The 47,750-nt window shown below is 65.0% G+C and carries 43 protein-coding genes and 1 pseudogene; 26 read left to right on the forward strand and 18 right to left on the reverse strand.

The features are described from left to right. Positions 1-303: pseudogene (locus C2U70_RS16820) on the forward strand (glycosyltransferase family 39 protein); the annotation flags it as partial. Here the strand turns inward: C2U70_RS16820 and C2U70_RS16825 are convergent. After that, on the reverse strand, positions 304-1,134 hold the full coding sequence (locus C2U70_RS16825; protein WP_140979549.1) for a uracil-DNA glycosylase: 831 nt from the start codon (positions 1,132-1,134) through the stop codon (positions 304-306). A gap of 135 nt (positions 1,135-1,269) precedes the next feature. Here C2U70_RS16825 and C2U70_RS16830 point away from each other — a divergent pair, with 135 nt between their 5' ends. From C2U70_RS16830 to C2U70_RS16840, 3 genes are all read left to right on the forward strand, one after another. Beyond that, positions 1,270-2,931: an electron transfer flavoprotein-ubiquinone oxidoreductase gene (locus C2U70_RS16830; RefSeq protein WP_140979550.1), complete on the forward strand. Its 1,662-nt coding sequence runs from the start codon at positions 1,270-1,272 to the stop codon at positions 2,929-2,931. A gap of 281 nt (positions 2,932-3,212) precedes the next feature. Further along, positions 3,213-5,006, forward strand: coding sequence for a tetratricopeptide repeat protein (locus C2U70_RS16835; protein WP_140979551.1), 1,794 nt, complete (start codon positions 3,213-3,215; stop codon positions 5,004-5,006). Positions 5,007-5,040: 34 nt separating this feature from the next. Continuing rightward, on the forward strand, positions 5,041-5,925 hold the full coding sequence (locus C2U70_RS16840) for a 4-(cytidine 5'-diphospho)-2-C-methyl-D-erythritol kinase (protein ID WP_140979552.1): 885 nt from the start codon (positions 5,041-5,043) through the stop codon (positions 5,923-5,925). Between the two features lie 216 nt (positions 5,926-6,141). Here the strand turns inward: C2U70_RS16840 and C2U70_RS16845 are convergent, their stop codons facing one another. Next, positions 6,142-7,149, reverse strand: a complete 1,008-nt coding sequence (locus tag C2U70_RS16845; RefSeq protein ID WP_140979553.1) for a polyprenyl synthetase family protein — start codon at positions 7,147-7,149, stop codon at positions 6,142-6,144. A gap of 129 nt (positions 7,150-7,278) precedes the next feature. Between C2U70_RS16845 and C2U70_RS16850 the strand changes: the two genes are divergently transcribed. From C2U70_RS16850 to glyS, 6 genes are all read left to right on the forward strand, one after another. Further along, positions 7,279-7,506, forward strand: a complete 228-nt coding sequence (locus C2U70_RS16850) for a DUF2007 domain-containing protein (RefSeq protein ID WP_140979554.1) — start codon at positions 7,279-7,281, stop codon at positions 7,504-7,506. Then, a complete protein-coding gene (locus C2U70_RS16855) occupies positions 7,499-8,287 on the forward strand; it encodes a tRNA1(Val) (adenine(37)-N6)-methyltransferase (RefSeq protein ID WP_140979555.1) in 789 nt (262 codons plus the stop codon). Before C2U70_RS16850 ends, C2U70_RS16855 begins: the two co-directional genes overlap by 8 nt. 211 nt (positions 8,288-8,498) lie before the next feature. Then, positions 8,499-9,407, forward strand: coding sequence for a S49 family peptidase (locus C2U70_RS16860; RefSeq protein WP_140979556.1), 909 nt, complete (start codon positions 8,499-8,501; stop codon positions 9,405-9,407). A 106-nt stretch (positions 9,408-9,513) separates the two neighbouring features. Further along, entirely contained in the window at positions 9,514-9,705 is a 192-nt protein-coding gene (locus tag C2U70_RS16865; protein WP_140979591.1) for a hypothetical protein, read from the forward strand. Positions 9,706-9,936: 231 nt separating this feature from the next. Further along, positions 9,937-10,881 (forward strand): glycine--tRNA ligase subunit alpha, encoded by a 945-nt coding sequence (locus C2U70_RS16870; protein ID WP_140979557.1) that lies wholly within the window; start codon positions 9,937-9,939, stop codon positions 10,879-10,881. Further along, the gene (gene glyS / locus C2U70_RS16875) at positions 10,881-12,980 is read left to right on the forward strand and encodes a glycine--tRNA ligase subunit beta (protein WP_140979558.1); all 2,100 of its coding nucleotides are present in this window, start codon (positions 10,881-10,883) and stop codon (positions 12,978-12,980) included. Before C2U70_RS16870 ends, glyS begins: the two co-directional genes overlap by 1 nt. A gap of 227 nt (positions 12,981-13,207) precedes the next feature. Here the strand turns inward: glyS and C2U70_RS16880 are convergent, their stop codons facing one another. Next, entirely contained in the window at positions 13,208-13,567 is a 360-nt protein-coding gene (locus C2U70_RS16880; protein WP_186294310.1) for a DUF1236 domain-containing protein, read from the reverse strand. 250 nt (positions 13,568-13,817) lie between these two features. On the opposite strand from C2U70_RS16880, the gene C2U70_RS16885 reads away from it, so the two are divergent. The 3 genes from C2U70_RS16885 (at position 13,818) to C2U70_RS16895 (ending at position 18,752) form a co-directional block, all read left to right on the forward strand. Continuing rightward, a complete protein-coding gene (locus C2U70_RS16885) occupies positions 13,818-13,973 on the forward strand; it encodes a DUF3096 domain-containing protein (RefSeq protein WP_140979560.1) in 156 nt (51 codons plus the stop codon). 96 nt (positions 13,974-14,069) lie between these two features. Next, entirely contained in the window at positions 14,070-16,943 is a 2,874-nt protein-coding gene (gene ppdK, locus C2U70_RS16890; protein WP_186294308.1) for a pyruvate, phosphate dikinase, read from the forward strand. Between the two features lie 369 nt (positions 16,944-17,312). Continuing rightward, on the forward strand, positions 17,313-18,752 hold the full coding sequence (locus C2U70_RS16895; RefSeq protein ID WP_186294309.1) for a cell wall hydrolase: 1,440 nt from the start codon (positions 17,313-17,315) through the stop codon (positions 18,750-18,752). A gap of 45 nt (positions 18,753-18,797) precedes the next feature. On the opposite strand, the gene nadC is transcribed toward C2U70_RS16895, so the two are convergent. Genes nadC through nadA form a run of 3 tightly spaced genes read right to left on the reverse strand, consistent with a single transcriptional unit; the run spans position 18,798 to position 22,406 of the window. Beyond that, positions 18,798-19,676 carry a carboxylating nicotinate-nucleotide diphosphorylase gene (nadC, locus tag C2U70_RS16900; protein WP_140979563.1) on the reverse strand — a complete coding sequence of 293 codons (879 nt, stop codon included), beginning with the start codon at positions 19,674-19,676 and terminating at the stop codon, positions 18,798-18,800. Positions 19,677-19,688: 12 nt separating this feature from the next. Next, positions 19,689-21,293 (reverse strand): L-aspartate oxidase, encoded by a 1,605-nt coding sequence (locus C2U70_RS16905; protein WP_140979564.1) that lies wholly within the window; start codon positions 21,291-21,293, stop codon positions 19,689-19,691. A 12-nt stretch (positions 21,294-21,305) separates the two neighbouring features. Further along, positions 21,306-22,406, reverse strand: a complete 1,101-nt coding sequence (gene nadA, locus C2U70_RS16910; protein ID WP_140979565.1) for a quinolinate synthase NadA — start codon at positions 22,404-22,406, stop codon at positions 21,306-21,308. Between the two features lie 322 nt (positions 22,407-22,728). Between nadA and C2U70_RS16915 the strand changes: the two genes are divergently transcribed. The 7 genes from C2U70_RS16915 (at position 22,729) to C2U70_RS16945 (ending at position 31,879) form a co-directional block, all read left to right on the forward strand. Then, complete coding sequence (locus C2U70_RS16915) at positions 22,729-23,973, forward strand: MFS transporter (RefSeq protein ID WP_140979566.1); 1,245 nt, start codon at positions 22,729-22,731, stop codon at positions 23,971-23,973. A 40-nt stretch (positions 23,974-24,013) separates the two neighbouring features. After that, positions 24,014-25,000, forward strand: a complete 987-nt coding sequence (gene acuI, locus C2U70_RS16920) for an acrylyl-CoA reductase (NADPH) (RefSeq protein ID WP_140979567.1) — start codon at positions 24,014-24,016, stop codon at positions 24,998-25,000. Between the two features lie 112 nt (positions 25,001-25,112). Then, complete coding sequence (locus C2U70_RS16925) at positions 25,113-25,712, forward strand: hypothetical protein (RefSeq protein WP_140979568.1); 600 nt, start codon at positions 25,113-25,115, stop codon at positions 25,710-25,712. Between the two features lie 168 nt (positions 25,713-25,880). After that, the gene (locus C2U70_RS16930; RefSeq protein WP_140979569.1) at positions 25,881-26,135 is read left to right on the forward strand and encodes a DUF6894 family protein; all 255 of its coding nucleotides are present in this window, start codon (positions 25,881-25,883) and stop codon (positions 26,133-26,135) included. Positions 26,136-26,338: 203 nt separating this feature from the next. Beyond that, complete coding sequence (locus C2U70_RS16935; RefSeq protein ID WP_140979570.1) at positions 26,339-28,075, forward strand: methyl-accepting chemotaxis protein; 1,737 nt, start codon at positions 26,339-26,341, stop codon at positions 28,073-28,075. Positions 28,076-28,232: 157 nt separating this feature from the next. Next, on the forward strand, positions 28,233-29,939 hold the full coding sequence (locus tag C2U70_RS16940) for a methyl-accepting chemotaxis protein (protein WP_140979571.1): 1,707 nt from the start codon (positions 28,233-28,235) through the stop codon (positions 29,937-29,939). A gap of 251 nt (positions 29,940-30,190) precedes the next feature. After that, on the forward strand, positions 30,191-31,879 hold the full coding sequence (locus C2U70_RS16945; RefSeq protein ID WP_140979572.1) for a methyl-accepting chemotaxis protein: 1,689 nt from the start codon (positions 30,191-30,193) through the stop codon (positions 31,877-31,879). 3 nt (positions 31,880-31,882) lie between these two features. Here C2U70_RS16945 and C2U70_RS16950 read toward each other — a convergent pair whose 3' ends face one another. The 6 genes from C2U70_RS16950 to C2U70_RS16975 all read right to left on the reverse strand — a co-directional run bounded on the left by C2U70_RS16950 (position 31,883) and on the right by C2U70_RS16975 (position 38,393). Then, positions 31,883-34,576, reverse strand: coding sequence for a DUF2339 domain-containing protein (locus C2U70_RS16950; RefSeq protein ID WP_140979573.1), 2,694 nt, complete (start codon positions 34,574-34,576; stop codon positions 31,883-31,885). Between the two features lie 46 nt (positions 34,577-34,622). Then, on the reverse strand, positions 34,623-35,591 hold the full coding sequence (locus C2U70_RS16955) for an NUDIX hydrolase (RefSeq protein WP_140979574.1): 969 nt from the start codon (positions 35,589-35,591) through the stop codon (positions 34,623-34,625). Positions 35,592-35,619: 28 nt separating this feature from the next. Further along, on the reverse strand, positions 35,620-36,126 hold the full coding sequence (locus C2U70_RS16960; RefSeq protein WP_140979575.1) for a tyrosine phosphatase family protein: 507 nt from the start codon (positions 36,124-36,126) through the stop codon (positions 35,620-35,622). A 148-nt stretch (positions 36,127-36,274) separates the two neighbouring features. Beyond that, positions 36,275-36,892, reverse strand: coding sequence for a YfbR-like 5'-deoxynucleotidase (locus C2U70_RS16965; protein WP_140979576.1), 618 nt, complete (start codon positions 36,890-36,892; stop codon positions 36,275-36,277). Next, positions 36,889-37,515 carry a DNA-3-methyladenine glycosylase I gene (locus C2U70_RS16970; protein WP_140979577.1) on the reverse strand — a complete coding sequence of 209 codons (627 nt, stop codon included), beginning with the start codon at positions 37,513-37,515 and terminating at the stop codon, positions 36,889-36,891. The genes C2U70_RS16965 and C2U70_RS16970 overlap by 4 nt, the downstream gene beginning before the upstream one ends. After that, entirely contained in the window at positions 37,512-38,393 is an 882-nt protein-coding gene (locus C2U70_RS16975; RefSeq protein WP_140979578.1) for a YgfZ/GcvT domain-containing protein, read from the reverse strand. The genes C2U70_RS16970 and C2U70_RS16975 overlap by 4 nt, the downstream gene beginning before the upstream one ends. A 101-nt stretch (positions 38,394-38,494) precedes the next feature. On the opposite strand from C2U70_RS16975, the gene C2U70_RS16980 reads away from it, so the two are divergent. The 5 genes from C2U70_RS16980 (at position 38,495) to C2U70_RS17000 (ending at position 42,559) form a co-directional block, all read left to right on the forward strand. Continuing rightward, on the forward strand, positions 38,495-39,829 hold the full coding sequence (locus C2U70_RS16980) for a dihydroorotase (protein ID WP_140979579.1): 1,335 nt from the start codon (positions 38,495-38,497) through the stop codon (positions 39,827-39,829). A 150-nt stretch (positions 39,830-39,979) separates the two neighbouring features. Next, positions 39,980-40,849 carry a sulfurtransferase gene (locus C2U70_RS16985; RefSeq protein ID WP_140979580.1) on the forward strand — a complete coding sequence of 290 codons (870 nt, stop codon included), beginning with the start codon at positions 39,980-39,982 and terminating at the stop codon, positions 40,847-40,849. 82 nt (positions 40,850-40,931) lie between these two features. Next, positions 40,932-41,618: an RNA polymerase sigma factor gene (locus C2U70_RS16990; RefSeq protein ID WP_246666773.1), complete on the forward strand. Its 687-nt coding sequence runs from the start codon at positions 40,932-40,934 to the stop codon at positions 41,616-41,618. Positions 41,619-41,706: 88 nt separating this feature from the next. Then, positions 41,707-42,228: a DUF4142 domain-containing protein gene (locus C2U70_RS16995; RefSeq protein ID WP_140979582.1), complete on the forward strand. Its 522-nt coding sequence runs from the start codon at positions 41,707-41,709 to the stop codon at positions 42,226-42,228. A gap of 10 nt (positions 42,229-42,238) precedes the next feature. After that, positions 42,239-42,559 (forward strand): cupredoxin domain-containing protein, encoded by a 321-nt coding sequence (locus C2U70_RS17000; protein WP_140979583.1) that lies wholly within the window; start codon positions 42,239-42,241, stop codon positions 42,557-42,559. Positions 42,560-42,714: 155 nt separating this feature from the next. Here the strand turns inward: C2U70_RS17000 and C2U70_RS17005 are convergent, their stop codons facing one another. From C2U70_RS17005 to C2U70_RS17020, 4 genes are all read right to left on the reverse strand, one after another. Continuing rightward, positions 42,715-42,981, reverse strand: a complete 267-nt coding sequence (locus C2U70_RS17005) for a hypothetical protein (protein WP_140979584.1) — start codon at positions 42,979-42,981, stop codon at positions 42,715-42,717. Between the two features lie 154 nt (positions 42,982-43,135). Then, positions 43,136-43,513: a TIGR02301 family protein gene (locus C2U70_RS17010; RefSeq protein WP_140979585.1), complete on the reverse strand. Its 378-nt coding sequence runs from the start codon at positions 43,511-43,513 to the stop codon at positions 43,136-43,138. A gap of 54 nt (positions 43,514-43,567) precedes the next feature. After that, complete coding sequence (locus tag C2U70_RS17015) at positions 43,568-44,002, reverse strand: NUDIX hydrolase (RefSeq protein WP_140979586.1); 435 nt, start codon at positions 44,000-44,002, stop codon at positions 43,568-43,570. A gap of 3 nt (positions 44,003-44,005) precedes the next feature. After that, positions 44,006-44,506 (reverse strand): hypothetical protein, encoded by a 501-nt coding sequence (locus C2U70_RS17020; protein WP_140979587.1) that lies wholly within the window; start codon positions 44,504-44,506, stop codon positions 44,006-44,008. Positions 44,507-44,568: 62 nt separating this feature from the next. Here C2U70_RS17020 and C2U70_RS17025 point away from each other — a divergent pair, with 62 nt between their 5' ends. After that, the gene (locus C2U70_RS17025) at positions 44,569-45,327 is read left to right on the forward strand and encodes an SOS response-associated peptidase (RefSeq protein ID WP_140979588.1); all 759 of its coding nucleotides are present in this window, start codon (positions 44,569-44,571) and stop codon (positions 45,325-45,327) included. Between the two features lie 119 nt (positions 45,328-45,446). On the opposite strand, the gene C2U70_RS17030 is transcribed toward C2U70_RS17025, so the two are convergent. Together C2U70_RS17030 and C2U70_RS17035 are read right to left on the reverse strand one after the other, a co-directional pair. Continuing rightward, positions 45,447-46,640 (reverse strand): CaiB/BaiF CoA transferase family protein, encoded by a 1,194-nt coding sequence (locus tag C2U70_RS17030; RefSeq protein ID WP_140979589.1) that lies wholly within the window; start codon positions 46,638-46,640, stop codon positions 45,447-45,449. 24 nt (positions 46,641-46,664) lie between these two features. Beyond that, positions 46,665-47,594 carry a glycine/sarcosine/betaine reductase selenoprotein B family protein gene (locus C2U70_RS17035; protein ID WP_140979590.1) on the reverse strand — a complete coding sequence of 310 codons (930 nt, stop codon included), beginning with the start codon at positions 47,592-47,594 and terminating at the stop codon, positions 46,665-46,667. Between the last annotated feature and the right edge of the window lie 156 nt (positions 47,595-47,750).

Below are 47,750 nucleotides of genomic sequence, written 5' to 3' on the forward strand. Positions count from 1 at the left end.
CTGCGCGCGGTCGCCGGCGAGACACAACTCGCAAGCCTGATCGCGCTGCATTCCGGGCGTCCGCATCTGCTGATCGATGCCGAGCCCAAGCGCACGCCGTGGATTTCGCCGGCCAAATTCGCCGAGACCGGTGGCGTCGTGGTCTGGCGCGCCTCCGATACCGCCGGGACCCCGCCGCCCGACATCGCAAAGCGTTTTCCCGGCATCGTGCCGGAAGTCCCGCGCGCCTTCGAATGGCTGGTCAACGGCCGTCAGGGACTTTTGCGCATCGGCTGGGCGATCGTGCGGCCGAAGGGCGCGTGATCAAGCCGGCGTCAGCGCCTTCGCGATCGCGCGCAGATCCTGCCAGGCGAGGCGCTTGTAGGACGGCGAGCGCAACAGATAGGCCGGATGGAACGTCGGCAGCGCGCGGATCACGCGTTGACCGGTGTCGTAGTCGAACCAGCGGCCGCGCGTGCGCATGATGCCCGCGCGCGTCGACAGCAGCGTCTGTGTCGAGGGATTGCCGAGCGTCACCAGCACGTCGGGATTCACGAGCTCAATCTGGCGCTGGATGAAGGGCAGGCAGATCTGCGTCTCCTGCGGCGTCGGCGTGCGGTTGCCGGGCGGCCGCCACGGAATGACGTTGGCGATGTAGGCGGTGGTGCGGTTGAGGCCGATCGCGCCGATCATCAGATCGAGCAGCTTTCCGCTGCGCCCGACGAAGGGCAGTCCCTCGATGTCCTCGTCGCGTCCCGGCGCCTCGCCGACGAACATGATGCGCGCCTGCGGATTACCGTCGGCGAACACCAGCCGCGTCGCAGTGTTCTTCAGCGCACAGCCGTCAAAGTTCTGCATCAACTCGCGTAGCGCCTCGAGCGTAGGCGCAGTACGTGCCGCCTCGCGCGCAGTCGCGATCGCGACGTCGGGCGCGGGCGCCGCCTCGCCGCGGATCACGGCAGGCGCTGCAACCGGCCGTGCCGTCTCGGCGAAACCCGGCGCCTGGATCGGCGGCGGGGCCGCGCGCGTCACCGGCGGCGGGGCGTCCGCCTCGGCGAGGCGATCGACCGGTTCCTCCACCAGCGCGCAATCGACACCCGCCTCCAGATAGAAGGCAAGCAGCTCGCGGACGATGGGGGCGGGTTCTGGCATCATGGGAAAGTCTGACTTTTATATCACCTTTGGCCGCCTTGCATCCCAGCGAAACCCGATTCCGAGGTTGTCCTACTCGGAAAAATCGGAAACAAGGGGGCGCAAACGACCTTAGAACGTCTCAAGGGCTGAGATCAGATGAGCACCGAAGAACTTCCCCCGCGCGAATCCATGGAATTCGACGTCGTCATCGTCGGCGCCGGCCCCTCGGGCCTGTCGGCCGCGATCCGGCTGAAGCAGCTCAACGCCGATCTCAACATCGTCGTGGTGGAGAAGGGGTCCGAGGTCGGCGCGCATATTCTGTCCGGTGCCGTGATCGATCCTGCGGGCCTCGACAAGCTCATGCCCGACTGGCGCGAGGACGCCGATTGTCCGCTGAAGACCCAGGTGAAGGAAGACCGCTTCTACTGGATGACGGGCGGGAGCGCGATCAAGCTGCCGAACTTCATGATGCCGCCGCTGATGGACAACCATCACTGCTATATCGGCTCGCTCGGCAATGTCTGCCGCTGGCTGGCCCGGAAAGCCGAAGCGCTGGGCGTCGAGATCTATCCGGGCTTTGCCGCGGCGGAGGTGCTCTATGACGAGCAAGGCGCGGTGAAGGGCATCGCCACCGGCGACATGGGCATCGGCCGCGACGGCAAGCCGAAGGACTCCTTTACCCGTGGCATGGAATTGCTCGGCAAGTACACGCTGTTCGCCGAAGGTGCGCGCGGCAGCCTCACCAAGCAGCTCATCGCGAAATACGCGCTCGACGCCAACAGCGAGCCCGCAAAGTTCGGCATCGGCCTGAAGGAAGTTTGGCAGATCGATCCCGCAAAACACCAGAAGGGCATGATCCAGCATTCGTTCGGCTGGCCGCTCGACCTGAAGACCGGCGGCGGCTCGTTCCTCTATCATTACGACGACAATCTCGTCGCCGTCGGCTTCGTCGTACATTTGAACTACGACGATCCATATCTGTCGCCGTTCGACGAGTTCCAGCGCTTCAAGACCCATCCGTCGATCCGCGGCACGTTTGAGGGTGCCAAGCGGCTCGCCTATGGCGCGCGCGCCATCACCGAGGGTGGCTATCAGTCGGTGCCGAAGCTCAGCTTCCCCGGCGGCGCGCTGGTTGGCTGCGCGGCTGGGTTCGTCAATGTGCCGCGCATCAAGGGCGTGCACAACGCCATGGGCACTGGCATGCTCGCGGCCCAGCATGTCGCCGCGGCACTTGCGGCCGATCGCGCCAATGACGAGATCGTCGATTATGAGAACGCCTGGCGCTCCTCGTCCGTCGGCAAGGATCTGTTCCTGGTCCGCAACGTCAAGCCCTTGTGGTCGAAGTTCGGCACGGTGCTCGGCGTCGCGCTCGGCGGCTTCGACATGTGGTGCAACACGCTGTTCGGCGGCTCGTTGTTCGGCACGCAGTCGCATGCCAAGCCCGACCGCTCGACGCTCGATCCCGCCAAGCAACACGCACCAAGAGCCTATCCGAAGCCGGACGGAAAAATCTCCTTCGACAAGTTGTCGTCAGTATTCCTGTCCAACACCAATCATGAGGAGGACCAGCCGGTCCATCTCAGGGTTGCGGATATGAACCTGCAGAGGACCTCGGAGCACGACGTCTTCGCAGGTCCCTCGAACCGCTATTGCCCGGCCGGCGTCTACGAGTGGGTGGAGGAGGGCGCAGCTCCGCGCTTCCAGATCAACGCCCAGAATTGCGTCCATTGCAAAACCTGCGACGTCAAAGACCCGAACGGCAACATCACCTGGGTTCCGCCGGAAGGCGGCGGCGGGCCGAACTACGAGGCCATGTAACTGGGCCATGTAGCGACCGGGCTATGTGACGCACGTTCGCGTGAGTAGGGGGCGGCAAACGGCCGTCCCGGTCACGATAAGGCCACAGTAAAAGCGTTTTGGGGCGGGCAGTTGGCGCCCCGGAGGCGAAAGGCAAATCGCCTCCCGATTCTGTGCCGAATCCTTGCGGATGCGGCTCAAAAGCGGCATTGTTCCCGGCCATGAAGGTTCCGGGTCCCGATGCCGCCGGTCGCGTTCGCATGCGAGACGACCCCTTACTCCCAAACTCAAGGCGAGCCCTGATGTTCTCAAATCGTTTCAACCGCTGGACTGTTGCCGCCCTTGCCCTCGCTGGCTCCGCACTCGTGGCGGTCCCCGGCGCGGTCGTGGCGCAGACGCCGGACCACCCGCAGGACACGGCGTCCCAGTTTCCGACCCGAAACGATCTGAAATCGCTGACCGGTGCCGGCAGCTATCTCGCCGCCCGCCATGCCAGCGTCGAGCGCGATGCGTCGTCGGCGGCCGCCTTCTATCGCTCCGCGTTGCGCACCGATCCCAAGAACAACGAGCTGCTCGACCGCGCATTTATCTCCTCGGTCGCCGACGGCGACATCGATGAAGCGGTCAAGCTCGCCGAGCGCATCCTCACCATCGACAAGTCGAACCGCGTCGCGCGCCTCGTCGTCGGCGTGCACGATCTGAAGGTGAAGAAATACGCGGCCGCGCAGACCAATATCAGCCAGTCGATCCGCGGTCCCATCACCGACCTCGTCGCGACGCTGTTGTCGGGCTGGGCCTCCTACGGCGCCGGCGATGTCAAGGGCGGTGTTGCCACCATCGACAAGCTGACGGGCCCGGAATGGTATCCGCTGTTCAAGGATCTCCACGCCGGCATGATCCTCGAACTCTCCGGCAAGGAGAAGGATGCGGGCACCCGCTTCGAGCGCGCCTACAAGCTCGACGATTCCATGCTGCGCATCAGCGAGGCCTATGCGCGCTGGTTGTCGCGCAACAAGGATTCCGCGGCCGCCATCAACGTCTACCAGGCGTTCGACAAGAAGCTCGCCCGCCATCCGCTGATCCAGGAAGGCCTGCGCGAGACTAAGGCCGGCAAGAAGCTGCCGCCGCTGATCGATTCCGCGCAGGCCGGTGCTGCCGAAGCGCTCTATGGCATCGGCGCCACGCTGACCCGCCGCGGCGGTGAAGATCTCGCGCTCGTCTATCTCCAGCTCGCGCTCTATCTGCAGCCGACCCATCCGCTCGCGCTGCTCTCGCTCGCCGACCTCTATGAATCGGTGAAGCGGCCGCAGATGGCGATCAAGGTCTATGAGCGTGTGCCGGCCAATTCGCCGCTCAAGCGCAACGCGCAAATCCAGCTCGCGGTCGACCTCGATTCCGCCGACCGCACCGACGAGGCGATCAAGATCCTCAAGGGCGTCGTCGTCGACGATCCCAAGGATCTCGAGGCCATCATGGCGCTCGGCAATATCGAGCGCGGCCGCAAGAAGTTCGGCGATTGCGGCGGGACCTATTCGAAGGGCATCGAGGTGCTGCCGGCCGGCGCCGACAAGGCCAACAGCGTCTGGTACTATTATCGCGGCATCTGCGAGGAACGCTCCAAGCAGTGGGGCAAGGCCGAGGCCGACATGAAGAAGGCGCTCGAGCTGCAGCCTGATCAGCCGCATGTGCTCAACTATCTCGGTTATTCCTGGATCGACCAGGGCATCAACCTCGACGACGGCATGAAGATGATCAAGCGCGCTGTCGAGCAACGCCCCGACGACGGCTACATCGTCGACTCGCTCGGGTGGGCTTACTATCGCATCGGCAATTACGAGGAGGCGGTGAAGAACCTCGAGCGCGCGATCGACCTCAAGCCCGAGGATCCCACCATCAACGACCATCTCGGCGACGCCTATTGGCGCGTCGGCCGGACGCTGGAGGCCAAATTCCAGTGGGCGCACGCCCGCGACCTCAAGCCCGAACCGGACGATCTGCCGAAGATCGAGGCCAAGATCGCCAACGGGCTGACGGAAGATTCCAATCCGTCGGCGGCGCAGGCCGACAAGAAGAAAGACGACGGCAAGGGCGGCTGAGGCGAAACGTAAAGAGTGTTGGGGGCGATCGCCGATGCCGACGTTGATTGAAGAGGGGCGCGCGAAGGTCAATCTGAGCCTTCGCGTCATCGGCCGTCGCACCGACGGCTACCATGATCTGGAAAGCGTGGTCGCGTTCGCCGACTGTGCCGATCATCTCACGCTCGAACCGGGCGCGGAGCTGAAGCTCTCCACGACGGGACCGCTCGCATCATTCTGCGGTGAGACCGCTGATAATCTCGTGCTTAAGGCGGCGCGGCTTCTGGCCGAGGCAGTGCCCGGCCTGAAGGTCGGCGCCTTCTCGCTCGAAAAAGTGCTCCCCGTCGCTGCCGGCATCGGTGGCGGTTCGGCGGATGCTGCCGCCGCACTTCGTCTGCTCGCGCGTCTCAATGGTCTGTCGCTCGACGATCCCAGGCTTCAGGACGTCGCGCTCCAGACCGGCGCCGACGTGCCGGTGTGCGTGGCGTCGCGCGCCTGCAACATGACCGGTGTCGGCGAGCAGCTCTTGCCGCTGAGCATCCCGACGATGCCTTGCGTCATGGTCAATCCGCGTCTGGCCGTCGCGACCAAGGATGTTTTTGCAGCACTCGGCTTGCGCAATGGCGAGCTGCTCGTCGGTGCCACCGACGTCCTGCAGTCGCCGTCCTGGCCTGACGCCGGCGCCTCGCTTGAAGACTGGGTCGAAGCGCTCGCCACGAACTCGAACGATCTGGAGGAGCCCGCGACACGCGTCCAGCCCGTGATCGGCGAGGTGATCGCGGCGCTCAACGCCACCAACGGCGCCTGGCTCGCGCGGATGTCGGGCTCCGGCGCGACCTGCTTTGCGATCTACGAAAACACCGCCGATGCCCACCGCGCCGCCGAGAAGATCCGCCAAGAGCAGCCCGGCTGGTGGGTGCATTCGGGGACGTTGAGCTAGTCTCTCCTCTCGTCATTGCTTCGCTGCGCTCGCAATGACGATGTGGAAGCAGATGCTCGCCGCTCGCACCACTGCCGTAGGGTGGGCAAAGCGAAGCGTGCCCACCACTTTTCGGGATGTGAGAGAAGAGGTGGGCACGGCGCTATCGCGCCTTTGCCCACCCTACGGCAGCTCGCTTCGCCGGGACGACGCCGAGGATGCGGCAGCTGTTATCGCTCAGTGCGACCGTGCTAGGCAGAATGCCACCACCTGCTCCAGCGCGTTCTTCATCGGCGAATTCGGGAACAGCGCGAGCGCGTCGACCGCCATGGCGCCATAGTGCTGGGCGCGGCTGAGCGTATCTTCGAGCGCGCGGTGCTTGTTCATCAGCCCGATGGCGTGATCGAGATCGCCATCGCCGATCTCGCCGCGCTCCAGTGCGCGGATCCAGAAGGCGCGTTCGGCGTCGTTGCCGCGCCGGAAGGCCAGCACCACGGGAAGCGTGATCTTGCCTTCGCGGAAATCGTCGCCGGTGTTCTTGCCGAGCTTCGCACTCTTGCCGCCATAGTCGAGCACGTCGTCGACGAGCTGGAAGGCGATGCCGAGGTTCATGCCGACGGAGCGGCAAGCGGTTTGCTCCGCCTTCGGGCGGTTTGCGATGACGGGGCCGACCTCGCAGGCCGCCGCAAACAGCTCGGCGGTCTTGCCTCTGATAACGGCGAGATATTCATCCTCGGTGGTCGCGGTGTTCTTGGCGGCCGCAAGCTGCATCACCTCGCCCTCGGCGATGGTGGCGGCGGCTGCCGAGAGGATGTCGAGTGCGCGCAGCGATCCGACCTCGACCATCATCCGAAACGCCTGGCCCAGCAGGAAGTCGCCGACCAGAACGCTCGCCTCGTTGCCCCACAGCATGCGCGCCGACAGCTTGCCGCGCCGCATCTCGCTCTCGTCGACGACGTCGTCATGGAGCAGGGTCGCCGTGTGCATGAACTCGACGGAGGCGGCGAGCTTGATGTGGCCGTCGCCGGTGTAGCCGGCGAGGTTGGCCATGGCGAGCGTCAGCATCGGCCGCAGCCGCTTGCCGCCGGAGGAGATCAAATGGTTGGCGACTTCCGGGATCATGGTCACTTCGGAGCCGGTCCGCGACAGGATCGTCCCGTTGACGCGCTCCATGTCAGGGGCGACAAGGGCAACCAGCTCTTCGATCGACGCGCCGGGAGTTTCGAAAGGGACGATGACGGCCACGCCGGTCTCCAATATTTGCCCCGGAAGGGCTATCTTCGGTGCTTAGACAATAGAAACTGCGAGCGGATGCGGCAAGAGCGGGAACTGATTGACATTTCCGCCGTATTTGCCCTCAGGCAGGAGGCTTTCTTGCGCGAACTGGTGCGGACCAACGACATGGTGCTGGTATCGGCGATCGGTGCGTTGCTCGACGGCGCCAACATCCACCATCTGGTGCTGGACCAGAACATGAGCATCATCGAGGGCTCGCTCGGCATCCTGCCGCGGCGGATCCTGGTCCATGAGGACGACGCCGGCGAGGCGCGTCAGCTTCTCACCGAGGCCGGCCTCAGCCATGAACTGCGCCCCGATGACTGAGCTTGCCGCCAGTCAGCTTGATGTCAGCCAGGATGCGTTTCTCGGCGGACAGTTACACCTGACACAGCCGCGCTCCGGCCATCGCGCCGGGCACGACGCGATCCTGCTGGCGGCGGCGACGTCCGCGCAACCGGGTGCGCGCGTGGTGGATTTCGGCGCCGGTGTCGGCACGGCCGGGCTTGCGCTGGCGCGCCGCATCGCAGGGCTGGATCTGGTGCTGGTCGAGATCGATCCGGAACTTGCGGATCTTGCGCGGGCCAATGCGGCGGCGAATGCGCTTCCCGCAAGGACGCTCGTGCTGGACGTGACGGCGGAGGCGGAGGTCTTCGCAGCCAGCGGCCTGCCGCCTGACAGCGTCGATGTCGTCCTGACCAATCCGCCCTTCAACGATCCGGCGCGCCATCGGGCTTCGCCGGACCAGGCGCGCCAGACTGCGCATGTCGCGGCGGAAGACACCCTGCAGGCCTGGGTGCATGCGGCCCGCCGCATCCTCAAATCCGGCGGCGTGCTGACCCTGATCTGGCGCGCGGATGGGTTGACCGAATTGTTGGCAGCGCTATCACGTGGCTTCGGCAGTCTCGTCGTGCTGCCGGTTCATGGCGATGCGGGCAAGCCTGCGATCCGCGTCTTGGTGCGTGCGGTCAAAGGGGGCAGGGCGCCGACGCGCATTCTTCCCGGCCTGATGCTCAATGAAGAGACAGGTGTGCCTAAAAAACAGATGCCGGAGAGTGTGAGGGAAGTTCTCGAAGGGAGAGCGGTGCTGCCGTTGGCGCAGCTGTGAAACTACTGGGGAAGCGAGTTCGTCTGCTGTTCCTGGGCGGCCGTGAAGCGAATCGCCGTGAAAAGCGCACCCATCAGCAAGATCAGCAGATAAATCTTCATGTCGTTCTCCGCTGCGCCATTGCAGCCGCTTAACGACTGCTTAGCAAAACACGTTCCAGCGAAGTCAATGACAGTCGCGTGATAAGAAATGGTTAAAGCGAGGTAACGGCATGGCCGAACATTCGAACGATCGCGGAGAGTCCGGCCTGATCGACAAGCTCAAGCAATATCTGCCGGCGCGCTTTCGTCCTGGTACCGCTGTCGTGCCCGTGGTGCGGCTGTCGGGTGTGATCGGCGCGGTGACGCCGCTGCGGCCGGGAATGACGCTCGCGGGTCTGGCGCGCGTGCTGGAGCGCGCGTTCTCGGTCCGCAATGCCAAGGCGGTGGCGCTGGTGATCAATTCGCCCGGCGGTTCGCCGGTGCAGTCGCGCCAGATCTATCTGCGCATCAAGCAGCTTGCGGCGGAGAAGAAGCTGCCCGTGCTGGTGTTCGTCGAGGACGTCGCGGCCTCAGGCGGCTACATGATCGCCTGCGCCGGCGACGAGATCTTTTGCGATCCGTCCTCGATCCTCGGCTCGATCGGCGTGGTCGGCGGCAGCTTCGGTTTCCAGGAGGCGATCAAGAAGCTCGGCATCGAGCGCCGGCTCTACACGGCCGGCGAGCACAAGGCGATGCTCGATCCCTTCCTCCCGGAAAACCCCGACGACGTGGCGCGGCTGAAATCGCTCCAGCGCGAGATTCATCAGATCTTCATCGCACTGGTGAAGGGAAGCCGCGGCGCGCGGCTGAAGGGGCCCGACGAGACCCTGTTCACAGGTGAATACTGGGCGGGCGAGACGTCTGTCGCCCTAGGCCTTGCCGACGGGATCGGCGACCTCCGCTCAACTCTTCGTGCCCGCTACGGCGAGAAGGTTCTCACCCCCGTGATCGCCCTGCCGACCGGGCTGTTGTCGGGCCTTTTGGGCCGCAAATCGCCCGGCGCGGGCCAGCTTTCGGCCCTCGACGGGCTGTCCGGCCTGCCGGACGAACTGATCTCGGCCCTGGAAACGCGGGCGATTTGGGCGAAATTTGGGTTCTGACCTCGGCGGTTCCCCGCGCCATTTGGTCCCGGGACATCCGATTGCGGCAAATGCCGGTTTGAGCGAAAATGCTCTTGGGGGTTGAGCATTGAACAAGGATCGACAGATGCCGCCGTTCGTCGCATTTGCGGGTGTTCTGGGTGGGCTCGCCGTGGTCCGCTGGGCCTACAAGACCGCCGTCCGGATCAACCAGGAGCTGGAGGAGATGCGCCTCTCGCGCGTCGCCGAGGCCGCCCATGCCGGGGACATTCCGACGTTGAAGCGCGACCCCGTCACCGGGGCGTATCGGCCGGGTTAGGTGTAATTCACCGTTCAGATCGAGCTGCCGTAGGGTGGGCAAAGCGAAGCGTGCCCACCTCTTCGGTCGCGATTGACGAAAGTTGGTGGGCACGGCGCAAGGGCGCCTCTGCCCACCCTACCGCATCGTGCCTGGAATGGCCCGAATCCGCCCCCTTTGCCTTGATTCCCGCCCCCACCGCCGATACGGTCCCGCGCGATTCAAAACCCCCCGCGAGAGCCTGATCTGCCGATGGATTCCCTGCCCGCCCATATGCGCCCGGAACGTTCGTTCCAGGGCTTTATCCTCGCGCTCCAGCGCTTTTGGGCCGAGCAGGGCTGCGTGATCCTGCAGCCCTACGACATGGAGATGGGCGCGGGCACCTTCCATCCGGCAACCACCTTGCGCGCGCTCGGGCCAAAGCCCTGGAATGCGGCCTATGTGCAGCCGTCGCGCCGGCCCAAGGACGGCCGCTACGGCGAAAATCCCAATCGGATGCAGCACTACTACCAGTTCCAGGTGATCATGAAGCCGTCGCCGCCGAACCTTCAGGAGCTGTACCTGAAGTCGCTCGCCGCGATCGGCATTGATTCCGCCGTGCACGACATCCGCTTCGTCGAGGACGACTGGGAGAGCCCGACGCTGGGCGCCTGGGGCCTGGGATGGGAGTGCTGGTGCGACGGCATGGAGGTGAGCCAGTTCACCTACTTCCAGCAGGTCGCTGGCTTCGAATGCGCGCCGGTCGCCGGCGAGCTGACCTACGGGCTCGAGCGCCTCGCGATGTATGTGCAGGGCGTCGATCGCGTCTACGACCTCAACTTCAATGGCCGCGACGGCGCCGAGAAGGTCACCTATGGCGACGTCTTCCTGCAGGCCGAACGGGAATATTCGCGGCACAACTTTGAAGTCGCCGACACCGCGATGCTGTTCGAGCAGTTCAAGATGGCCGAAGAGGCCTGCAAGAAATATCTCGCGTCGGGTTGGCAAGAAAACGTCAACTTGGGTAATCGCAAAGAACATCTGATGGCGCTGCCGGCCTATGATCAGTGCATCAAGGCGAGCCACGTCTTCAACCTGCTCGATGCGCGCGGAGTCATTTCGGTGACGGAGCGGCAGAGCTACATTCTGCGCGTGCGTGAACTGGCAAAGGCCTGCGGCGAAGCCTGGGTGCACACCGAAGCGGGCGGAGCGGCCTGATGCCCGATCTTTTGCTGGAGCTGTTCTCGGAAGAGATCCCTGCGCGCATGCAGGCGAAGGCGGCGGACGATCTGCGCCGCATGGTCACCGACAAGCTCGTCGCCGAGGGCCTCGTCTATGACGGCGCCAAGGCGTTTGCGACGCCGCGCCGCCTTGCGCTCACCGTGCACGGGATTCCCGCGCGCCAGCCGGACCTCAAGACCGAACGCCGCGGCCCGAAAATGGGCGCGCCGGATGCGGCGGTGCAGGGGTTTCTGAAAGCGACCGGCTTGAAGTCGCTGGATGAAGCAAAAATCCAGCGCGACCCGAAGGGCGATTTCTACATCGCGCTGATCGAAAAGCCGGGCCGCGACGCGATCGACGTGCTCGCCGAAATATTGCCGGTCATCATCCGCACCTTCCCCTGGCCGAAATCGATGCGCTGGGGCGCGCGCTCGGGCAAGCCGGGCTCGCTCAACTGGGTGCGTCCGCTGCACGCGATCACCGCGACGTTTGGGCTGGAGACCGAAGAGCCCGATGTCGTGAAGTTTTCGGTGGATGGGATCGAGAGCGGGCAGACCACCTATGGCCACCGCTTCCTCGCGCCGGCCGCGATCAACGTGCGCCGCTTCGAGGACTACGAAGCCAAGCTGCTCGATGCCAAGGTCGTGCTCGACCCTGAAAGACGCAAGGATGCGATCCTGACCGACGCCAAGCAGCTTGCCTTCGCGCAAGGCTTTGAGCTCGTCGAGGACCAGAATTTGCTCGACGAGGTCGCAGGGCTCGTCGAATGGCCGGTCGTGCTGATGGGCTCGTTCGAGCAGGAGTATTTGAAGACTCCCGACGAAGTGATCCGCGCCACCATCCGCAACAACCAAAAGTGTTTTGTGGTGCGCGATCCCAAAACGGGCAAGCTCGCCAACAAGTTCATCCTGGTCGCCAATATCGAGGCGACCGACGGCGGCGCGACCATCATCGCCGGCAACGAGCGCGTGATCCGCGCGCGGCTGAGCGATGCAAAGTTTTTCTATGAGACGGACTTGAAGACGAAGTTGCAGGACCGGCTGCCGAAGTTCGAGCAGATCGTGTTCCACGAGAAGCTCGGCACACAGGCCGCGCGCATCAAGCGTATCGAAGGCTTGGCCGCCGAGATCGCGCCGCGGGTCGGCGCCGATGTCGCGAAGGCCAAGCGTGCCGCAGCGCTTGCGAAGGCGGATCTGTTGACCGAAGTCGTCGGCGAATTTCCGGAAGTGCAGGGCCTGATGGGCAAGTACTACGCGCTGGCACAAGGCGAGGACGCGTCCGTCGCAGCCGCCTGCGAGGAGCACTACAAGCCGCAGGGCCCCGCCGATCGCGTGCCGACCGATCCGGTCAGTGTGGCTGTGGCGCTGGCTGACAAGATGGATACGCTCGCTGGCTTCTGGGCGATCGACGAGAAACCGACTGGGTCGAAGGATCCGTATGCGCTGCGCCGCGCAGCGCTGGGAGTGATCCGGTTGATTGTGGAGAATGCACTTCGTCTCTCTCTGACGAAGGTGGCGGCCTCGGCTCTCGCCGGTTTGTCTGCGAAGCCTGCCGATGCACAGACGATTCCGAGCGATCTGCTCGCCTTCTTCGCCGACCGCCTCAAAGTTCAGCTCCGCGAGCAGGGCGCGCGGCACGATCTCGTCGACGCCGTGTTCGCGCTCGGCGGCCAGGACGACCTCCTGATGATCGTCCGCCGCGTCGAGGCGCTCGGAAAGTTCCTCGAGTCCGACGACGGCAAGAACCTGCTCGCCGGCACCAAGCGCGCCAGCAACATCCTCTCGATCGAGGAGAAGAAGGACAAGCGTACGTTTGATGGCGCGCCCGATGTTGCGCTCTACACCCTCGCTGAGGAAAAGGCGCTGGCGAAGGCGATCGGCGAGGTGACGGCCGAGGCGAGCGCCGCGGTTGCCAAGGAAGATTTTGCGAGCGCGATGAGCGCGATGGCAAAGCTGCGTCCGCCGGTCGATGCGTTCTTCGACAAGGTTCGCGTCAACGACGAGGACCCGAAGGTGCGCGAGAACAGGCTGAAGCTGCTGAACGAGATCCGCAGCGCAACGCGTGCGGTCGCGGACTTTTCGAAGATCCAGGATTGATCTGGTGCCCCGGATGCTGCGCAGTGCGCCGCCCCTTGGCGGCGTGGTGCGCTGCTGATCCGGGGCCCATGCAGGCGTGCACTCGGCTTCTGGGTCCCGGGTCTGCGCTTCGCTTGCCCGGGACACGAGAAAAAAAGCCCCGCCCGGCGGGGGGAATACCGGGCGGGGCCTGATGTCCGTCGTTTGGTTTTGCGCGCCAGTCTGAATTGGCGCGGCGGACATCTAGTCTAGTCCATGACCTCGACGATGCGCCGCGAGCGCGGCTCGACCAGGAGCGTCGCGCCGTTCACGACGGTGTAGCGATAGGTCGTTGCGCCGAAGCGCTGTGGCACGTCGTAATAGGTGATGCCGGCATCAGGGAGTACCGTGCCGACCACGACGCGATCCGGAATGGTGAAGGCCGGTACGCGCTGCTCGACGACGTAGTCGCGGAAGGCCGATCGCTGGTCGACGGCGATGCCGGCACCGCGCTCGATCACGACGCCCGGTGCTGCGCGTCCCACGGTGATGTCGGCTTGCGCGTTCGCTGCGACCGGCGAGCCGATCGCGGCTGCTAGCGCTGTCACGGCAAGAATCCTTTTGGGAATCCTGTTTGGCATGGGCAACTCCTTCGTCAATCAGTCCAAGAGGTGCGCCAGTGGCGCGACCGGTTGCCAATGCCTCCTTCCCCACAATGTTCCGGAAAAATGCGTGCCGCATCGGCGGCAATTTCAGGCAGTTTTCGCGATGGCCGGAACCCGCGAGCTTGCTCGTGCGTCTCTACTCGCGGAACCCGCCCCGCTATGATCCGGCCGCGATTCGCGGGGATCTTCCCCGCACAGACCGGAAGGATATTTCATGCACATCACTGTCGCTCACATCTCGCCGATCATGTCGCTGATCGCGGGTGTGCTGATTCTCATCATGCCCCGCCTGCTCAACTTCATCGTCGCGATCTTCCTGATCCTGAACGGCGCGATCGGGCTCGGCCTGTTGAAGTGGCTCCACCTTTAGTCGGTCATTTTGTGGAACGGCCCGACTTGCGCCGGCCCGCCCAAAGTGGTGTAAGGCGCGCGATTTCCCATCCCTCTCGCAGGTTGTGTGCAAGCTATGGCCAAAGCCGCCTCGAAGCCTAAGAAAATGCCAGCGAAATCAAAGCCCTCTGTCAAGGCCAAGGCGGCGCCCCCGGCGCGCAAGGCACTGAAGAAGAGCGCCGCGAAGCCGGCCGCCAAGGTAGCCGCCAAGGCCCCCAGCAAGCCTGTGCATAAGCCGTCTCCCGCCAAGGCCGCCCCGGCAGCAGTGAAGGCCGGCAAGTGGGTCTTTACGTTCGGCGACGGCAAGGCCGAGGGCAAAGCCGAAATGCGCAACCTGCTTGGCGGCAAGGGCGCGAACCTCGCCGAGATGGCCAATCTCGGCCTGCCGGTGCCGCCCGGCTTCACCATCCCGACCTCGGTCTGCACCTATTTCTACGCGCACGACAAATCCTATCCGAAGGAGCTGCAGTCGCAGGTCGAGAAGGCGCTCGACTATGTCGGCAAGCTCACTGGTAAGACTTTTGGCGACACCAAAAATCCGCTGCTGGTCTCGGTGCGCTCCGGCGGACGCGCCTCGATGCCGGGCATGATGGACACCGTGCTCAATCTTGGTCTCAACGACCAGACGGTGGAAGCGCTGTCGGAACTGTCGGGCGACCGTCGCTTCGCCTATGACAGCTATCGCCGCTTCATCACCATGTATTCCGACGTGGTGCTCGGCTTCGAGCATCATCACTTCGAGGAAATCCTCGACACCTTCAAGGACGGGCAGGGCTATTCGCTCGACACCGACCTTTCCGCCGACGACTGGGTCGAACTGGTCGGCAAGTACAAGGACGCGGTCGCACGCGAGACCGGGAAGGATTTTCCGCAGGATCCGCACGATCAATTGTGGGGCGCGATCGGCGCCGTGTTCTCATCCTGGATGAACGCGCGCGCGGTGACCTACCGCAAGCTGCACGACATTCCGGAATCCTGGGGCACCGCGGTCAACGTGCAGGCCATGGTGTTCGGCAACATGGGCGACACCTCGGCGACCGGCGTTGCGTTCACCCGCAACCCCTCGACCGGCGAGAGCAAGCTCTACGGCGAGTTCCTGATCAACGCGCAGGGCGAGGACGTGGTGGCGGGCATCCGCACGCCGCAGGACATCACCGAGCAGGCGCGCAAGGATTCCGGCTCCGACAAGGCGTCGATGGAAGCGGCGATGCCCGATGCGTTCAAGGAGCTGACGCGCTTCTACACCCTGCTCGAGAAGCACTATCGCGACATGCAGGACATGGAGTTCACCGTCGAGCGCGGCAAGCTCTGGATGCTGCAGACCCGCGGCGGCAAGCGCACCGCCAAGGCGGCGCTGCGCATCGCGGTCGAGCTCGCCAATGAAGGCTTGATCAGCAAGAAGGAAGCAGTGACGCGCATCGATCCCGCGTCGCTCGATCAGCTCCTGCATCCGACCATCGATCCCAACGCCAAGCGCGACGTGATCGCGACCGGCCTGCCGGCTTCGCCTGGCGCGGCCTCCGGCGAGATCGTGTTCTCTTCTGACGAAGCTGCGAAGCTGCAGGCCGACGGGCGCAAGGTCATCCTGGTCCGCATCGAGACCAGCCCCGAAGACATCCACGGCATGCACGCCGCCGAAGGCATCTTGACCACCCGCGGCGGTATGACTTCGCACGCGGCGGTCGTCGCGCGCGGCATGGGCAAGCCCTGCGTCTCCGGCTGCGGCACCATTCGTGTCGATTACGGCCGCGGCACCATGAGCATCGGCTCGCGCACCTTCAAGACCGGCGACGTCATCACCATCGACGGTTCGCTCGGCCAGGTGCTCGCCGGCCGCATGCCGATGATCGAGCCGGAGCTGTCCGGCGAATTCGGCACGCTGATGACCTGGGCCGACCAGGCCCGCAAGATCGGCGTCCGCGTCAATGCGGACACGCCGGAAGATGCCCGCACCGCGATCAAGTTCGGCGCCGAGGGCATCGGCCTCTGCCGCACCGAGCACATGTTCTTCGAGGAGACCCGCATCCGCACCGTGCGCGAGATGATCCTCTCCGAGGACGAGCAGGCGCGCCGCGCCGCGCTCGCAAAGCTGTTGCCGATGCAGCGTGCTGATTTCGTCGAGCTGTTCGAGATCATGAAGGGCCTGCCCGTCACGATCCGCCTGCTCGATCCGCCCCTGCACGAGTTCCTGCCGCACACCCATGCCGAGATCGAGGAAGTGGCGCGTGCCATGAACACCGATCCGCGCAGGCTGGCGGACCGGGCGCGCGAGTTGTCGGAGTTCAATCCGATGCTCGGATTCCGCGGCTGCCGCATCGCGATCGCCTATCCGGAGATCGCCGAGATGCAGGCGCGTGCGATCTTCGAGGCGGCCGTCGAGGCGCAGAGGCGCACCGGCAAGGCTGTCGGCCTCGAGGTGATGGTGCCGCTGATCGCGACCAAGATGGAGCTCGACCTCGTCAAGGCGCGCATCGATGCGATGGCGCAGGCCGTGATGCGCGACACCAACACCAAGCTGACCTATCAGGTCGGCACAATGATCGAGCTGCCGCGCGCCTGTCTGCTCGCGGGCGAGATCGCGGAGAGCGCCGAGTTCTTCTCGTTCGGCACCAACGATTTGACGCAGACCACCTACGGCATCAGCCGCGACGACGCCGCGAGCTTCCTCGGTCCCTATGTGTCGAAGGGCATCCTCCAGATCGATCCGTTCATTGCGCTGGACCAGGAGGGTGTCGGCGAGCTCGTCAAGATCGGCGTCGCGCGCGGCCGCAAGACGCGGCCCTCGCTCAAGATGGGCATTTGCGGCGAGCACGGCGGCGATCCCGCCTCGGTGGCGTTCTGCCACGACGTCGGCCTCGACTACGTCTCCTGCTCGCCCTACCGCGTGCCGATCGCGCGGTTGGCGGCAGCGCAGGCCGCGATCGGCACGAAGGCTGCGAGCCAGGCGTAAGCGCGACGCGAGATACGAATTGAGAGAGGCGGAGCTTGGCTCCGCCTCTTTTCATTTGGAGTCTCGCTATCTCCCCACGTCGCTGCGCCCGCAATGACAGTGGGGAACAATCGCATTGTCCCACAACGAGACGCGCGCAAGAGTTCCTTCACCATTGGCGTTGACTGCTTGTTTACCGCTTCACGCCATCTGCGATTCACCAACTCCTTCGAATTCCCCGTGAAAACACCTGCGCTTGCTTGCGTGTGGTGTGTGCGCAACGCCGATTAACTCCCCGGCAACCTAAATTAGATACCAACGAAAAAGATCGAATTGCACGGATGTACTGACGTTCGATCTTTCTGGCGTAAGCGTTGCGTGAGCGTATCGATGTTTGTGTTGCGTACCCATCCGAAGGGCGCGCGGTTCGCGTCCTTCGGCATCGGTCTCTGCATCTTCGCATTGATGCCGAGAGAGACCGGCTATCAGGACATCTCTTCGCTGTTGGCGCGCCAACCCGGCGTGGCCGAGCGCTGGCAGAAGCAGGTGTTTTCTGCGGCGTCCTCGATCCAGCTCGCCACCTACAGCTTCTCGCGCCCGATCGGCACGTCGGTGCCGCAGAGCGCGACCTATCGCCTCGCAAGCCTCGACAATGCCGACATCACCGGCGCGATCCAGCGCAATCCGGTCATGCAGGCGCCGCTGCGCTACCAGGCCTCCGATTTTCCAAAGGTTGATCGCACGCTGAAGGGCGATCGGCTCGCCACCGTCACGCCGCAGCCTGCGCCCGCCGAGACGTCGGCACCATCGGCGCCCGCGGCGCAGGATCCCGCGACCTCGAACAGTTCCGTGTTCGGCGCCAAGACGGCAGAGGCACCGGCCTCGTTCTCCTCACCTGAATCGGCCGCGCTCGATCCCGAATTGCAGGAGGCGCTGCGCGCGCCGCCGCTGCCGCAATATGCACCGTCACAGCCCAAGTCCGCGGCCGCGCTCGGCGCGCAGCCACGCGGCGACGTCAAGCCGGCGGAAGCGGTTCCGCCGCGCGATCCCTTCAGCGTCAAGACGTCGAACCTGTTCTTCGGCAGTTCATCGCTCGGCGGCAATATCGAGAGCATCGAGAGCTGGCAGCCCGGCGCCGAGCCGCTGATCGTGATGCCGGATCCCGACATGAAGGTGATGGCCTCGTTGCCGCCGCCCTCGGAGGATGTCGCGAAGGCGATCGACGGCGGCGAGAGCGTTGCGCCCAAGGGCGAGGTCAATGCTGACGACCAGCGTGTGAAGTCGCCGGCAGAGCGCCTCGCGCTCGACGACAAGTCGCGCGCGAAGTCGGAGAAGTGCCTCGCGGAAGCCGTCTATTTCGAATCCCGCGGCGAGGCCGTGCGCGGCCAGATCGCGGTCGCGCAGGTCGTCATGAATCGGGTGTTTTCCGGCAAATACCCCGACACCGTCTGCGGCGCTGTCTACCAGAACAAGCATCGCCATCTCGCATGCCAGTTCACCTTCGCTTGCGACAACAATGCCGACGTGATCCGCGAGCCCGAGATGTGGGAGCGTGCCAAGAAGATCGCGAAAGCCATGCTCGACGGCAAGATCTGGTTGCCTGAAGTGGGCAAGTCCACCCACTACCACGCCTACTGGGTGCGGCCGTCCTGGGTCGCCGAGATGAAGAAGATGTACAAGACCGGCGTGCACACCTTCTATCGGCCGCGCAACTGGGGCGACGGCAGCGAGGCGCCGACATGGGGGACGCCGGCGCAGACCGCAGCCATCAGCGCCGAGCTCGCGCAGGAAGCCAAGAGCTCGGCCGAGATGGGCGCGACGACGCGGTAGCATTGCTTGACCTCGCCCCGCTTGCAGGGAGAGGGAGCCTCAGCGTCACGTCTCAATATCGAGCGCGCAGTCGAAATTTGGCGCCGAGTGGGTAAGGGCGCCTGACGAGACGTAGTCGACGCCCGTCGCCGCGATCCTTGCGATCGATTCCAGCGTAACCCCGCCCGATGCCTCCAGCACCACACGGCCCTCTGCAAGACGCACGGCTTCGCGCAGCGTCGGAAAATCCATATTGTCGAGCAGTACGGCATCGGCGAGGCCGGTGGCCAAGACCTCGCGCAGTTGCGCCAGGGTGTCGACCTCGATCTCGATCTTCACGAGGTGGCCGGCATGGGCGCGGGCGCGCTCCAGCACCGGACGGACGCCGCCGGCAACTGCGATGTGGTTGTCCTTGATCAGGATCGCGTCGTCGAGGCCAAAACGGTGGTTGAACCCGCCACCGCAGCGCACGGCGTATTTCTCAAGCGCGCGCAGGCCCGGCGTCGTCTTGCGCGTGCAGCAGATGCGCAACTTCGTGCCCTCGGTCTGACGGACGTAATCGGCCGTTAGCGTCGCGACACCCGAGAGCCGGCCGACGAAGTTGAGTGCCGTGCGCTCGGCCGTGAGTACGGCGCGGGCCGGGCCTGCGATCGTCAGCGCGCGCTGGCCGGCTGCGATCCGGGCGCCGTCACGGACATGCGCCTCGACCGTGATGTCAGGCGAGAGCTCTTGCAGCGTCGCAAGCGCAAGCGGAAGACCTGCGATCACGCCAGCCTGGCGCGCGACCAGGATCGCGTTTGCCTTGGTCGTCTCCGGGATCGTTGCAAGCGACGTGACGTCGCCGGCGCGGCCGAGGTCTTCGTCGAGCGCGCGGTGGACAGCTTCGTCGATCGCGAGCGGCGACAGGAAGGCGTCCGGATAGAGCAGGGATGCGGGAGTGAGCATGGAAAGTCTCCTTCAGGCGATCATGGCTTGCGCGGCGCGCGTCAGCGGCTGCTCGGACAAATGCTCGGCCACGTCGCGCGCGGCGGCGAGCGTCGTCATGGTCCGCCGCGCAAGCGCGGCGTTCTCGTCCGGATAGTCGGCGCGGAAATGCGCACCGCGGCTTTCGTGGCGCGTGAAGGCACTGGCGGCGACCAGCAGGGCCGATGTCGCCATGTTGCGCAGCGCGATGCTGGGGGCGTCTCGTTCCAGCGTCGCAAAATGTTGCACGGCCTCCGCGAGCCCGTCGCTGTCTCTGATGACCCCGACATGTGTGCTCATCATCGTCCGCAACCGCTGCTCGGCGCGCACGTCCAGTGTCGCATTGCGCGGTGTCACCAGCGCTTCCGGCAGGCGGGCGGGTGAAGGGATGGCTCGGCCGGCGATGTCATCCGCGATGCGGGCGGCATAGACCACGGCCTCGAGCAGCGAGTTGAAGTGTCCTCGACTGGCGCCATGCGCGCCAGTCGAGGACACTTCACCGCCGGCCCAGAGCCCGTCGATCGAGCTGCGGCCGCGCGTGTCCACGGCGATGCCGCCCATGTGGTAGTGCGCTGCCGGCGCGATCGGGATCGGCTGTATTGCCGGATCGAGGCCGGCGGCCGAGCAACTCGCATACACCGTCGGAAACTTCTCCACGAAACGTGCGCCGAGTGCCTGCCGCGCATCGAGAAACGCACCGCGGCCGGCGGCGACCTCTGCAAAGACGCCGCGCGCGACGATGTCGCGCGGGGCGAGCTCGGCGAGCTCATGCCGCGCCAGCATGAAACGCTCGCCGCTCGCGTTGATGAGCGTTGCGCCTTCGCCGCGTAGCGCTTCGGTCGCAAGCGGCGCCGGATCGCGGCCGACCATGATCGCGGTCGGATGGAACTGGACGAATTCGGGGTCGGCGATGACGGCGCCCGCGCGTGCCGCGATCGCAAGCCCCGTGCCACTGGCTTCGTTCGGGTTGGTGGTGACGGCATAGAGATGCCCGGTGCCGCCGGTCGCGAGCACGACCGCGCGGGAGGCGATGATGAGAGGACGCGCGGCTGCGTTGCTGGCATCGCGGAGCTGCAATCCTGTGACCGCGTCGTCCTCGGTCAAGAGCGCCTCGGCGACAAAACCCTCGATCAGCCGGATCGACGGTGTGCGCCGCACGGCCTCGCTCAGGGCCGCGATGATCGCGGCACCGGCCATGTCGCCGCGCACATGCACGATGCGCCGCGCCGAATGCGCGGCTTCGCGTCCCACCGCGAGCCTGCCTTCGAGGTCGCGGTCGAACGGCACGCCATAGGCGAGGAGGTCGTGGATGCGGGCGCCGGCTTCGCGTGCGAGCCCGAGCGCGATCGTCTCGTCGACGAGACCTGCGCCGGCTGCGATCGTGTCGGCGGCATGTGCCTCGGGGCTGTCACCTTCGGCAACGGCCGCAGCAATTCCACCTTGCGCCCATGCGCTGGAGGCGCCCTGGCCGAGGGGCGCCGCCGAGATCACGGTGACGGGGCGCGGTGCGAGCTTGAGCGCGCAGAACAAGCCGGCCAGGCCGCCGCCGACGATGACGACATCGTCGGTGGTGCGGGTGAGGTCGTGGATGTTTAACATGACTGCTTCCACCTAGTTCTTCAGATTGATCATTCGCTCGACCGACCGTTGCGCGCGCTCTGCGATTGCCGGATCGATCGTCACCTCCTCCCGCAGCGTCAGCAGGCTCTCGAGGATGTTCGACAGCGTGATGCGCTTCATGTGCGGGCAGAGATTGCAGGGCCGCAGCATCTCGATTTCGGGCAGCTCGGCGCGCACATTGTCGGCCATCGAGCATTCCGTGATCATGACGAGGCGCTTCGGCCGTTTCTCGCGGACCCATTTGATCATGTGTGCGGTGGATCCCGTGAAGTCGGCCTCCGCCAGCACGTCCGGCGGACACTCCGGATGCGCGATGATCTGCACGGAGGGATCGGCCTCGCGATAGGCGCGCAGCTCCTCACCGGTGAAGCGCTCATGCACTTCGCATGCGCCCTTCCAGGCGATGATCTTCACATCCGTCTTCGAGGCAACGTATTTTGCCAGATACTGGTCGGGCAGAAAGATCACCGTCGGTGCGCGCAGGCTTTCGACCACCGCGACCGCGTTCGACGAGGTGCAGCAGATGTCGACTTCGGCCTTCACGTCTGCCGACGTGTTGACATAGGCCACCACGGGCACGCCCGGAAAGCGTTCGCGCAACAGCCGCACGTCGGCGCCGGTGATGCTCGCTGCCAGCGAGCAGCCGGCGCGCGAATCCGGGATCAGCACCGTCTTGTCCGGATTGAGCAGCTTTGACGTCTCCGCCATGAAGTGCACACCGCACTGGACGATGATGTCGGCGTTTACCTTGGTGGCTTCGATCGCGAGCTGCAGCGAGTCGCCGCCGATGTCGGCGACGCAGTGAAAGATCTCCGGCGCCTGGTAGTTGTGCGCGAGGATCACCGCGTTGCGTGCGACCTTTACTTCGTTGATCGCCTTGATCGTCGGCGCCATCAGCGGCCATTCGATCGGCGGGATCACATGCTTGACCCGCTCATAGAGCGGCGCGGTCGTGCGTTCGACCTCCGGTGTCCATTCCAGCGCGGGTCTCGGCAGCGCGCCGGTGCCGGGGCGGGCGGTAGGCGCACTCGCCGCGGGCCGTCGCTGCGATGGGGCGAAATCTTCGGGTCCGAATAGTCCGGCAATCGGCATGACCGTCTCCTTGTCGATATATACTCATTTTGAGTATATTAGGTGCCTGAGAATGCCGGCCCCAAGGGCCGGCTATCGTCGCAGTCGGTGAACTCCCGCACTCAGAAAGTCATATTATTCTCAATCTGAGCAAATCGAAGATATCACCACGCCTCCGTCTCGGCTAGGGCCTCACGCCAAATGTGATCGGGGAAGAACGTACCAATTTGCAGGGCTGCAATGCGCAGAATATTTCGGGCTTGGATTATCATGCAGATGCATTAACTCCCCCCGGGTGCGGCTGCCTATTCCGGACCCGCCAACACGCAAAAAGGGGATTTGCATGTCGACAGCCCAAGCCGGTCCGGTCTCGTCGTCAGCCTGGCGCACACCCGCCATTATCATCCTCTGCGGCTGCGCCATCGGCATGCTGGGCTTTGGTCCGCGCTCGACGCTCGGTTTCTTCGTGCAACCGATGAGCCATGAATTCGCCTGGGGCCGCGACGTGTTCGGCCTCGCCATTGCCGTGCAGAACCTGCTGTGGGGCCTCGGCCAGCCGTTTGCCGGCGCCGTTGCCGATCGCTTCGGCCTGTTCCGCGTGATGTGCGTCGGCGCCGTGCTCTATGCTGGCGGGTTGCTCCTGATGCGCTATTCGTCGACGCCGCTCTCGCTCAACATCGGTGCGGGCGTGATGATCGGCTTCGGCCTTGCAGGCTGCTCCTTCAACCTCGTGCTGTCGGCCTTCAGCAAGCTATTGCCGCCGGAGAAGCGCGGGCTCGCGCTCGGTGCCGGCACGGCGGCCGGTTCGTTCGGCCAATTTTTGTTTGCGCCCGTCGGCGTCGCGCTGATCGACAATTTTGGCTGGCAGCAGGCGCTGACCGTGTTCTCCGGCCTGATGCTGCTGATCATTCCGCTGTCGTTTGCGCTCTCCGTGCCCCGGGCCTCGGCGTCCGCCAATACTGCGTCAAACGACAATCAGTCCTTCACGACGGCGCTCGCCGAGGCCTTCGGCCATCGCTCCTACGTACTGCTGGTGCTCGGTTTCTTCACCTGCGGTTTCCAGCTCGCCTTCATCACCGTGCATCTGCCGGCGTTCCTGGTCGATCGCGGCATCTCCACGCAGACCGGCGGCTGGGTGATCGCGGCGATCGGGCTGTTCAACATCGTGGGTTCGCTGAGCGTCGGCTGGCTGCAGAACTATCTGCCCAAGCGCTACATCCTCTCCACGATCTACCTTACGCGCGCACTCGCGACGCTCGCCTTCATCTCGTTCCCGATCACGCCGTTCTCGGCCGTGGCGTTCGGCGCGATCTCCGGCCTCACCTGGCTGTCGACGGTGCCCCCGACCTCGGCGCTGGTCGCGCTGATGTTCGGCACGCGCTGGCTCGCCACGCTCTACGGCTTTGCCTTCGTCAGCCATCAGGTCGGCGGCTTCCTCGGCGTCTGGCTCGGCGGCATCGTGTTCGAGCGCTTTGGTTCCTACACGCCGATCTGGTGGCTCTCGATCCTGTTCGGCGTGCTGTCGGCGCTGATCAACCTGCCGATCGTGGAGAAGCCTGTCGCACGAGCGGTTGCGCAGCCCGCCTGATCGGCTAAACATCGCCTGAAACAAGTCAGGGAGTTCAGGCGTGGCAACGTTCAAAGCGATCCGGATCGAGAAGGCCGACAAGGGCACATCAGCGCAACTGGGCCAGTTCGACGAAGCCGAGCTGATGGACGGCGACGTCACCGTGCGCGTGGAGTGGTCGACGCTGAACTACAAGGACGGCCTTGCGCTCACCGGCAAGGCACCGGTGGTGCGCCGCTTCCCGATGATCGCGGGCATCGACTTCGCCGGCACGGTCGAACAATCCTCCCATCCGCAGTGGAAGGCCGGCGACAAGGTCGTCTGCACCGGCTGGGGCATGGGCGAGACGCATCTCGGCGCCTATGCCGAGAAGGCGAGAGTGAAGGGCGACTGGCTGGTGGCCCTGCCGCAGGGCCTGTCGGGCCGTGACGCCATGGCGATCGGCACCGCCGGCTTCACCGCGATGCTCTCGGTGCTGGCGCTGGAGAAGCACGGCCTGTCGCCGAAGAGCGGCCCCGTCGTCGTAACAGGCGCGGCCGGCGGCGTCGGTTCCGTCGCCACGGCCGTGCTGTCAAAGCTCGGCTATCACGTCATTGCCTCGACCGGCCGCGCGGTGGAAGCGGGCTACCTGAAGGACATCGGTGCGGCCGAGGTGATCGACCGCAACGAGCTCTCGGGCACTCCCAAGCCGCTCGCCAAGGAGCGCTGGGCAGGGGGCGTGGACAGCGTCGGCTCGACCACGCTTGCGAATCTCCTGTCGATGACCAAGTACGGCGGCGCCATCGCGGCCTGCGGCCTGGCCGCCGGCATGGACCTGCCGTCGTCGGTCGCCCCCTTCATTTTGCGCGGAGTGTGCCTTCTCGGCATCGATTCCGTGATGTGCCCGATCGAGCCGCGAAAGGCTGCCTGGCAGCGCCTGGCGACCGACCTTGATCGCTCGAAACTATCTGAAATCACTAAGGAAATTTCGCTCGACCAGGTTGCCGGCTATGGTGCGAAAATTCTCGCCGGCGAGGTCCGCGGCCGGATCGTGGTAAAAATTCTCTAACGGCGTTCAGACTTTACCAACCAAGCTGCTCCAATGTTGCCACGGTTAGTATGGTAAGCAGCGGGTAAAGAGATAAGGCATCGCCCGCTGCGGGTTGGGTTCGGAGTTGAGCATGCTTGCGCGTATTGTGTTGGGGGCCGCCATGGCGGCAGCGACGTTTGTGCCGGCCATCGTACCTGCCTTGGCTGGAAGCATGAACGCCGACGAGGCGCGCCGCTTCGTCGCCGGCAAGGTGTTCGCGTTCACCTGTTTCGACGGCACCAAGGGTGCGGGCCGCATCCTCGACGATCTCGGCGCTGCCGGCTCCGTTCAGTTCTCTGGCTCCGGTCCCGTCCGTCACCTCCGGCTCCCCGGCAATACGCTCCAGATCCGCGGCCAGAACGTCTGCGCCTCCATCAAAGGCATTCCGTTCGAGCCCTGCTTCAACCTCGACAAGCGCGACGAGCGCACTTTCCGCGGCTCGGTCTCCGGCATGGGCTTCGCCTATTGCGACTTCCACCACCAAGGTGGCAATCAAATGCTGATGGCGCGCGCGGTCGCACGGCCGCGCTCGCTGCACGCACCCGCGCAGACGGGCTCGATCGATGCATCGCGCACTGAAGTTGCAACGCGCGTGGAAACGCCGCGCGTCGAAACCGGCCGTATCGAGCCGGTGAAGTCGGAAGCGCCGAAGAACGACGCGCCGCTCGAACTGCGCCGCTCCACCGATTGAGCCTCGCGCAAGCGCGTCGCATTGCAACGCGCCGAGAAACCAGACTGAAATCTTTTGCGCCGCCGCGCCGTAGTCATACGGGCGGCGGCTTTCATCGCTTGGTAGCGACTCGCGTCCCAGTCTTTTTGCAAAAGGCCGGGAAACGCGGCCCAATAACAGGGTTCAAAAATGTCGCTTTATTTCTTTCGGATCAGCACCGGACGTTACTCCGGCGCGTCCGACCAGCCGTATGAATTCGAGGATCGCACCGCCGCATGGCGTGAGATGACCGAGGTCTGCGCCAATCTGATCAGCAGTATCGCGCGCAGCCTGAAGCCGAATGCCGAATGGCACATGGATCTGCTCGACGAGAACAAGGAACTGCTGTTCCGGATCAGTCTCGTCGGCGAAACCGTCGAGAGTCGTGGACTGGCTGAAATTTAGGCTCCCGCGTGCTCGCGTGTAGTTAACCTGTTAAGCTCGTAACCCGTGTGCACTTTCAAGTGCTTATGCGTCGATTCCGGTAGTTGTCCGGGGACTGCTGTTAACCAAATCGGAATTCTACGGGCCCAAATTTTGGGCAAGGGCGATCAACGTCCAAAGCGGCCGACAATGACTTGGCTGCTTCGTTTCTGGGGAAACGTGCCATGTTGAGCCTTATTCAGAATTTGCGGATCGGTACCAAGCTGGCGGTTGCCTCGGCGCTCGGCATCCTCCTCGTCGCAGCCATGATCGCGGGCCAGATCGTCGGCAATGGCAAGGTGCGCCACTCCAACGGCGCCGCGCTCGAACAGCAGACGCTGGCGCGCGATGCCGTCGAAGCCAAGCTCGCGCTGCGCAGCATGCAGCTCAGCGCCCGCGACATTCGTCTCGCCAACAATGTTGCCGAATTTCAAAAGGCCAACGACAGCCTCCTTGAACGGTCCAAAACCCTGAATGGCGTCATTGAGGTGATGCTGAAGCTGTCGCACGCGCCCGAGAATCGCGCGCGGATGGAGAAGCTCAAGAGCCTCACGGCAGATTATCTAAAGGGGGCCCAACAGCTCGCATCGATCCGCAGCGAGGCCATCGCCGCGACGGGTCCGGACGCGGCTGCACGCCTCGCCAAGCTCGTCGAAGAGGGCGCGCGCGTAACCCGTGAAGTCACGCTCCCGATCGCAAGCGAGATGGACGGGGTGACCAACCAGATCGCCGAGTTTGCCAAGCACAAGGGCGAGGAGGATATCGCCGGTGCGGTTCAGGAGATGGCCGCGAGCGAGCGGCTCGGCATCATCGTCGGGTCATCCGCCATGTTCGTCCTGATCGGCTCCTGGCTCATGTCCTTCCTGACCATCGCGCGCCCCATCAGTGCGCTGACGGTTGCGATGAACGAGCTCGCCGGCGGCAATTTCTCGGTGGTGCTGCCCGGGCTCGGCCGCAAGGACGAGGTCGGCGGCGTCGCCGATGCGGTGGAGAAATTCAAGGTGGTGTCCGAGCAGAAGGCGCGCGAGGAGGCCGAAGCCAAGATCAGGCAGGACAAGATCGCGGCCGATCAGCGCAAGACGGAGATGCGCAAGCTCGCCGACAGTTTTGAGGCCGCCGTCGGCGAGATCGTCGACACCGTCTCCTCGGCCTCGACCGAGCTGGAAGCCTCCGCCTCGACGCTGACCTCGACCGCGGAGCGCGCCCAGGAGGTCACCACCATGGTGGCGGCCGCGTCCGAGGAAGCCTCGACCAACGTGCAGTCGGTGGCGTCGGCGACCGAGGAGCTGTCCTCCTCGATCACCGAGATCAGCCGACAGGTACAGGAATCGGCGCGGGTCGCCAGTGAGGCCGTCGGCCAGGCCCGCACCACCACCGAGCGGGTCAGCGAGCTGTCCAGGGCGGCAACGCGGATCGGCGACGTGGTCGAGTTGATCAACACCATCGCGGGCCAGACCAATCTGCTGGCGCTCAACGCCACGATCGAGGCGGCACGTGCCGGTGAGGCCGGGCGCGGTTTTGCCGTGGTCGCCTCCGAGGTGAAGGCGCTGGCCGAGCAGACCGCGAAGGCGACCGGCGAGATCGGCCAGCAGATCACGGGCATCCAGGCGGCGACGCAGGAATCGGTCGGGGCCATCAGAGACATCAGCGACACCATCGAAAAACTGTCCGAGATCTCGTCGACGATCGCGGCGGCGGTGGAGGAGCAGGGTGCCGCCACGCAGGAAATCTCCCGCAACGTGCAGCAGGCAGCCCAGGGCACCCATCAGGTCTCGGCCAACATCACCGACGTGCAGCGCGGTGCGGGCGAGACCGGCTCGGCATCCTCGCAGGTGCTTTCGGCGGCGCAGTCGCTCGCCTCCGACAGCAACCGTCTCAAGCTCGAGGTCGGCAAGTTCCTCGACACGGTGCGCGCGGCATAAGCCGGCGCGATTCCGCATTTCGAGAGGAACGGTCCCGGAGTAGCGATCTGGCGGGACAGGCCGTACTTGTACGGCTTGATTCCTTAAGAGCCTGGAGAGGCTTTCGGGCAATGCTTAACGCGGACCTAATTCCGTGCCTTACTCTTCGGAGGCTTCAATGCATTTCCTCGGCCGGTTCCGCATCCTGCCCAAAATACTTGGCATCGTTGCGCTGCTTTGCGTGATCGCCTCCAGCATCGCCTATATCGGTGTCTCCGCACTTTCCGACCTGAGCAGCAAGGCTGAGATCATGTCAACGGCGGCGCAGCGCGCGCTACTGGCGGCTCGCGCCAACCAGAACGTGATTGCGCTCAACCGAGCCGAATTCCGCAGCGCGCTCGACCCGCGCGACGACAATCGCCTTGCGGCGCGCCAGGTCATCGAAGAGCAGCTCAAGCAATATCAGGAGCGTTTCGAGAAGGTCAGCCAGACCGTGGACGAACAGGCAAAGGCGATGCTCCCCGCGGTCCGCGAGGCCTTCGCGGCCTACAGGACCCAGTTGGACGCGACGCTGGGCGCGATCGACGGCGAGAAATCCTCAAAGCTCAGTGATAGCGCCGACCGGCTGCGCGATACGGCAATGAAGAGCAGGGCTGCTGCCGAGAATCTCCAGGCCAAGATCCGCGCTATCGCAGACCGGCTGAACATGCGGGTCGAAGAAAAATCGAAGGAGACGCGCGACCAGTACGAGTCGACGTCGCGTGTGTTGGTTCTGCTCGCCGCGTTCGGTGTCGTGATCGGTGGCGTGGTCGGCTTCGTGCTCGGCCAGTACGGCATCGCCAAGCCGATACGTGCGATCGTCGGATTGCTCCAGGACCTTGCTTCAGGAAACTACAATGTCGAGATTCGCGGCGGTGACCGCAGGGATGAGGTCGGCGACGTCGCGAGAACTGCCGAAGTGTTTCGCGAGAACGGCCTCGCCAAGATCCGCATGGAAGCCGAGCAGAAGGAGGCGGAGCAGCGCAGTGCGGCGCAGCGGCGGCAGGACATGCTGCGCCTTGCCGACCAGTTCGAAAGCGCGGTCGGGGATGTGATCGAGACCGTCAGTTCGGCATCCACCGAGCTCGAAGCCTCAGCTACGACGCTGACATCGACCGCCGAGCATGCGCAGCAGCTTGCGACCGTGGTCGCGGCTGCGTCGGAAGAGGCCTCCACCAACGTGCAGTCGGTTGCATCGGCGACGGAGGAATTGTCGTCCTCGATCACCGAGATCAGCCGGCAAGTTCAGGAATCGGCAAGGGTCGCAGGCGAGGCCGTCAGTCAGGCGCGCACCACGACTGAACGGGTCAGCGAGCTCTCCAAGGCCGCGACGCGGATCGGAGATGTGGTCGAACTGATCAACACCATCGCCGGCCAGACCAATCTGCTGGCGCTCAACGCGACGATCGAGGCGGCGCGCGCCGGTGAGGCCGGGCGCGGCTTTGCCGTCGTCGCCTCCGAGGTCAAGGCTCTGGCCGAGCAAACCGCGAAGGCAACCGGTGAGATCGGTCAGCAGATCTCCGGCATTCAGGCCGCGACCGAAGACTCCGTCGGTGCGATCAAGGCGATCAGCGGCACGATCGAACGGCTTTCCGAAATCTCCTCGACGATCGCGGCCGCGGTCGAGGAGCAGGGGGCGGCGACTCAGGAAATTTCCCGCAACGTGCAGCAGGCGGCGCAGGGCACCGAGCAGGTCTCCGCCAACATCACCGACGTGCAGCGCGGCGCCAGCGAAACCGGCTCCGCATCCTCGCAGGTGCTGTCGGCCGCACAGTCGCTTTCCGGCGACAGCAACCGCCTCAAGCTCGAGGTCGGCAAATTCCTCAGCACGGTGCGCGCAGCCTAAAGGGCGTAAAGGCCCGATGGGCGGACAAACCGTTCGTCGGGCCTCTTGCCGCGACTTGCGGTCGAAATCTCGCGTTTGCGAACACGTTTCCGGTTACCGGAGTAACTGCGTTAACGGTCGCTTGCGATTTCCGTGTGAGAATAGCGGTCCATAAAAACCAGCCAGCATTGTCGATCTGAAAATCCGGCCTCCGTTCGGGCGTTCGCCGGACATTCGGCAACGCGGCTGCTTGGGCTGTTGGGATTATCGTCATGTCGAAATTGTCGATCCGCATTAAGATATTGAGTGTGTTGAGTGTTTTGGTGCTGTCGCTAGCCGGTGTCGGCGTCATGGCGATCGCCACGATGCAAAACATCAACGCGCACACGGTTGAGATCGCCGAAAGCTGGCTGCCGAGCGTCCGTGCGCTCGGATCCATGCGCGCCGATATCAACGAACTGCGGGTCGTGATCCGTCTGCATCTGATGCAGGAGTCGGCCGAAGGAAAGGCGAGCGCCGAGAAGCGGATGGGGCCGCTCCTCGAACGGATCGCAAGCACCCGCAAGCACTACGAGCCTCTGATCACTTCGCCGGAGGAGCGTTCGCTCTACGAGCAATGGAGTCACCGGTGGGACGACTACATGAATGCCGTGCATGAGTTGCTGGCCCTGTCCCGCAAGAACGTAGGGAGCTTCTCCGCTGAAGCAAACAACATGCTGCAGACCAAGGTCGCCAAGATGGCCCAGGCTGCCGATCCGCTGCTGCTGAAGGGCATCGAGATCAACAATCAGGGCGCCGAGGCGGAGACCAAGGCCGCCGCCGACAGCTATCGGCTCATCTTCCGCGTGCTGGTCGGTATCATCCTCACCGCCGTGCTACTTGCCATCGCCGCAGCCTATTTCCTCGTGCGCGACGTGTCGCGCGGTATCGCCTCCATCATCGAGCCGATGCAGGCGCTCGGCGAGGGCGATCTCGCCGCCGAAGTACCGCATCGCGGCGAGCGGACCGAGATCGGCTCGATGGCCGATGCGCTGCAGATCTTCAAGGAGGCCTTGATCGCCAAGCGGGCGGCCGACCAGGCGGCGGCGCGCGATGCCGAGGCCAAGATCGAACGCGGTCGCCGCGTCGACGAGATCACCCGCAAATTCGAGACGATGATCGGCGAGGTCGTCGGCACCGTGTCGTCGGCGTCGACCGAGCTGGAAGCATCGGCCACCACGCTCACCAACACCGCACAGCGCGGCCAGCAGCTTGCCACGGTGGTTGCCGCGGCGTCGGAAGAAGCGTCCACCAACGTGCAGTCGGTCGCGTCTGCTTCCGAAGAGCTGTCGTCGTCCATCACCGAGATCAGCCGCCGCGTGCAGGATTCGGCACGGATGGCGGCGGAGGCCGTCGAGCAGGCCGCACGCACCAATGAGCGCGTCAACGAGCTGTCGCAGGCGGCGTCCCGCATCGGCGACGTCGTCGAGCTGATCAACACCATCGCGGGCCAGACCAATCTCCTGGCGCTGAACGCGACCATCGAGGCAGCGCGCGCCGGTGAAGCCGGCCGCGGCTTTGCCGTGGTCGCCTCCGAGGTCAAGGCGCTGGCCGAACAGACCGCGAAGGCGACCGGCGAGATCGGGCAGCAGGTTGCAGGCATCCAGGCGGCGACGCAGGAATCCGTCAACGCCATCCAGGAGATCGGCGGCACCATCGAAAAGCTGTCCGAAGTGTCGTCGGCTATTGCCGCCGCCGTCGAGGAGCAGGGTGCTGCGACGCAGGAGATTTCGCGCAACGTGCAGCAGGCTTCGCTCGGCACGCAGGAGGTCTCCTCCAACATCACCGACGTGCAGCGCGGTGCGGTCGATACCGGCTCGGCCTCGACGCAGGTGCTGTCCGCGGCAAAATCGCTGGCGTCGGACAGCACGCGCCTGAAGATCGAGGTCGCGAGCTTCCTCGAATCGGTGCGCGCGGCTTAGCGTCTACGAGCCAGTCTGTGCAACAGGCGGTGGCGTCTGCCGGCGGAACAGGATCCGCTGGTAGAGCCACCCGATCGCGACCAGCACGATACCGAGCCCCATGAAGGACAGCGCGCGATAGACACCCGTCAGGGCCGACATGTCGATGACGAAGGCCTTCAGGATCGTCAGCGCGATGACGACGGCTGACGCCAGCCGCGCGCGCTCCGAATTGACGAACAGGCCGACACCGAGCAGCACCACGCCAAAGCCGAGCCAGCCGATCGAATAGGTGTATTGCTCGGCACCGGTCGTTGCGCCGGTCGAGAGGATCGGGCCGTGATAGAAGCGGCGGATCTCCAGCGAAAGCCAGGCGAGCGCGAACACCAGCGCGCCGGCGGCAAGCGTGTTGGCATAGGCCGTCGGGCGATGGCCCGCCACCGCGTAGGACAACAGCAGCATCAGCACCGAGGGCAGCGCGTAGCCGAGCAGGAGGTAGTTGAAGATCGGCCCGCCGACATCGGTGCGCCAGAGCATTGGGTTTTCGAGGATCAGCAGCCCGCCGACCGCAATCAGGCCCGCGATCGCGGTCAGGACGACCGCGCCGACATTGTGGACGATGCTGCCGCTGCGCAGCCGCAGCCGTTCCAGCCCGATCGCCATGGCGAGCGTGACGCAAACCTGCAGCGCGAATTCGAGCAGCGACGGCGCCGCTGTCATGTTGCCGCCGGTGGCGAAGTGACGGATCTCCATGAAGGCGAGCAGCGCGGTGAACAGGATGGCGGCCGCCTCCGCCATGCGCAGCGGCGGGTCGTCGGCGCGGCGGCGCAGGAAGATGCTCGCGCCCCAGAATGACAGCGCCGGCAGGCCATAACCCCACAGCAGCCAGTTCAGGATCGGCGTGGTGCCGACGGCGTCGCCGACGATGCGCGGATCGTAGGCCGCTCGCGCCGTCACGATGGCCGCGAAGATCGCCGCGAGCCAGCGCAGGAACGGGATCGGCCGCTGCATCGAAATCCAGGCGGTGCCGAGTGACATCAGCGCCAGCGCGATCGTCAGCCAGCCCTTCTCAAGCGCGAAGGTGAGCGCCAGCGCGAGCGCGCCGAGCGTGCCGGTGGCGAACAGCGCGATCGAGATCGGCAGTCCCGGGCGGTTCTCGCGCCGGGTCAGCGTCTCGGTCGCGAAAGCGAAGGCCGCGGCCACGATGACCGCGAGAATCGCGAACGGGATCGAGCGGTCGAGATGCGCGATACGGGCATAGAGCGCGACCAGCAGCGCGATTGGCGTCGCGGTCGCAGTCGCCGCCCACACCACGGGGATGATGGCGGAGTTCGAGCGTCCCTGCGCCAGGAATCCGGCGAGGCCAAAGCCTGCGGCGAACAGCCCGGCCATCACCAGATGCATCGTCACCGAACTGTCGGTGGCGACGGGGCCGATGCCGGGCAGAGGGCCGCCCGGCAGCACCAGCATGTCCGGATTGGCGCGCACGGCCCATTCGGCGAACACGATGAAGACGAAGGCGGCGGCTGCACCGAGCGCGCCAGTTGCGGCCGGTGCGCGCCAGGCAACGACCAGCGTGGCCGCAACGAGGATGGTGAAAGTGATCAGTCCGAGATCGGCATGGCCGCTCGACAGCACGATCAGCATGGCGCCGAACAGATAGGCTCCGAGCGAACCTGACGAGATCGGCTCGATCGTGCCGTCCTCGATATCAGGGCCGAACATGAAGCCGCACACGACCAGCAGGCTCGCGAGGACGAAGCCCGCGATCACGTGGAAGGCATGCGGCGCGACGAGCTGTGCGCCGAGATCGAGCCCAGGGAAAGTCCAGAGCAGCGCGAACACGATGGTGGTAACCGCAAGCCAGCGCCACAGCCGGATCCGCGCGAGGCCGAAGCTCGCCGCGGTGACGATGGCGAGATAGACGTAGAGCGCCCAAAAATCCGGCTTGCCTGAGGACACCAGGATCGGCGTCACGAAGGCGCCGACCACGCCGAGGCCGGCGAGTGCCGGGCCGTGCAGGAGGGCTGCGGCCAGCGTGCACATCGCGACGATGCCGAGCAACACGAAGGCGGTTGCGGGCACGAGGAAGTCGTAGAGCGCATAGGCCGCATAGATGGTGGCGAACGCGACGGCCGTGCCGGCTGCGGTGAGGATCGCGGGGATGTTGGCGATCGGCGTGGCTTCGATCGATGAGATGCTTTCCTTGCGGCGCGTCCATTCGCCGGCAACTAACAGTGCGACTGCGAACAGGCCGCCGAGGAATACGCGCACGCCGGGGCCGAGCAGGCCGGCCTCGATCGAATAGCGCACCATGAAGAAGCCACCGAGCGCGAGCGCAAGGCCGCCGATCCAGACCACCCAGCGTGTGCCGAGACGTTCTTCGAGTCCTGGTCCGGCGCCCGGTACCAACGGCGGCTGCGCGGAGACGTCGGCGGCATCGGTCTGCGAAGCTGCAACCTGCTCCGCAGCAAGTGGCGGTGCCATTTCGGGCTCGGGCGGAAGCGGTGGTGGCGCGACCGTGCTCGTCGAGGTCGCGGGAGTTTCCTGGAAGGTCGGCATCGCAGGTTGCGCCGGCACGGCTTGCGGTGCGCGCGCAGCCAACTCTTCCAGCGCATCCAGCCGCCGGCGCAAATCGCCGGATTGGTTGACTGCTTTCAATGCGAGCAGGAAGGCGGCGACTGCGAGCATCACCGCGAAGACGTCGAATTCGAACATGAAGCCTCCAGGCGATCAGCCGGGAGGCGAATCGCACGATTCTATCCTAGCGCCGGGAGCGCACGCGCAAACCGGGCGCGGGCCGCTCCTGCAGCACTTCGCGGCGGAAGCGATAGAGCGCTGCCGGCCGCCCCCCGGTCTGTGTCGACATCACCCCGGTCGGTTCGACCAGGGCCTCGGTCTCCACCAGACGGCGGAAATTCTGCTTGTGCAGGTGACGGCCGGAGATGGCCTCCACCGTGTGCTGCAATTCCGTGAGTGTGAATTCGGCGGGTAAAAGTTCAAAGATGACAGGGCGGTACTTCAGTTTTGCGCGCAATCGCGCGATGGCGGTGGCAAGGATTCGGCGATGGTCGAACCGCATGGAGATACCGAGGGGAGGAAGTGCCTTGCGTGCTAATGCCGCAGGGCGGCCGTCCCGCCGCGCCTCCTCGATCAGCCCGGCCTCGTAGAGCAGCTCATAGCGGTCGAGCACGCGCTCCTCGTCCCAGGGCGCGCCGTCGTGGCCGAAATAGAGCCGCACGCGATCCTTGCGCGGCAGCGCGCGGGTGGTCTCGGGCGTGTCGTCGGCGGCCCATTGTGTCAGCGCCGGGATGATGTCGCGGGCAATGATTGCGGGTGGCTGTTCGCGCCAGTCTTCCCAGGGGAAGAAACGATACCAGGGCTCGAACGTCGCGCCCGGCGCACGCGCTGCGTTGTCGGCGGCGCGGGTCAGCGCGACATAGCCGATCGACACCATATGCGCGTCGGTATCGCCGGCCTCCGCGTGCCGGCCGCGGTCGCCAAACGTATAGAGCTGCTCGACATAGCCGAGTTTCAGTCCCGCCTGCGCCTCGACCCAGGCGCGCAACCCGATCTCGAAGGTGCGATGGGCCAGCGGATCGAACGGACCGAAGGGAAGGCCTGCGAGTTGATCGCCACCGCGCGCGGTCAGGATCAGCGGCTCATTGTCCTCGATCGCGACGATCGCAGCGGTCAGGCCGATCTCGATCGGCGTCAGCGGCGTCTCGCTCATCCGGCGGCGATCGAAAGAGGGGTGTCGGTCATTCGAGCTCGATCACGAAGGGGCGGCCCTCGACCATCATGGCGCCGGGGCCCATCTCGTCGAGCGCGCGCAGCATGCGGCCGTCGCGGCCGAGCGCGCGGTCGGCAAGGCCGACGATGCGGCGGTTGGGGGAGGCGATCGGCGAGGCCGCGCGGATTTTTCTGGCGATCTCGATCTCGTCGCGATGCGGATTGAGCATGCAGGCGGCGGCGAATGCGCTCGCGGTCGAACGGCTGATGCCGGCGTAGCAATGCACGACCAGCGGTGCGCCGCGGTCCCAGCCGCGCACGAAGTTGAGCACCTGCTCGATATGGCCTTCGGACGGCGCGACGAAACCATCCATCTCCTCGGTGATGTCGTCCATCGACACCTTGAGATGATTGGCCGGCAGCACGGAGACGGGACGGGCCACCTGCTCGACATTGGCCATCACGGTCAGCACATGGCTGGCGCCGGTGAGGCGGACGGTTTCGGGCAATGCGGCAAGCGAACAGACGTGGATCATGGTGGTCCTGTTTTCCGCCAGTATAGCCAGCAGCGTAGGGTGGGCAAAGCGAAGCGTGTCCACCACTTCTGTCTAACCTTGAATGGTGGGCACGCCCGGGCCGCGTTCCGCGTCCCGATGGCTTTGCCCACCCTACGGCACCTGTAGCCTACGAAAACACCGCGCCAAACCGCTCCAAGAAGCGCTTCTCGGCCTTTGCCGCCGTCCAGGGCGTCAGGTAGTCGCGCTCGGTCGGTTCGGGCAGGCCGGGATCGCGGCCAAACAGGCGCCTGGCCTCGCTCTGGCTGAAACCGGCCAGCCGGGTCGCCTCCAGATAGGCAGCGCCGCGATCGGCGGCCTTGATCGCCCGCGTGATCTCGTCGGCGAGCACGGGCGGCAATCCGAAGCGGATGTGGATGGCGCTGAGCAGGCGCTTCTCGACCGCCTTGTAATGGCCTTCGAGCACCGCCTTGAACGGCGAGATCATGTCGCCGATGACGTATTCAGGGGCGTCGTGCAGCAGCGCCGCGAGGCGCACGCGCTGATCGACCCGCGGCGACTCGTGCCGCATCACGGTTTCCACCAGCAGCGTGTGCTGCGCCACCGAGAAGATGTGCGCGCCGGTGGTTTGCCCGTTCCAGCGCGCGACGCGCGCCAGGCCATGGGCGATGTCGGCGATCTCGACATCGAGCGGCGAGGGATCGAGCAGGTCGAGCCGCCGGCCCGACAGCATGCGCTGCCAGGCGCGCGACTTCACGTCGGAGGCGGACGACTTCTTCGCCGTCATTTGATTTTGAGACGTGGCTTGCGCGGGGCCTTGCCGCAGGTCGCGTGGCAGTGGCAGTCGACGAGATGATCGTTGACCATGCCGGTTGCCTGCATGAAGGCGTAGACGATGGTCGGGCCGACGAATTTGAATCCGCGCGATGACAGTTCCTTGGAGATCTGCACCGACAGCGGCGTCGAGGCCGGCACGCTCGCGGTGGTCTTGAAGTTGTTGACCTTGGGCTTGCCACCCATGAAGTCCCACAGCAGTCTTGAGAAGCCCGGGCCCTTCTCCATGATGTCGAGATAGGACTTTGCGCTCAAAATCGCGCCGTCGATCTTGGCGCGGTTACGCACGATGCCGGCATCGTTCATCAGCGCGTGGACCTTCTTCGCATTGTAACGCGCGATCTTCTCCGGCTGGAAATCGTCAAAGGCTTTGCGAAAATTGTCGCGCTTGCGCAAGATCGTGATCCAGGAGAGGCCGGCCTGAAAGCCGTCGAGGATCAGCTTTTCGTACAGCGCGCGGTCGTCATACTCAGGCACGCCCCATTCAGTGTCGTGATAAGCGACGTAGAGCGGATCTTCGCCCGGCCAGGGGCAGCGGGTCAGGCCATCGGCGTGCAGGCGAGGGGCGCGGCTCATGCGACGGGTTGCTTGGCCGGTGTGCGGACGACATCGGGATCGGCGAGCCGGATCGTGAGTCCGCCGGCGGTGAGCGGCAGCCCCGCATCGAGCGCATCGGCGACGCGATCGGTCCGCACCAGCGCAATGCCGGCGCCGCGCGCGGTCGAACCCATTGTGCCGACCGGCTTGTCGCCGGCAAGCACGGGCACGCCGACTTCGGGCGAGGGCCCGTCGAGCAGCACCTTCACACTGCGCGTGCGCGCGGTGCCGCGGTGCTGCATGCGCGACACCACCTCCTGGCCGACATAGCAGCCCTTGTCGAAATCGACACCGGCCAGCCGATCCATGTTGGTCTCGTGCGGGAACGCATCGCCATACATGAAGTCGAGCCCACCGCGCGGCACGCCGCTGGCGATGCGGTGCGCCTCGTAGTCGGCGGCATCGACGAGTTCCGCGCCGATCAGGCCAGCGAGCTTTTCCTTCAGATCCGCCGGGATCAGGATACGGACACCGAGCCTCTCGTCGCGGGGGTCGGTGAAGGTCAGGTCCGGCAAGGCCGCGGGCACACCGTCCCAGGCCGCGAGCACGCCGAGATCGTCGGTGAGGTTTTCCACCGTGACCTTTGCGCGCAGCTTGTAGAATTTCAGCTTGTCGGCGAGACCCTGCGCCAGCGCGCGGGGCAAGTCGATCAGGAAGCCGCCGCCATGGCCGGCGGGGGCTTCGGTGATCAGGAAATCGACCACAATTTTGCCCTGCGGCGTCAGCAGGGCGCCGAATCGGCCGAGTCCGGGTTTCAGCTTGTCGGTATCCGTGGTGACGAGGCCGTTGAGGAAACTGCGCGCATCCTCGCCCGTGACCTTGACCACGCCCCGATCACTGAGAAACGCTGCTTTCATGCGAAAATCTCTTGCGACATCTTGGCAACGAACGTAAGCCCCCAAAAGATGAACGACAAGACCTCGAGCCCTGCGCTTGGGGATGACAGAGACGGACAGCCATGACCCAGCGCTTTGACGTGATCCTGAAATCCGGCACCGTGGTCAATCAGGACGGCGAGGGTATCAGGGACATCGGCATCACGGGCGGCCGCATCGCCGAGATCGGCAGCCTGTCGCAGGCGTCCGCCGGCGAAACCGTCGATTGCAAGGGCCTGCACATCCTGCCCGGCGTGATCGACACGCAGGTGCATTTCCGCGAACCGGGCCTGACGCACAAGGAAGACCTCGAAACGGGCTCGCGCAGCGCCGTCATGGGCGGCGTCACCGCCGTATTCGAGATGCCGAACACCAATCCGCTGACCGTCACCGAAGAGGCATTTACCGCGAAGATCGAGGCGGGCCATCATCGCATGCATTGCGATTTCGCCTTCTTCATCGGCGGCACCCGCGAGAACGTGAACCATCTGCCGGAGCTGGAACGCGCGCCGGGCTGCGCCGGCGTCAAAGTGTTCATCGGATCCTCGACAGGCGCGCTGCTGGTCGAGGACGACGAAAGCCTGCGCCGCATTTTTCAGGTGATCCGTCGCCGCGCCGCCTTCCATGCCGAAGACGAGTACCGCCTCAACGACCGCAAGCCGCTGCGCATCGAGGGTGATCCGCGCTCGCATCCGGTATGGCGCGACGAGACCGCGGCGTTGATGGCGACCGAGCGCCTGGTCAACCTCGCGCGCGAGACGGGAAAACGCATCCACGTGCTGCACATCTCGACCAAGGAAGAGATCGAATATCTGCGCGACCACAAGGACGTCGCCTCCTGCGAAGCCACGCCGCATCACCTCACCATGGCCGCGCCCGAATGCTACGAGCGGCTCGGCACGCTGGCACAGATGAATCCGCCAGTGCGCGGTGCCGATCACCGCGCCGGCATCTGGCGCGGCATCGAGCAGGGGATCATCGACGTGCTCGGCTCCGACCACGCGCCGCATACGCTGGAGGAGAAGCAGAAGGCGTATCCCGCTTCGCCCTCGGGCATGACCGGCGTGCAGACGCTGGTGCCGTTGATGCTCGACCACGTCAATGCCGGCCGGCTCTCGCTGGCGCGCTTCGTCGACCTCACCAGCGCAGGCCCCGCGCGCCTGTTCAACATCGCCTGCAAGGGCCGCATCGCCGCCGGCTACGACGCCGACTTCACGGTCGTTGACCTCAAGCGCAGCGAGACCATCACCAACAAATGGACCGCCTCGAAAGCGGGCTGGACCCCCTATGACGGCCTACGCGTCACCGGCTGGCCGGTCGGCACCTTCGTCCGCGGCAAGCGCGTGATGTGGCAGGGCGAGCTGACAACGGCCTCGCAGGGCGAGCCGGTGCGGTTTCTGGAGACGCTAAAGGCGTAAGGGCGCGCGCGTTGGCGGGTCCACATACTCGTCATTGCGAGCGCAGCGAAGCAATCCAGAATCTTTCCGCGGCGACAGTCTGGATTGCTTCGCTGCGCTCGCAATGACGCGGGGGAACAAGCTACGGTTCCTCGACAGGGAGAGCAGTGAATGACCCAGCCCACCGCCCTCATCACCACCGCGCAACTCGCTGCCATCCTCGGCGATCCCGCCTTACGCCTCTACGACTGCACGACCTACAACGAGCCGGTGCCGCCCGGCAGCGACGTGCCCTATCGCGCCGTGCCCGGCGACAAGACGTTCGCGGAAGGCCACATTCCTGGCGCCGGTTTTCTCGACCTGCAGGGCGAGTTCTCCGACGCCTCCGCGCAGCAGTTCTTCATGATGCCCGGTGTCCCGCAACTGGAGGCCGCCTTCGGCCGCCACGGCATGGATGCGACCAAGACCATCGTGCTCTACAGCATCGGCACCATGATGTGGTCGACGCGGTTCTGGTGGATGCTGCGTTCGCTCGGCGTCGAGGCAAAGGTCCTCGACGGCGGGTTCGACAAATGGAAGGCGGAGGCTCGGCCGATTGAGCAGGGCGCGCCGAAAGGCTATCCGCCAGCGACGTTCAAGGCTTCGCCGCGTGCCGGCTTCTTCGTGGATAAGTCGACGGTGCTGTCCCGGATCGGCGATGCCTCAACCGTGACCGTTAATGCGCTCGGACCGCAGTTTCATCGCGGCCTTGAGCCGAGCCGCTATGGCCGGCCCGGGCGGGTTCCCGGCAGCGTGAACGTGTCGGCGGCGACGTTGGTCAATCCTGACAAGACGCTCACCACACTCGCGGACGCCGAAGCAAGATTCGCTAGCCAAGGCGTGACGCGCGACAAGAACGTGATCTGCTATTGCGGCGGCGGCATCTCGGCGACCATCGACCTCTTCTTGCTGACCGCGCTCGGCTACGACAATCTCACGCTCTACGACGCCTCGATGGGTGAATGGGCCAGGGACGCGAACCTGCCGATTGAAACGGACTAGGAGAGGGCGCAGAAATCCGGGAACCTTTTTCATCGGCTCGCATCCAATGTCCGCTAGAACTGGAGACGAGCCCGTGACCGCCATGCATCGCACCGCAACATTTCCGGATATCGATACCGGCACGCCCGAGGCCGAGCTGGTCCGCCGCGCGCAGGCCCGCGACGAGGCCGCGCTGCGCGCCATCATGCAGGCCAATAACCGCAGGCTCTATCGTCTCGCCCGCGGCATCTTGCGCAGCGACAGCGAGGCCGAGGACGTGGTGCAGGAAACTTATGTCCGCGCCTTCACCCATCTCGACAGCTTTCGCGGCGAGTCAGGGCTGTCGACCTGGTTGTCGCGCATCGCCATCAACGAGGCGCTCGGCCGCGTGCGCAGCCAAAAGCCTCACGTCGAGCTCGGATCGGTGCCGGAGGCAACGCTCGAAGCGCAGATCATCCCGTTCCCCCTCTCGTCTGTCGATCCGGAAAAATCCATGGCCCAACGTGAGATCCAGCGCGTCGTCGAGCATGCCGTCGATGAATTGCCTGATGTCTTCCGCATGGTCTTCATCGCGCGGGTGATGGAGGGCATGAGCATGGAGGAGACGGCGACGCTGCTCGGCGTCAAGCCGGAGACGGTGAAGACGCGGCTGCATCGCGCGCGCACCATGCTGCGCGAGAACGTCGAGAAGAAGATCGGCCCCGTGGTGATGAATGCGTTCCCGTTCGCAGGCGTACGCTGCGAGCGTCTGACCGAAGCCGTGCTGAAGCGCCTAGGAATCGGCGCATAATTTTTCGGGAACGTTCGCGCAAATTTCTCATCCAACTCCTGTGCAAGCAACGCGCCGGAAAAATGCCGGCACTACAGGAGTGTCAAACATGTTCGTTCGATGGAGCGCGGCGATCGCCGCGGTCGCCCTTTTGTCCGGCCCAACGCTCGCTCAGAGTCCCAAGCCGACCGATCCGCAGATCGCGCATATCGCCTACACCGCAGGTGTGATCGACATCAACGCCGCCAAGCAGGCGATCAAGAAAACCAAGAGCAAGGACGTCAAGGCGTTCGCCGAGGACATGGTTCGCGACCATGAGGCCGTCAACAAGCAGGCGCTCGCGCTGGTCAAGAAGCTGAACGTCACGCCGGAGGATAACGACACCAGCAAGACGCTGTCGAAGCAGGCCAGCGACAAGCTCGCCGAGCTCGATAAGCTCAGCGGCGCTGCGTACGACAAGGCTTATGTCCAGAACGAGGTCGCCTACCACAAGGCAGTCAACGGCGCGCTGGAAACCCAGCTCATTCCCTCCGCAAACAATGCCGAGTTGAAGAGCCTGTTGCAGACCGGCCTGAAGATATTTCAGGGCCACCAGCAGCACGCCGAGCATGTCGCGGCCGAGCTGAAATAGGGAGCGCGCGATGGAGCCGGGACGGCTGTTGGCGATCGCACGCGCGATCGCATTCGTGGCGATGATCGTCCCGGCACGAGCGGAGACGGTTCAGATCACGATGGAGAACCTCGAATTCGCGCCGGCCGATGTTGCGTTGAAGGTCGGCGACACCGTCGAGTGGATCAACAAGGACGTGTTCGCTCACACGGCCACCGCGAGAGGCGGCGATTTCGACGTCAATCTCCCGGCGAAGAAATCGGCGACATCGATCGTGAAGAAGGCAGGCATCGTGGAGTATTACTGCCGCTTTCATCCGAACATGAAAGCTGTGCTCAGGATCGCACCGTAGCGGGCGCCGGGAAAATCTCCCGGCGTTTTCCAGACTAATGCTTGTCTGCGGAAATCCGCGTCTGTGCGATAACGGCCCGGACATCGCGACGTGTCGCGGGTCATTCATCCGAAACTGGCCCCGTTCAACCGAGCGGGGTCATTTTTCGTGAGGGTTTACTGCCGCGCCAGGTCGACGGAGAATTCGCCGTTGCGCACGCGTCCGGCGAGGCCCTCGACGAACTTTGCCACGGGATCCTCGCCATAGGTGCCGACGAGCTCGGCAAGCGCGGCGAACAGGCTCGCCTGCGCGAGGCAGTCGCCGTCGACGCCATCATGGCGCGCTTCGGCCCAGGCCTCGTTGAGATAGCTGAGTGCAGCCTGCTTCTGCTCGTGGTCGGGCAGCGGCGCGCGGGCGGGTGCGTAGGAAATCGGAGAACTCATGAATCCCGGACAAGGCTGGAGGCGCAATCCACGGCGACGCGCTGGTTGTTAACGTGTAGCACGCGCACCGGAACCGCCTAGCCCACATCTTTAGGAACGGTTAACGGGTGTGAACAATGTGGATTAGTGGTTCCGCAGACACGTGCGGCGAGGCTCAGTTCGCGTAGCGCGCGGTGAGATCGCGCGAGATTTTCGAGCCTTCCTCGATGTAGCGGCGGATCGCGACCGAGGCCGCGGGCGTGCAGCTCCGATAGGTCTGCTGAAAGCCGTTATAGCCGCGGTTGAAGCCCGCGATCATGCGGGTGCGGCGCTCGCCGGAGGGCGTCTCTGCGTCGATCAGCGCCTGCATCTCGTTGCGCCATTTGTTGCCCTCATTGGCCCCGCAGATGCCGCGGAGATAGTGCAGGCCGCCAAGGATCTCGGCGAGCCGTTGTAGATCGCCGTCGAACGGCGCTGCCGCGTCCTGGGCCCGGGCGGGCACGGCGGTGCAGGCCAGAATCAGGGCAAAAATGGCGAGGGATCGCATCAACATCGGCGGTGATATGCCCCCTCCGGCCGGGGGAAGCAAGGCAGGCAGGAACCGGGATCAGGACCCGATCAGCCGTTCCGCCTGCAAAACGACATCTTCCAGCCCGCCGGTCATCTTGAGGTCGCCGATGGCTTGGAATTCGGACGGCGCGAGCCAGCGGAAGTCGTCGAGCTCGTCGTTCAGGCTGGGCTCCCGGCCAACCCAGCGGGCGGCAAAGGACATGATGAGGTAGTGGCCGGCGCCACCAGCGGCCGGCAGCACCTCGCGCCAGCCGGCGAGGCCGACGATCTCGATATTGAGCCCGGTCTCCTCGTCGACCTCGCGCGCCAGCGCCTGGTGCAAGGATTCGCCGAATTCGACCCGGCCGCCCGGCAGCGAATAGAAGCCTTTTGCGGGTGAGCGGGCGCGGCGAACCAGCAGCACCTTGCCGTCGCGGAAAATCGCCGCGCTGACGGCGAGCTGGGGGCGGGCGGGCTGGTCGGGCGACGACACGTGTCAGTTCGCCATGATGGTGTCGATGTCGGCCTCGGTGCCGCCATTGATGATGCCGCCGCAGGCGGCGATCAGCGGCCTGATCCAGAGCGACGCCTGCTCGGCGAGGCGCACCTTGGTCTGGTCTTTCTCGACCTCGCGCATGGCAGAGCCGACCGCCGTCAGGATCGAGGTCATGGTGTCGGTGATGTGGTCGAACTGGCCGCGCACGGCGGGGTCGGCCTTCTCATAGGCTTCGATCGCGAGGTCGCGCGCCTTGAAATTGGAGGCCGTGAAATGCTCGGCATAGGACAGCGGCGTCCAGGTCAGAAAATCTTCCGCGCATTCCGGCATGTCCGGGACCATTTCCAGCAGCATCACGGCTTCATTGAAATGGTTCAGATAGTCGGTGGCAAGGCCGGTCCGCGGGTTGATGTTGGCCACGCGCAGCCGTTCGGCCCAGGCCGCCGCCTCGGGGCCCGTCACGACTTGCTTTTGCGCGGGTGCGGCGGCCATGGAGTTCATCAGCTGCAGTGTTAACGTTTGGGGTTAAAAGGACCTGAATGGACCCTATATAGGCACCCAGAATGTGCGGACGCTTCGTCATAACCTCGGCCCCTGCGGCTTTGCGGCAACTCTTCGGCTATCTCGATCAGCCGAATTTCCCGCCACGGTATAACGTGGCACCGACACAACCGATCCCGGTCGTGTTCATCGACAAGGGTGCGCGTCATTTCCACCTGATGCGCTGGGGCCTGCTGCCGAGCTGGGTCAAAGACCCCCGCGGCTTCACTCTGTTGATCAACGCGCGCTCGGAAACCGTGCTGGAAAAGCCCGCCTTCAAGCACGCTATACGCCGGCGGCGCGGCCTGATCCCGGCCGACGGCTATTACGAATGGAAGGCGATCGACGGGCGCAAGCAGCCCTATTTCATCCACCGCGCCGACGGCGCGCCGCTCGGCTTTGCCGCATTGTTCGAGACCTGGCTGGGGCCGAACGGCGAAGAGCTCGACACCGTCGCGATCGTGACGGCGGCGGCCAGCGAGGACCTTGCCGCGCTGCATGACCGCGTGCCGGTGACCATCAGGCCCGAAGATTTCGAGCGCTGGCTCGACTGCCGCGGCGACGAGGTCGATGCCGTGCTCGACCTGATGACGGCCCCGCGCATCGGCGAATTCGCCTGGCATCCGGTGTCTACGCGCGTCAACCGTGTCGCGAATGATGACGAGCAACTCTTGCTTCCGATTAGCGCGGAGGACATGGAGGCGGAAGCGCCGAAGCCGAAGAAGGTGGTGCGGAAGGCGGCGGCGTCACAGGCCGACGACGGGCAGGGATCGTTGTTCTGATTTCCGCTGCCGTAGGGTGGGCAAAGGCGCAACGCGCCGTGCCCGCCATCGCTCCACATGCCTGACAGAAGTGGTGGGCACGCTTCGCTTTGCCCACCCTACGAGTTCAGCGCGAATCCTTAAACAATCTCCCGCGCCCGCAGCTCCGCAATCGCAGCCGCATCCAGCCCGATCTCACCCAGCACCGCATCCGTGTCCGCGCCCGCCTCCGGCGCCATGCGGTCGAGCTTGCCGCCGCCATGGGCGAGCTTGAAGCCGCTGCCGGCGAAGCGCAGGCGGCCATAGGGTGTGTCGATCTCCTGGATGGCGCCGCGCGCCTTGATCTGGGGATGGTCGATGACCTCCTCGACCTTCCAGATGCCGGCGCAGGGCGCGCCGGCGTCTTCCAGAATCGTCTCCCATTCGCGCGATGACCTTGCCGAAAGCGCCTCCTCGATGATGGCGCGCAGCGCCGGCTCGTTCTCATTGCGGGAAAACCAGTCGGCAAAGCGCGGATCCGCAAACGTGTCCTCGCGCCCGAGCGCGCTCATCAGCGCGCGATACTGCTTTTCGTTGTTGACCGCGAGCAGGATGTAGCCGTCGCCGGCCTTGAAGAGATTTGCCGTGGTCTTGCGGCTGACGGCCTGGTTGCCCGAGAGCTGCTGGTGATGACCGGCGACCGACCAGTCCGCGATCTGGCCGGACAGGAACGCCAGCGTTGCTTCCAGCATGGAGACATCCACGAGCTGGCCCTTAGCCGTTCGGTCGCGCTGGTAGAGCGCGCTGGACACTGCGAACGCAGCGGTCGCGCCTGACAGCACGTCGCACACCGCAAAGCCCGCGCGCGTCGGTCCGGTCTCGGGATGGCCGGTGATCGCCATGATGCCCGACAACGCCTGCATCTTGCCGTCATAGCCGGGCCGCAGGCGATCGGGTCCGGTCTGGCCGAAGCCGGAGACGGCGCAATAGATCAGCTTTGGATTGATCGCAGACAACGCCTCATAGCCGATGCCAAGCTTGTCCATGACGCCGGGTCGAAAATTCTCCATCACGACGTCCACCTTCGCGACGAGCTTTTTCACGATCGCGATTGCGTCAGGCTTTTGCAGGTCGAGCGTCAGGCTGCGCTTGTTGCCGTTGACGGCCTGGAAGGCCGGCGCAAGGTTGCGCTCGGCCCATTCGCGCGACAGCGGCGTGCGGCGCATGTCCTCGCCCTCGCGCCGCTCGACCTTGATCACGTCGGCACCTAGCAGCGCGAGCTGGTAGCTCGCATAGGGGCCGGCGAGCACCTGCGTGAAGTCCAGGATCTTCACGCCCTCGAACGGTCGGGTCACGCCGCGCCTCCCTGTTAGGTCCGGTCAGGCCGCGCGGTTGCCCCGCGCGATCTCCTTCTGCTTGTCGAACTCGGCGCGGCGGCGTGCCAGCTCTTCGGCCGAGAGCTGCGCGACGTTGTTGTAGTCGAGCTTCCAGGAGGCATCCTCGCTCCAGCGCAGCGGCGACTGCATCGTGGTTTGCGGGCCGCTCGCGCTCTCCAGCAGCTTCAACGCCAGCTCCAGCGTCTGCGCCTGGGAGGCGACGTCATGCGGCTTTCCGGCCGAATTGCCGAGCGGGAAATCGGAGAACAGGAAGCGCGGCACGGCCGCGTGCTCGACGATATCCTTGGCGCAGCCCATCACCACGGTCGGAATGCCGTTGGCCTCGAGATGCCGCGCGACCAGCGCGGTGGTCTGGTGGCACACCGGGCAGTTCGGCACGAGCACGGCGACGTCGACAGCATCAGTGAGGCAGCGCGCCAGGATCTCCGGCGCGTCGGTGTCGAGGGTGACGCGATGGCTGCGGTTGGTCGGCGCGCCGAAGAAGCGCGGAGCGACCTCGCCGATGCGCCCCGCGGCGGAGGCTTTCAAGAGTTGCGGCAGCGGAAACCAGGTGCCGTTGTCGGTCGCGGTGGTATGCTTGCGGTCGTAGCCGATGTGCGAGATGCGCAGATCGTGCGGCTTGGTCGTGTCGCCGTCATAGACCTGGTAGAATTTTGCGCTGCCATTATAAGCCGCGCCCGGCCCCTGGTCGCCCTTGGCCGGATCGTAAGGCGCCGCCGTGGTGATGATGGTCACCCGCGATTTCGCCAGCGGCTTGGTCAGCGGCTGGAACGGCGCCTCGGTGTAATGCGCCCAGCGATATGCCGTGGTGTAGCCGATCGCCGCATAGTAATCGCGCGTCCGCTGCATATAGGGGATGGCGGCGTCGTAATCGGGCGCAAAGCCAAAATCGTCGTCGCGCGGGGCTGACATGGAGCGCTTCTCCTGGTTCTTGTTGGCGACAGACTAGAGATAGTTTTAGCGTTGCTCAACGGGGAGGAGGCCGGCGCAGGTCTGAGTTGCAAGACTGCTCGCCGCGAGTCCGGTGCGCTCCCTCGCCCCGCTTGCGGGGAGAGGGTTGGGGTGAGG

The organism is Bradyrhizobium guangdongense (assembly GCF_006483445.1).
Taxonomy (GTDB): Bacteria; Pseudomonadota; Alphaproteobacteria; order Rhizobiales; family Xanthobacteraceae; genus Bradyrhizobium; species Bradyrhizobium guangdongense_A.

Excerpts from the sequence above, each read along its gene's own strand:
- C2U70_RS16985 (WP_140979580.1), top strand. The coding sequence starts at position 39,980 with ATGACCCAGCCCACCGCCCTCATCACCACCGCGCAACTCGCTGCCATC.
- C2U70_RS16855 (WP_140979555.1), top strand. The coding sequence starts at position 7,499 with ATGACTGAGCTTGCCGCCAGTCAGCTTGATGTCAGCCAGGATGCGTTT.
- C2U70_RS16885 (WP_140979560.1), top strand. The coding sequence starts at position 13,818 with ATGCACATCACTGTCGCTCACATCTCGCCGATCATGTCGCTGATCGCG.
- C2U70_RS17010 (WP_140979585.1), bottom strand. The coding sequence starts at position 43,513 with ATGTTGATGCGATCCCTCGCCATTTTTGCCCTGATTCTGGCCTGCACC.
- C2U70_RS16990 (WP_246666773.1), top strand. The coding sequence starts at position 40,932 with ATGCATCGCACCGCAACATTTCCGGATATCGATACCGGCACGCCCGAG.
- C2U70_RS16995 (WP_140979582.1), top strand. The coding sequence starts at position 41,707 with ATGTTCGTTCGATGGAGCGCGGCGATCGCCGCGGTCGCCCTTTTGTCC.
- C2U70_RS16905 (WP_140979564.1), bottom strand. The coding sequence starts at position 21,293 with ATGTTAAACATCCACGACCTCACCCGCACCACCGACGATGTCGTCATC.
- C2U70_RS16965 (WP_140979576.1), bottom strand. The coding sequence starts at position 36,892 with ATGACGGCGAAGAAGTCGTCCGCCTCCGACGTGAAGTCGCGCGCCTGG.
- C2U70_RS16825 (WP_140979549.1), bottom strand. The coding sequence starts at position 1,134 with ATGATGCCAGAACCCGCCCCCATCGTCCGCGAGCTGCTTGCCTTCTAT.
- C2U70_RS16935 (WP_140979570.1), top strand. The coding sequence starts at position 26,339 with ATGTTGAGCCTTATTCAGAATTTGCGGATCGGTACCAAGCTGGCGGTT.
- C2U70_RS17000 (WP_140979583.1), top strand. The coding sequence starts at position 42,239 with ATGGAGCCGGGACGGCTGTTGGCGATCGCACGCGCGATCGCATTCGTG.
- ppdK (WP_186294308.1), top strand. The coding sequence starts at position 14,070 with ATGGCCAAAGCCGCCTCGAAGCCTAAGAAAATGCCAGCGAAATCAAAG.
- C2U70_RS16895 (WP_186294309.1), top strand. The coding sequence starts at position 17,313 with ATGTTTGTGTTGCGTACCCATCCGAAGGGCGCGCGGTTCGCGTCCTTC.
- C2U70_RS16925 (WP_140979568.1), top strand. The coding sequence starts at position 25,113 with ATGCTTGCGCGTATTGTGTTGGGGGCCGCCATGGCGGCAGCGACGTTT.
- C2U70_RS16970 (WP_140979577.1), bottom strand. The coding sequence starts at position 37,515 with ATGAGCCGCGCCCCTCGCCTGCACGCCGATGGCCTGACCCGCTGCCCC.
- C2U70_RS17005 (WP_140979584.1), bottom strand. The coding sequence starts at position 42,981 with ATGAGTTCTCCGATTTCCTACGCACCCGCCCGCGCGCCGCTGCCCGAC.
- nadA (WP_140979565.1), bottom strand. The coding sequence starts at position 22,406 with ATGCCGATTGCCGGACTATTCGGACCCGAAGATTTCGCCCCATCGCAG.
- C2U70_RS16975 (WP_140979578.1), bottom strand. The coding sequence starts at position 38,393 with ATGAAAGCAGCGTTTCTCAGTGATCGGGGCGTGGTCAAGGTCACGGGC.
- C2U70_RS16945 (WP_140979572.1), top strand. The coding sequence starts at position 30,191 with ATGTCGAAATTGTCGATCCGCATTAAGATATTGAGTGTGTTGAGTGTT.
- C2U70_RS16955 (WP_140979574.1), bottom strand. The coding sequence starts at position 35,591 with ATGAGCGAGACGCCGCTGACGCCGATCGAGATCGGCCTGACCGCTGCG.
- C2U70_RS16930 (WP_140979569.1), top strand. The coding sequence starts at position 25,881 with ATGTCGCTTTATTTCTTTCGGATCAGCACCGGACGTTACTCCGGCGCG.
- C2U70_RS16870 (WP_140979557.1), top strand. The coding sequence starts at position 9,937 with ATGGATTCCCTGCCCGCCCATATGCGCCCGGAACGTTCGTTCCAGGGC.
- C2U70_RS16840 (WP_140979552.1), top strand. The coding sequence starts at position 5,041 with ATGCCGACGTTGATTGAAGAGGGGCGCGCGAAGGTCAATCTGAGCCTT.
- C2U70_RS17025 (WP_140979588.1), top strand. The coding sequence starts at position 44,569 with ATGTGCGGACGCTTCGTCATAACCTCGGCCCCTGCGGCTTTGCGGCAA.
- C2U70_RS16950 (WP_140979573.1), bottom strand. The coding sequence starts at position 34,576 with ATGTTCGAATTCGACGTCTTCGCGGTGATGCTCGCAGTCGCCGCCTTC.
- C2U70_RS16940 (WP_140979571.1), top strand. The coding sequence starts at position 28,233 with ATGCATTTCCTCGGCCGGTTCCGCATCCTGCCCAAAATACTTGGCATC.
- C2U70_RS17035 (WP_140979590.1), bottom strand. The coding sequence starts at position 47,594 with ATGTCAGCCCCGCGCGACGACGATTTTGGCTTTGCGCCCGATTACGAC.
- C2U70_RS16830 (WP_140979550.1), top strand. The coding sequence starts at position 1,270 with ATGAGCACCGAAGAACTTCCCCCGCGCGAATCCATGGAATTCGACGTC.
- C2U70_RS16860 (WP_140979556.1), top strand. The coding sequence starts at position 8,499 with ATGGCCGAACATTCGAACGATCGCGGAGAGTCCGGCCTGATCGACAAG.
- nadC (WP_140979563.1), bottom strand. The coding sequence starts at position 19,676 with ATGCTCACTCCCGCATCCCTGCTCTATCCGGACGCCTTCCTGTCGCCG.
- C2U70_RS16915 (WP_140979566.1), top strand. The coding sequence starts at position 22,729 with ATGTCGACAGCCCAAGCCGGTCCGGTCTCGTCGTCAGCCTGGCGCACA.
- C2U70_RS16865 (WP_140979591.1), top strand. The coding sequence starts at position 9,514 with ATGCCGCCGTTCGTCGCATTTGCGGGTGTTCTGGGTGGGCTCGCCGTG.
- C2U70_RS17020 (WP_140979587.1), bottom strand. The coding sequence starts at position 44,506 with ATGAACTCCATGGCCGCCGCACCCGCGCAAAAGCAAGTCGTGACGGGC.
- C2U70_RS16980 (WP_140979579.1), top strand. The coding sequence starts at position 38,495 with ATGACCCAGCGCTTTGACGTGATCCTGAAATCCGGCACCGTGGTCAAT.
- glyS (WP_140979558.1), top strand. The coding sequence starts at position 10,881 with ATGCCCGATCTTTTGCTGGAGCTGTTCTCGGAAGAGATCCCTGCGCGC.
- C2U70_RS16835 (WP_140979551.1), top strand. The coding sequence starts at position 3,213 with ATGTTCTCAAATCGTTTCAACCGCTGGACTGTTGCCGCCCTTGCCCTC.
- C2U70_RS16960 (WP_140979575.1), bottom strand. The coding sequence starts at position 36,126 with ATGATCCACGTCTGTTCGCTTGCCGCATTGCCCGAAACCGTCCGCCTC.